General features: G+C 70.8%; 53 protein-coding genes and 1 tRNA gene (1 of these 54 cut by a window edge). 20 read left to right on the top strand and 34 right to left on the bottom strand.

Annotated features, from left to right (window positions below; translation table 11 throughout):
• Positions 1-141: 141 nt before the first annotated feature.
• The 11 genes from ACTWPW_RS21370 to ACTWPW_RS21420 form a co-directional block, all read right to left on the bottom strand.
• Positions 142-1,020, bottom strand: a complete 879-nt coding sequence (locus ACTWPW_RS21370) for a glycosyltransferase family 2 protein (RefSeq protein WP_375113279.1) — start codon at positions 1,018-1,020, stop codon at positions 142-144.
• Positions 1,017-1,919 carry a sulfotransferase family protein gene (locus tag ACTWPW_RS21375; RefSeq protein ID WP_375113278.1) on the bottom strand — a complete coding sequence of 301 codons (903 nt, stop codon included), beginning with the start codon at positions 1,917-1,919 and terminating at the stop codon, positions 1,017-1,019. Before ACTWPW_RS21375 ends, ACTWPW_RS21370 begins: the two co-directional genes overlap by 4 nt.
• A gap of 91 nt (positions 1,920-2,010) precedes the next feature.
• Entirely contained in the window at positions 2,011-3,273 is a 1,263-nt protein-coding gene (cysN, locus tag ACTWPW_RS21380) for a sulfate adenylyltransferase subunit CysN (protein WP_364128945.1), read from the bottom strand.
• Positions 3,274-4,188, bottom strand: a complete 915-nt coding sequence (cysD, locus tag ACTWPW_RS21385; protein WP_364128942.1) for a sulfate adenylyltransferase subunit CysD — start codon at positions 4,186-4,188, stop codon at positions 3,274-3,276.
• Between the two features lie 19 nt (positions 4,189-4,207).
• Complete coding sequence (locus tag ACTWPW_RS21390; protein ID WP_375113276.1) at positions 4,208-4,972, bottom strand: 3'(2'),5'-bisphosphate nucleotidase CysQ; 765 nt, start codon at positions 4,970-4,972, stop codon at positions 4,208-4,210.
• Complete coding sequence (locus tag ACTWPW_RS21395; protein WP_443169714.1) at positions 4,972-6,411, bottom strand: sugar transferase; 1,440 nt, start codon at positions 6,409-6,411, stop codon at positions 4,972-4,974. The genes ACTWPW_RS21390 and ACTWPW_RS21395 overlap by 1 nt, the downstream gene beginning before the upstream one ends.
• A 108-nt stretch (positions 6,412-6,519) precedes the next feature.
• Complete coding sequence (gene pth / locus ACTWPW_RS21400; RefSeq protein ID WP_364128934.1) at positions 6,520-7,104, bottom strand: aminoacyl-tRNA hydrolase; 585 nt, start codon at positions 7,102-7,104, stop codon at positions 6,520-6,522.
• A 69-nt stretch (positions 7,105-7,173) separates the two neighbouring features.
• Entirely contained in the window at positions 7,174-7,794 is a 621-nt protein-coding gene (locus ACTWPW_RS21405; RefSeq protein WP_443169715.1) for a 50S ribosomal protein L25/general stress protein Ctc, read from the bottom strand.
• Between the two features lie 96 nt (positions 7,795-7,890).
• Entirely contained in the window at positions 7,891-8,868 is a 978-nt protein-coding gene (locus ACTWPW_RS21410) for a ribose-phosphate diphosphokinase (protein WP_364128928.1), read from the bottom strand.
• Entirely contained in the window at positions 8,865-10,313 is a 1,449-nt protein-coding gene (gene glmU / locus ACTWPW_RS21415) for a bifunctional UDP-N-acetylglucosamine diphosphorylase/glucosamine-1-phosphate N-acetyltransferase GlmU (protein ID WP_443169716.1), read from the bottom strand. The genes ACTWPW_RS21410 and glmU overlap by 4 nt, the downstream gene beginning before the upstream one ends.
• Before the next feature lie 173 nt (positions 10,314-10,486).
• Positions 10,487-10,558: transfer RNA gene (locus ACTWPW_RS21420), tRNA-Gln, on the bottom strand.
• Positions 10,559-10,826: 268 nt separating this feature from the next.
• On the opposite strand from ACTWPW_RS21420, the gene ACTWPW_RS21425 reads away from it, so the two are divergent.
• From ACTWPW_RS21425 to ACTWPW_RS21440, 4 genes are all read left to right on the top strand, one after another.
• A complete protein-coding gene (locus ACTWPW_RS21425) occupies positions 10,827-11,765 on the top strand; it encodes an acyl-CoA desaturase (protein ID WP_443169717.1) in 939 nt (312 codons plus the stop codon).
• Between the two features lie 43 nt (positions 11,766-11,808).
• Positions 11,809-12,714: a TetR family transcriptional regulator gene (locus ACTWPW_RS21430; protein WP_443169785.1), complete on the top strand. Its 906-nt coding sequence runs from the start codon at positions 11,809-11,811 to the stop codon at positions 12,712-12,714.
• Positions 12,715-12,832: 118 nt separating this feature from the next.
• Positions 12,833-14,893, top strand: coding sequence for an RNA degradosome polyphosphate kinase (locus ACTWPW_RS21435; protein ID WP_375113272.1), 2,061 nt, complete (start codon positions 12,833-12,835; stop codon positions 14,891-14,893).
• A complete protein-coding gene (locus tag ACTWPW_RS21440) occupies positions 14,886-15,728 on the top strand; it encodes an NUDIX hydrolase (RefSeq protein WP_375113271.1) in 843 nt (280 codons plus the stop codon). Before ACTWPW_RS21435 ends, ACTWPW_RS21440 begins: the two co-directional genes overlap by 8 nt.
• Here ACTWPW_RS21440 and ACTWPW_RS21445 read toward each other — a convergent pair.
• The 4 genes from ACTWPW_RS21445 to ACTWPW_RS21460 are packed head-to-tail and all read right to left on the bottom strand — an operon-like array spanning position 15,703 to position 19,538.
• Positions 15,703-16,893: a cytochrome P450 gene (locus tag ACTWPW_RS21445; RefSeq protein ID WP_375113270.1), complete on the bottom strand. Its 1,191-nt coding sequence runs from the start codon at positions 16,891-16,893 to the stop codon at positions 15,703-15,705. The two genes, ACTWPW_RS21440 and ACTWPW_RS21445, sit on opposite strands and share 26 nt — an antisense overlap.
• A complete protein-coding gene (locus tag ACTWPW_RS21450) occupies positions 16,890-18,368 on the bottom strand; it encodes a CYTH and CHAD domain-containing protein (protein WP_443169718.1) in 1,479 nt (492 codons plus the stop codon). The genes ACTWPW_RS21445 and ACTWPW_RS21450 overlap by 4 nt, the downstream gene beginning before the upstream one ends.
• 52 nt (positions 18,369-18,420) lie before the next feature.
• Complete coding sequence (locus tag ACTWPW_RS21455; protein ID WP_443169719.1) at positions 18,421-18,771, bottom strand: glyoxalase; 351 nt, start codon at positions 18,769-18,771, stop codon at positions 18,421-18,423.
• Complete coding sequence (locus tag ACTWPW_RS21460) at positions 18,768-19,538, bottom strand: trans-aconitate 2-methyltransferase (RefSeq protein WP_375113268.1); 771 nt, start codon at positions 19,536-19,538, stop codon at positions 18,768-18,770. Before ACTWPW_RS21460 ends, ACTWPW_RS21455 begins: the two co-directional genes overlap by 4 nt.
• Positions 19,539-19,594: 56 nt before the next feature.
• Here ACTWPW_RS21460 and ACTWPW_RS21465 point away from each other — a divergent pair, with 56 nt between their 5' ends.
• Entirely contained in the window at positions 19,595-20,101 is a 507-nt protein-coding gene (locus ACTWPW_RS21465; RefSeq protein ID WP_375113267.1) for a MarR family winged helix-turn-helix transcriptional regulator, read from the top strand.
• Between the two features lie 290 nt (positions 20,102-20,391).
• Here the strand turns inward: ACTWPW_RS21465 and ACTWPW_RS21470 are convergent, their stop codons facing one another.
• The 4 genes from ACTWPW_RS21470 to rsmA all read right to left on the bottom strand — a co-directional run bounded on the left by ACTWPW_RS21470 (position 20,392) and on the right by rsmA (position 25,995).
• Positions 20,392-22,257, bottom strand: coding sequence for an ABC-F family ATP-binding cassette domain-containing protein (locus ACTWPW_RS21470; RefSeq protein ID WP_443169720.1), 1,866 nt, complete (start codon positions 22,255-22,257; stop codon positions 20,392-20,394).
• Positions 22,258-22,663: 406 nt separating this feature from the next.
• Positions 22,664-23,566 (bottom strand): 4-(cytidine 5'-diphospho)-2-C-methyl-D-erythritol kinase, encoded by a 903-nt coding sequence (locus ACTWPW_RS21475; protein WP_443169721.1) that lies wholly within the window; start codon positions 23,564-23,566, stop codon positions 22,664-22,666.
• A gap of 524 nt (positions 23,567-24,090) precedes the next feature.
• Entirely contained in the window at positions 24,091-24,702 is a 612-nt protein-coding gene (locus tag ACTWPW_RS21480) for an NlpC/P60 family protein (RefSeq protein WP_443169722.1), read from the bottom strand.
• Positions 24,703-25,155: 453 nt separating this feature from the next.
• Positions 25,156-25,995, bottom strand: a complete 840-nt coding sequence (rsmA, locus tag ACTWPW_RS21485) for a 16S rRNA (adenine(1518)-N(6)/adenine(1519)-N(6))-dimethyltransferase RsmA (RefSeq protein WP_375113501.1) — start codon at positions 25,993-25,995, stop codon at positions 25,156-25,158.
• 91 nt (positions 25,996-26,086) lie between these two features.
• Between rsmA and ACTWPW_RS21490 the strand changes: the two genes are divergently transcribed.
• Together ACTWPW_RS21490 and ACTWPW_RS21495 are read left to right on the top strand one after the other, a co-directional pair.
• Entirely contained in the window at positions 26,087-28,429 is a 2,343-nt protein-coding gene (locus ACTWPW_RS21490) for a protein kinase domain-containing protein (RefSeq protein WP_443169723.1), read from the top strand.
• A complete protein-coding gene (locus ACTWPW_RS21495; protein ID WP_443169786.1) occupies positions 28,429-29,622 on the top strand; it encodes a hypothetical protein in 1,194 nt (397 codons plus the stop codon). The genes ACTWPW_RS21490 and ACTWPW_RS21495 overlap by 1 nt, the downstream gene beginning before the upstream one ends.
• Positions 29,623-29,717: 95 nt before the next feature.
• Here ACTWPW_RS21495 and ACTWPW_RS21500 read toward each other — a convergent pair whose 3' ends face one another.
• The 4 genes from ACTWPW_RS21500 to ACTWPW_RS21515 all read right to left on the bottom strand — a co-directional run bounded on the left by ACTWPW_RS21500 (position 29,718) and on the right by ACTWPW_RS21515 (position 34,732).
• The gene (locus tag ACTWPW_RS21500) at positions 29,718-30,530 is read right to left on the bottom strand and encodes a ubiquitin-like domain-containing protein (RefSeq protein WP_375113262.1); all 813 of its coding nucleotides are present in this window, start codon (positions 30,528-30,530) and stop codon (positions 29,718-29,720) included.
• A gap of 182 nt (positions 30,531-30,712) precedes the next feature.
• Positions 30,713-31,567, bottom strand: coding sequence for a TatD family hydrolase (locus ACTWPW_RS21505; protein WP_375113261.1), 855 nt, complete (start codon positions 31,565-31,567; stop codon positions 30,713-30,715).
• 89 nt (positions 31,568-31,656) lie between these two features.
• Positions 31,657-33,438: a methionine--tRNA ligase gene (gene metG / locus ACTWPW_RS21510; protein WP_364128886.1), complete on the bottom strand. Its 1,782-nt coding sequence runs from the start codon at positions 33,436-33,438 to the stop codon at positions 31,657-31,659.
• Between the two features lie 73 nt (positions 33,439-33,511).
• Positions 33,512-34,732, bottom strand: coding sequence for a glycosyltransferase (locus ACTWPW_RS21515; RefSeq protein ID WP_364128884.1), 1,221 nt, complete (start codon positions 34,730-34,732; stop codon positions 33,512-33,514).
• Positions 34,733-34,858: 126 nt separating this feature from the next.
• Here ACTWPW_RS21515 and ACTWPW_RS21520 point away from each other — a divergent pair, with 126 nt between their 5' ends.
• Positions 34,859-36,379, top strand: a complete 1,521-nt coding sequence (locus ACTWPW_RS21520) for a hypothetical protein (RefSeq protein WP_443169724.1) — start codon at positions 34,859-34,861, stop codon at positions 36,377-36,379.
• Here ACTWPW_RS21520 and ACTWPW_RS21525 read toward each other — a convergent pair.
• Complete coding sequence (locus tag ACTWPW_RS21525) at positions 36,315-37,901, bottom strand: dolichyl-phosphate-mannose--protein mannosyltransferase (protein WP_443169725.1); 1,587 nt, start codon at positions 37,899-37,901, stop codon at positions 36,315-36,317. The two genes, ACTWPW_RS21520 and ACTWPW_RS21525, sit on opposite strands and share 65 nt — an antisense overlap.
• Positions 37,902-37,910: 9 nt before the next feature.
• Positions 37,911-38,780: a 16S rRNA (cytidine(1402)-2'-O)-methyltransferase gene (gene rsmI / locus ACTWPW_RS21530; protein WP_443169726.1), complete on the bottom strand. Its 870-nt coding sequence runs from the start codon at positions 38,778-38,780 to the stop codon at positions 37,911-37,913.
• A gap of 57 nt (positions 38,781-38,837) precedes the next feature.
• Between rsmI and ACTWPW_RS21535 the strand changes: the two genes are divergently transcribed.
• Both ACTWPW_RS21535 and ACTWPW_RS21540 read left to right on the top strand, forming a co-directional pair.
• Positions 38,838-40,472, top strand: a complete 1,635-nt coding sequence (locus ACTWPW_RS21535) for a dolichyl-phosphate-mannose--protein mannosyltransferase (protein WP_375113256.1) — start codon at positions 38,838-38,840, stop codon at positions 40,470-40,472.
• A gap of 112 nt (positions 40,473-40,584) precedes the next feature.
• Positions 40,585-41,784, top strand: coding sequence for a hypothetical protein (locus tag ACTWPW_RS21540; RefSeq protein WP_364128870.1), 1,200 nt, complete (start codon positions 40,585-40,587; stop codon positions 41,782-41,784).
• Positions 41,785-41,790: 6 nt separating this feature from the next.
• On the opposite strand, the gene ACTWPW_RS21545 is transcribed toward ACTWPW_RS21540, so the two are convergent.
• Positions 41,791-42,189 (bottom strand): MerR family transcriptional regulator, encoded by a 399-nt coding sequence (locus ACTWPW_RS21545; protein ID WP_375113255.1) that lies wholly within the window; start codon positions 42,187-42,189, stop codon positions 41,791-41,793.
• Between the two features lie 49 nt (positions 42,190-42,238).
• On the opposite strand from ACTWPW_RS21545, the gene ACTWPW_RS21550 reads away from it, so the two are divergent.
• The gene (locus ACTWPW_RS21550) at positions 42,239-43,033 is read left to right on the top strand and encodes an MBL fold metallo-hydrolase (protein WP_375113254.1); all 795 of its coding nucleotides are present in this window, start codon (positions 42,239-42,241) and stop codon (positions 43,031-43,033) included.
• 40 nt (positions 43,034-43,073) lie between these two features.
• Positions 43,074-44,006: a DUF5996 family protein gene (locus ACTWPW_RS21555; RefSeq protein ID WP_364128863.1), complete on the top strand. Its 933-nt coding sequence runs from the start codon at positions 43,074-43,076 to the stop codon at positions 44,004-44,006.
• Between the two features lie 206 nt (positions 44,007-44,212).
• On the opposite strand, the gene ACTWPW_RS21560 is transcribed toward ACTWPW_RS21555, so the two are convergent.
• Together ACTWPW_RS21560 and ACTWPW_RS21565 are read right to left on the bottom strand one after the other, a co-directional pair.
• Complete coding sequence (locus ACTWPW_RS21560; RefSeq protein WP_375113253.1) at positions 44,213-44,869, bottom strand: TetR/AcrR family transcriptional regulator; 657 nt, start codon at positions 44,867-44,869, stop codon at positions 44,213-44,215.
• 25 nt (positions 44,870-44,894) lie between these two features.
• Positions 44,895-45,347, bottom strand: coding sequence for a MerR family transcriptional regulator (locus ACTWPW_RS21565; RefSeq protein WP_375113252.1), 453 nt, complete (start codon positions 45,345-45,347; stop codon positions 44,895-44,897).
• 45 nt (positions 45,348-45,392) lie between these two features.
• Here ACTWPW_RS21565 and ACTWPW_RS21570 point away from each other — a divergent pair, with 45 nt between their 5' ends.
• Together ACTWPW_RS21570 and ACTWPW_RS21575 are read left to right on the top strand one after the other, a co-directional pair.
• Positions 45,393-45,998 carry a class I SAM-dependent methyltransferase gene (locus tag ACTWPW_RS21570; protein WP_375113251.1) on the top strand — a complete coding sequence of 202 codons (606 nt, stop codon included), beginning with the start codon at positions 45,393-45,395 and terminating at the stop codon, positions 45,996-45,998.
• Between the two features lie 10 nt (positions 45,999-46,008).
• Positions 46,009-46,248, top strand: a complete 240-nt coding sequence (locus tag ACTWPW_RS21575; protein ID WP_375113250.1) for a hypothetical protein — start codon at positions 46,009-46,011, stop codon at positions 46,246-46,248.
• Here ACTWPW_RS21575 and ACTWPW_RS21580 read toward each other — a convergent pair.
• Together ACTWPW_RS21580 and ACTWPW_RS21585 are read right to left on the bottom strand one after the other, a co-directional pair.
• Positions 46,192-47,478 (bottom strand): RNA polymerase sigma factor, encoded by a 1,287-nt coding sequence (locus tag ACTWPW_RS21580; RefSeq protein ID WP_443169787.1) that lies wholly within the window; start codon positions 47,476-47,478, stop codon positions 46,192-46,194. The genes ACTWPW_RS21575 and ACTWPW_RS21580 overlap by 57 nt on opposite strands.
• A gap of 12 nt (positions 47,479-47,490) precedes the next feature.
• Positions 47,491-47,898, bottom strand: a complete 408-nt coding sequence (locus ACTWPW_RS21585; RefSeq protein WP_375113498.1) for a YciI family protein — start codon at positions 47,896-47,898, stop codon at positions 47,491-47,493.
• 103 nt (positions 47,899-48,001) lie between these two features.
• On the opposite strand from ACTWPW_RS21585, the gene ACTWPW_RS21590 reads away from it, so the two are divergent.
• Positions 48,002-48,784, top strand: a complete 783-nt coding sequence (locus ACTWPW_RS21590) for an alpha/beta fold hydrolase (RefSeq protein ID WP_443169727.1) — start codon at positions 48,002-48,004, stop codon at positions 48,782-48,784.
• Here ACTWPW_RS21590 and ACTWPW_RS21595 read toward each other — a convergent pair.
• Complete coding sequence (locus ACTWPW_RS21595; RefSeq protein WP_375113248.1) at positions 48,732-49,703, bottom strand: helix-turn-helix transcriptional regulator; 972 nt, start codon at positions 49,701-49,703, stop codon at positions 48,732-48,734. The genes ACTWPW_RS21590 and ACTWPW_RS21595 overlap by 53 nt on opposite strands.
• A gap of 82 nt (positions 49,704-49,785) precedes the next feature.
• Here ACTWPW_RS21595 and ACTWPW_RS21600 point away from each other — a divergent pair, with 82 nt between their 5' ends.
• Positions 49,786-50,259, top strand: coding sequence for a VOC family protein (locus tag ACTWPW_RS21600; protein WP_364128844.1), 474 nt, complete (start codon positions 49,786-49,788; stop codon positions 50,257-50,259).
• Between the two features lie 4 nt (positions 50,260-50,263).
• On the opposite strand, the gene ACTWPW_RS21605 is transcribed toward ACTWPW_RS21600, so the two are convergent.
• Together ACTWPW_RS21605 and ACTWPW_RS21610 are read right to left on the bottom strand one after the other, a co-directional pair.
• Complete coding sequence (locus ACTWPW_RS21605) at positions 50,264-50,914, bottom strand: haloacid dehalogenase type II (protein WP_443169728.1); 651 nt, start codon at positions 50,912-50,914, stop codon at positions 50,264-50,266.
• A gap of 54 nt (positions 50,915-50,968) precedes the next feature.
• The gene (locus ACTWPW_RS21610; RefSeq protein ID WP_443169729.1) at positions 50,969-51,553 is read right to left on the bottom strand and encodes a TetR/AcrR family transcriptional regulator; all 585 of its coding nucleotides are present in this window, start codon (positions 51,551-51,553) and stop codon (positions 50,969-50,971) included.
• Positions 51,554-51,940: 387 nt separating this feature from the next.
• Between ACTWPW_RS21610 and ACTWPW_RS21615 the strand changes: the two genes are divergently transcribed.
• From ACTWPW_RS21615 to ACTWPW_RS21630, 4 genes are read left to right on the top strand one after another with little or no spacing between them, the layout of a single operon-like run.
• On the top strand, positions 51,941-53,275 hold the full coding sequence (locus ACTWPW_RS21615) for an MFS transporter (protein WP_443169730.1): 1,335 nt from the start codon (positions 51,941-51,943) through the stop codon (positions 53,273-53,275).
• Between the two features lie 5 nt (positions 53,276-53,280).
• Positions 53,281-54,069, top strand: coding sequence for a maleylpyruvate isomerase family mycothiol-dependent enzyme (locus ACTWPW_RS21620; protein ID WP_443169731.1), 789 nt, complete (start codon positions 53,281-53,283; stop codon positions 54,067-54,069).
• Positions 54,070-54,084: 15 nt separating this feature from the next.
• On the top strand, positions 54,085-54,921 hold the full coding sequence (locus tag ACTWPW_RS21625; protein ID WP_443169732.1) for an AraC family transcriptional regulator: 837 nt from the start codon (positions 54,085-54,087) through the stop codon (positions 54,919-54,921).
• 5 nt (positions 54,922-54,926) lie between these two features.
• Positions 54,927-55,553: a LysE family transporter gene (locus ACTWPW_RS21630; protein WP_443169733.1), complete on the top strand. Its 627-nt coding sequence runs from the start codon at positions 54,927-54,929 to the stop codon at positions 55,551-55,553.
• Positions 55,554-55,701: 148 nt separating this feature from the next.
• Here ACTWPW_RS21630 and ACTWPW_RS21635 read toward each other — a convergent pair whose 3' ends face one another.
• A protein-coding gene (locus ACTWPW_RS21635; protein ID WP_443169734.1) for a hypothetical protein crosses the window boundary here: on the bottom strand, positions 55,702-55,975 show its final stretch. Its footprint extends 1,847 nt past the window's final position; 274 of the gene's 2,121 nt are visible here — the last part of the coding sequence; the start codon falls outside the window, past its right edge — the gene reads right to left on this strand; its stop codon occupies positions 55,702-55,704.

Consider the following 55,975-nt stretch of genomic DNA (forward strand, 5'->3'; position numbering starts at 1 on the left):
GTGCGGGGACGCTGGGCCGCCGGGGCGGTGGGGTGGTGGCGGGAGGTGGGGCGGCGCCGGGGGGTGAGGCGATCCTCACGGCCGAAGCGGGCCCCGAAGCCGAAGCAGCCCCCAAAGGGGAGCCGACGTGGGGGTGGGGGGTCAAATGCCGTGTCCTCGGTTGTGGAGGGCGGAGAGGACGGTGGACGCGGAGATCAGGCCGGCCGCCACCGCGAGCGCGATCGCGGCGCGCGGCTCGCCGGCTCGGGAGGCGAAGCTGCGGGCGGCCCAGCGGACGGCCGAGCCGCGCTGCCCGAGCGCCGCGTGCCCGAAGGCCAGCTGGCCGTAGACCCGCGCCGCGCCGCACGGGTCCACGGCCAGTTCGGGGTGCCGGGCGAGCATCCATTCGAGCCCGGCAATGCGGTCCGCCCATCGGGCGGCGTAGTGGGAGCCGGCCCAGCGCACCCGGACGAGCGGCTGGTCGACGTGGACGAGCGGTCGCCGCTTGGCGGCGCGCAGGGCCAGGTCCCAGTCCTCGTTCTGGCCGCCGGGCGCGCTCTCGTCGGGCCAGAGCACGCCGCGCCGGAACAGGAACGTCGACGAGTGCACCATCACCATCCGCGACCGGATCAGGTCGGCCACGGTGATGGCGGAGGCGCCGGCGAGGCGGGGCACGCGGCGGCGGCCGTGCTCGACCTCGATGCCGCAACTGGCGAACTCGCCCCCGTCCCGCAGGGCCCGCACCTGGGCGGTGAGCTTGCCGGGCAGCCACACGTCGTCGTCGTCGCAGAAGGCGATCAGGTCGGTGTCGCAGGCGGCGATGCCGGTGTTCCGCGCGCCGGGCAGCCCGGGGGTGAGCCTGTTGCCCAGGACCCGTACGGATCCGCCCACCCGGGGCAACGGCACCCCGTCCGCCACCACGACCACCGAGAGCTCCCCCGCGTAGTCCTGGCAGAGCACCGCCTCCACGGCCTCGCGCAGCGGCCCGGGACGGTCCCCGCGCGTCGGGATGACCACCCCGACGGACGGCCACCGGCTCACGCGGCCGCCCCCGCGTAGCCGTACCGGGCCCTGAGCGGCCACGTGAGGGCGTTGACCATGCGCCGGTCGCCGTCGGGCAGGCCCGACAGCCACGAGTCGTCCCGCCGCAGCTCCACCCGCCCCACGTGGAAGCGCATCGGGTTGCCCGAGGCGGTGTGGGAGGGCCCCAGCCAGGCGGTGCGCCCCTCGATGAACGGCAGCTCGGGCTCCGGCAGCCCGAGCCGGAGCGCCAGCGCCTTGAGGGTGGCCCCGGGGTCGGCGAGCAGGTCCTCGTACCGGATCCTGGTCACGCGGGCCCCGCGCCCGGGGAGGAGCTCCAGCGCGGCGTTCTGGGCCGCCCAGTGGACGGCGGTGCGGGCCGGGCTCCAGCGGGTCATGGGGTGGCCGTCCTCCGGCCGGTGCACGGTCCTGCTCCAGGAATGGGCGACCGCGCGCGGGTCCCTGACCACGTGCACGATGCGTACGTCCAGCCCGCCGGCCACCAGGCAGCAGGCCAGCGACGCGTGCTTGCTGGAGTCGATCACGACCGGCGCGCCCACCGCGTCGTACAGCTGCCGGTACGCCCGCGCGTACTCGGCCAGGTCGGGATGGGCGATGCGCGCGATCCTGCGGGTGCGGTCGACCCTGGCCCGCAGGGCCAGGATCCGTTCGGCCAGCCGCCGGGTCCATCCACCGAACGCGCGCTCCCCCACGAAGCGCCAGAACGGACAGGACGGAAAGGCCATACCGCACCCGCAGAGCTCTTCCGCGAGGATCCCCCGCTCCCAGAGATGCACCACCTCTCCCAGCGCCACCACGCCGGGAAGCTCGCCGAGGAGCCTCTCGAGCAGCGTGGTGCCGCTGCGGCCGAGGCCGCCGAGGTAAACCACCTGGGCGGTCGCGGGAGTGGGATCGGTCACGGGAAGGGCCTTCGCGTCGCGTGAACACGGAACGCGATGACCCTAGCGCGCAGAGTAATCAGCGGGTAACGAGAACCCTAAAAGATCTACCTCAGCTGGCGTCGATGATCATGCCGGCGCCGACCGTGCCGTTCGTGGCCTCGTCCACCAGGATGAAGCCGCCGGTCAGCCGGTTGCGGGCATAGTCGTCGACGAACATGGGCTGCGTGACCCGCAGCGACACCCGCCCGATCTCGTTGAGGCCGAGCGACGTCGCATCCTCGTCTCGGTGCAGCGTGTTGACGTCGAGCCGGTAGTGCAGATCGCGCACCATCGCGCGGGCGGTGCGGGTCGTGTGCTTGATCGTCAGCTTGGACCTGGGCGTCAGCTTGAGGCCGTCGGCCATCCAGCAGACCATCGCCTCCAGCTCCTGCGCCACCTGCGGCTGGTTGTTGGGCCGGGCGATCATGTCGCCGCGCGAGATGTCGAGGTCGTCCTCGAAGCGCAGCGTCACCGACATGGGCGGGAACGCCTCCTCCACCGGCCCGTCGAAGGTGTCGATCGAGGCGATCCGCGTGGTCAGGCCCGACGGCAGGTGCATCACCTCGTCACCGGCCTTGAGCACGCCGCCCGCCACCTGGCCGGCGTAGCCGCGGTAGTCGTGGAAGGCGTGGTCGGTGGCTCGCTGCGGGCGGATGACGTACTGGACGGGGAAGCGCACGTCGGTCAGGTTACGGTCGGAGGCGATGTGCACGTTCTCCAGGTGGTGCAGGAGGGAGGTGCCGAGGTACCACGGCATGTTCTCCGACCGCGAGACCACGTTGTCGCCGTTGAGCGCGGAGATCGGGATGAAGGTGAGGTCGGAGACGTTCAGCTTGGACGCGAACGCCGTGAACTCCTCCCTGATCTCCTCGAAGCGCTCCCGGGAGTAGTCGACCAGGTCCATCTTGTTGACGGCCAGCACCAGGTGCGGGACGCGCAGCAGCGAGGTCAGGAAGGCGTGCCGCCGCGACTGCTCCAGCACGCCCTTGCGGGCGTCGATGAGGATGATCGCCAGGTCGGCCGTGGAGGCGCCGGTGACCATGTTCCTCGTGTACTGGATGTGGCCGGGCGTGTCGGCGATGATGAACTTGCGGCGCGGCGTCGCGAAATAGCGGTACGCCACGTCGATCGTGATCCCCTGCTCCCGCTCCGCCCGCAGGCCGTCGGTCAGCAGCGACAGATCCGTGTATTCCGTGCCCCGGTCGCGCGAGGTCCGCTCGACGGCCTCGAGCTGGTCCTCGAAGATCGCCTTGGAGTCGAAGAGCAACCGTCCGATGAGGGTGGACTTGCCGTCGTCGACGCTTCCCGCAGTGGCAAAGCGAAGAATGTCCATTTAGAAGTAACCCTCTCGCTTACGGTCTTCCATCGCGGCCTCGGACGAGCGGTCGTCGGCCCTGGTGGCCCCGCGCTCGGTGATCCGGGTGGCCGCGATCTCCTCGATGATCTCCTCGACCGTGACGGCCGTGGACTTGACGGCGCCCGTGCAGGTCATGTCGCCCACGGTGCGGTAACGCACCACGGACTCGAACAGCGGCTCGTCGTCGCCGCGCTGGACGACGTCGGAGTCGGGCAGCAACATGCCGTCGCGCTCGAAGACCTTGCGGGTGTGGGCGAAGTAGATGGAGGGGATCTCGATGCCCTCGCGCCTGATGTAGTCCCAGACGTCGAGCTCGGTCCAGTTGGACAGCGGGAAGACGCGGATGTGCTCACCCTTGCGGATGCGCGCGTTGTAGAGGTTCCACAGCTCGGGGCGCTGGTTCTTCGGGTCCCACTGGCCGAAGTCGTCGCGGAAGGAGAACACCCGCTCCTTGGCGCGGGCCTTTTCCTCGTCGCGCCGGGCGCCGCCGAACACCGCGTCGAACTCGTGCTCCTCGATCGCGTCGAGCAGCGTCGTGGTCTGCAGCCGGTTGCGCGAGGCGCGCCGGCCGGTCTCCTCGACGACCCGGCCCTGGTCGATGGAGTCCTGCACGCTGGCCACGATCAGCCGCGCGCCCAGCTCGGCCGAGCGGCGGTCGCGGAACTCGATGACCTCGTCGAAGTTGTGGCCCGTGTCCACGTGCATGAGCGGGAACGGGATGGCGGCGGGCCAGAACGCCTTCTCCGCGATGCGGAGCATGACGATCGAGTCCTTGCCCCCGGAGAAGAGCAGACATGGACGCTCGAACTCGGCCGCCACCTCACGCATGATGTGGATGGCCTCTGCTTCGAGCACGTCGAGCTGCGACGTCGTGTAGTCGCGCTGGAGCATGGGAGCTTCCTCCGGCGGTTCAGCGGTGCAGGTCCCGGATCCCGGCGAGCAGGGATGCCGCCAGCTCCGGTAGGGAAACCAGGATATCCGGTAGTGACGGGTCGGCTTGGTTGTAGGTCAGCTCGGAGCCGTCGATACGGCTCGCGTGGGCCCCCGCGGCCAGCGCTACGGCGACCGGCGCGGCGGAATCCCATTCGTACTGGCCACCGGCGTGTACGTACGCCTCCACCTCGCCGGTGAGCACCGCCGAGATCTTGGCCCCGGCGGACCCGATCGGCACCAGGTCGGCGCCGACGAGGTAGGCCAGCTTCTGCACGAACTCGGGCGGCCTGGTGCGGCTCACCGCGATCCGGAACCGGCCCTTCTCATGGGAGAGCGGCTTCGGCGGCTCGGCGGTCGTCAGCGTGCGCCCCTGGGCCGGCAGCGCCACGGCGCCCGCGCTGAGCCTGCCGCGCTCCCACAACGCCACGTGCACGGCCCAGTCGGCCCTGCCCTCCTCGGAGAACTCCCGGGTGCCGTCGAGCGGATCCACGATCCACACCCGCTCCGCGCCCAACCGGCGCGGGTCGAGCCGCTCCTCGCGCGTGGCCTCCTCCGACAGCACGCTGTCGCTGGGCCGCAACCGGGCCAGCGACTCCATGAGGTAGACGTGGGCGGCCCGGTCGCCCTCGGCCCGCAGCGCGGCCGGGTCGCCGAACCCCGTGCGCTCGCGGATCCGCAGCAGCCTCTCGCCCGCCTCGGTCGCCAGATCGCCGGCGAGGGCGTGGTCGTCGCGAATCGTCATCAATATGCTCCTTGCCCGCGGGCGACGGCCGACCAAGTCTTCCACAGGATCTGGAGGTCCAGAGTGAGGGACCAGTTCTCCACGTAACGCAGGTCTAGACGTACGGATTCCTCCCAAGATAGGTCAGATCTACCACTGACCTGCCACAGCCCGGTCAGCCCAGGGCGTACGAGGAGTCGTCGGCGCACGTCGTCACCGTAGCGTGCCACCTCCTCCGGCAGCGGCGGCCGGGGCCCCACGAGCGACATGTGGCCCAGCACGACGTTGATGAGCTGCGGCAGCTCGTCCAGCGAGTGCCGGCGCATCAGCGTGCCGAGAGGAGTGACGCGTGGATCGTTCCGGATCTTGAACAACAGCCCGTCGCGGTCGCTGACCAGAGTGATCTTCTGCTGCTCCGAGCCGCGCCGCATCGTACGGAACTTCAGCATCGTGAACAGCCGCCCGTCCCGGCCCACCCTGGTCTGCCTGAACAGCGCCGGACCGGGGCTGGTCGCGCGTACGGCCATCCCCAGCCCCGCCAGGACCGGCGACAGCAGCACCAGCAGCGTGGCGGCCACCAGCCGGTCGAAGACGTTCTTGACGAGCTGCCTGGCGCCGCCCAGCTCGGGGTGCTCGACGTGCAGCAGCGGCATCCCGGCGACCGGTCTGATCATGGTGCGCGGCCCGGCCACGTCCATCAGCGCGGGCGCGACGACCAGTTCCGTGTGGGTGCGCTCCAGCCGCCAGGCCAGCCGCCGCAGCGCGTGCCCGTCCATCTCGGGGCAGGCCAGCACGGCCACGGTGTCGGCGTCGTACTGGTCCACCACGATCGGCACGTCGCTGAGGTCGCCCGCGACCGGCACGTCGTCCACCCGCTGCCCGGCGTGCCCACCGGGCAGGCAGGCGGCCACGATGTCCATGCCGTGGTGGCGCTCCCTGCGGAAGAGGCGGACGAGCTCGGCGATCGAGGCCGGATGGCCGACCGCGACCACCTTGCGCATGCAGGCGCCCGCGGCCCTGCGGCGCTGCAGGGAGCGGCGCAGGGCGTACCTGAAGACCAGCGTGAAGAGCGTGACCAGCGGCAGGGCCAGCACGACGTAGCCGCGGGCCACGTCGGTCTTGGTCACGTAGGAGCCGATGGCGGTGCCGGCGGTCAGCGCCACGCCCGCCTGCACGACCCGGCGGAACTCCTCGGAGCCGACGCCCAGCATGCGCGGCTCGTAGGCCCGGGTGAGCGCCACCGCGCAGCACCACACCACCGGCAGCACCACGCTGACCAGCAGGTACGGCAGCACGTACGGTGTGAACCCGCCGAACCTGACGGAGAACGCGGTCCCGGCCCCGATCCCCGCCCCGCACAGATCGCCCAGCACCGCCAGCAGCCGGTAGGAGCGGACCCAGGAAAGCGTGCGCGGACCGGCCCCCCAGCCAACCCCATGACCGGTCCTCACGACGGCCATGAGACCTTCACCGCGCACGCGTGCCTCCAGGCGACCATTCCTGAATGGACAGTCACAGATCGTAGCCGCGCGGGAGGCCGGGAACCGGCGAACGACCCTATGCGGTGATCAGCGAGGAGGGCCGGAAATGTGCAGATCAGCCCGGTGGAAGTCGTTCTGGGTGGCCTCCAGGCCGCGGGTCATCAGCGACTCCACGACGTCGGCGGCCCGGTCCACGAGGAAGGGCAGGTCCTTGCGCTCCATGGTGGCGAAGTCCCTGAGCACGAAGGAGGCGGCGTCCATGCGGCCGGGCGGGCGCCCGATGCCGAACCGGACCCGGAGATAGTCACGGGTGCCGAGGACCTTGGTGATGGACTTGAGCCCGTTGTGGCCGTTGTCGCCACCGCCCAGCTTGGCCCGCAGCGCGCCGTAGGGCACGTCGAGCTCGTCGTGGACGACGATCAGCCGCTCGGGGCCGATCTTGTAGAAGTCGGCGAGCGCCTTGACGGGCCCGCCGGAGAGGTTCATGTACGTCAGGGGCTTGGCCAGGATGGCGGCACGCGTCTCGCACACCTCGGCCCGGCTCTTGTGGGCCTTGAACCGCCCGCCGGCCCTGGCGGCCAGCTCGTCGAGCACCATGAAGCCCGCGTTGTGCCGGTTACCCGCGTATTCGGGGCCCGGGTTGCCCAGTCCGGCGATCAGCCAGCGATCCATGAGATCCCCCTGCAGCGGAACGGGACGGCTCGAGTCCGGCCGCCCCGTTCACGAGTGAACCCGTCGCGCCTACTCGGAGGCCTCTGCGGACTCGCCCTCGGCGGCCTCCGCGGTCTCGCCCTCGGCGACCGTCTCGGTCTCCGCCGGAGCCTCGACCGGCTTGTTGATGACGTGCAGGACGACGACCTCGGGGTCGGCGATCAGGGTGGTGCCCTGGGGCAGCTTCAGGTCGGCGGCCGTGACCACGGTGCCGATCTCGAGGCCCTCGACGTCGACCTCGACACCGGTCGGGATGTGGGTGGCCTCGGCCTCCACCGCGATGGAGACGAGCTGCTGGTCGAGCAGGCCCTCGGAGTTGACGTCGCCGACCGTGGTGACCGGGATCTCGACCGTGACCTTCTCGCCGCGCTTGACCAGGAGCAGGTCGACGTGCTCGACGAAGCCCTTGATCGGGTCGCGCTGCACGCCCTTGGGCAGGGCGAGCTCGTCGACGCCGTCACCCTTGAGGTGGATCAGCACGTTGGCGGTGCGCAGGGCGAGCAGGACCTCGTGGCCCGGCAGGGTCAGGTGCTTGGGCTCGATGCCGTGCCCGTAGAGAACGGCGGGCACCTTGTCGGCGCGGCGGATCTTGCGAGCGGCGCCCTTGCCGAACACGGTGCGCGGCTCGGCGGCGATACGTACTTCAGACACGACATCTCCTAGGGATGCGGTAGACGGACTGTCTGCGCTCCCCCTCACCCGCCCTAGCGGAAGGCGTTACGAGCGCAACCCTCATAGCTTAATGGCTCAGGTGTCCCCTTCGAACAAGCTGGTGACCGAGCCGTCCTGGAAGATCTCGGTGATCGCGCGGGCGATGAGCGGCGCGATGGACAGCACGGTCAGCTTGTCGAAGCGGTTGGCCTGCGCCAACGGCAGCGTGTTGGTGACGACGACCTCGGAGATCCGGGAGTTCTTCAGCCGATCCACGGCGGGGTCGGAGAAGACCGCGTGGGTGGCGGCGACGATGACGTTGGTGGCGCCCTGCTCGTAGAGGGCGTCGGACGCCTTGCAGATCGTGCCCGCGGTGTCGATCATGTCGTCGATGAGCACGCAGGTGCGCCCGCGTACGGTGCCGACGACCTCGCTGACCTTCACCGAGTTGGCCACGTCGAGGTCGCGGCGCTTGTGGATGAACGCCAGCGGCGTGCCCAGCGTGTCGGCCCAGCGCTCCGACAGCCGCACGCGGCCGGTGTCGGGCGAGACGACCGTGGTGTTCTCCAGGTCGAGCTTGTTCTTGAGGTAGCTCTCCAGGACCGGCATGGCGAACAGGTGGTCCACCGGGCCGTCGAAGAAGCCCTGGATCTGCGAGGTGTGCAGGTCGATCGACATGAGCCGGTCGGCGCCCGCGGTCTTGAACAGGTCGGCCATCAGCCGCGCCGTGATGGGCTCGCGGCCGCGGCCCTTCTTGTCCTGGCGGGCGTAGCCGAAGAACGGCATGACCACGGTGATGCGCTTGGCGGAGGCCCGCTTGAGCGCGTCGACCATGATGAGCTGTTCCATGATCCACTTGTTGATGGGCCCGGTGTGGCTCTGGATGACGAAGGCGTCGCAGCCGCGTACGGACTCCAGGTAGCGGGCGTAGATCTCGCCGTTGGCGAAGTCGATGAGTTTGGTGGGGGTGAGGGAGACGCCGACGTGCTCGGCCACCTCCTCGGCCAGCTCCGGATGGGCCCGCCCGGAGAAGAGCATGAGGTTCTTCTCGCCGGGCTGCTTGATGCTGGTCACTGCTGACTCTCCTGCTCTTGCTCGGTCAGCGCCCGCTCCGCGGCCGCTGCCGACTTCGTGCCCGCGCGCCTGCGCAAGACCCATTTCTCGATGTTGCGCTGTCGCGCACGTGCCACACCAATGGCGCCGGGGGGTACGTCGTCGGTGATGGTCGAGCCCGCCGCCGTGTAGGCGCCGTCGTTGACCGTCACGGGAGCGACGAGCATGGTGTCGCAGCCGACGAACGCGCCGTCACGCACGGTGGTGTGGTGCTTGTTGACCCCGTCGTAGTTGACGAAGACCGTGGAGGCGCCGATGTTGACGTCGTCGCCGATCGTGGCGTCCCCCGCGTAGGACAGGTGCGGCACCTTGGAGCGCTGGCCGACCTTGGTGTTCTTCATCTCGACGAACGTGCCGGCCTTGGACCTGCGGCCGAGGACGGTGCCGGGGCGCAGGTAGGCGTAGGGGCCCACGTTGGCCTCCGGGCCGATCTCGGCGCTGTCGCAGACGGCGTTGCGGACCACCGCACCCTCGCCGACGAGGGTGTCGGTCAGCGTGGTGGCGGGCCCGACCTCGGCGCCGGCCTCGATGGCGGTGCTGCCGTGGAGCTGGGTGCCGGGGTGGATGACCGCGTCGGGCTCGATGCGTACGCCGACGTCGATCCAGGTGCTGGCCGGGTCGATGATCGTGACGCCGGCGCGCATGTGGGCCTCCAGCAGGCGCTGGTTGAGCACCTTGCGGGCGGCGGCCAGCTGCACGCGGTCGTTGACGCCCTCGACCTCGACGAAGTCGCCGGCCACGCAGGCTCCGACCCGGTGGCCGTCGCGGCGCAGGATGGCCAGGACGTCGGTGAGGTATTCCTCGCCCTGGGCGTTGTCGGTGGACACGCGCTTGACCGCGTCGGCGAGCAGGAGGCCGTCGAAGGCGTAGATGCCGGAGTTCATCTCCCTGATGGCGCGCTGCGCGGGGCTGGCGTCCTTCTCCTCGACGATCTCCAGCACCGCGCCGGCGTCGTCGCGGATGATCCGCCCGTAGCCGGTCGGGTCGGGCACCTCGGCCGTCAGCACGGTGACCGCGTTGCCGTCGGCGGCATGCCGTTCGAGCAGCTCGGTCAGGGTCTGGGTGCGCAGGAGCGGCACGTCGCCGTAGGTGACCAGGACCGTGCCGGAGATCGTGCCGACCTCTTCGAGCACGGTCCGCACGGCGTGGCCGGTGCCCCGCTGCTCCCGCTGGACGACGGCGCGGGCGTCGGGGCTGGTGGCGGCCAGATGGCCGCCGACCCGCTCCAGCGCGTGGCCGATGACGACGATGAGCTGCTCGGGACCGAGGTCGCGGGCGGCGGAGAGCATGTGGTCGACCAGCGCGCGGCCGCACACCTCATGCAGGACTTTCGGGGTCTGGCTCTTCATCCGGGTGCCCTCGCCGGCGGCGAGGACGATGACGGCTGCCGGGCGCGGCACACTCACGGACTGAGGCTCCCTGTGACTGGACGGATCAGGGTTCGGTGCATCGACTGCACAGCTGCGAATGGGCCGCGTTCAGCGGCCCGTCGCAGCCTGCCCACTGGGCAGCTACCCTCCCGACACCGTGAGGATACCTGTCCTTCCCCCGAACATTCTCGGGGGGAGGCACCTCAGAGCTCCCGGAAGAGGACTCGAACCCCTACAAAGTGGACCAAAACCACTTGTCCTGCCGATTAGACGATCCGGGACGGATCGGACACGTGATGTCCGACACCCCCCTACGATACCGACCCCGCACCCTGGCGCGCGCCGGTAATTCTCCCTCACCCGCGCCTCGCCACGTCACTCGCGTAACAGACCCTCCGAAACGGCGCAAGACACGAAACCCACGCACCTCAGGCGTCGGAGCGTCACCTTCTCCACATTCACGCCTTAGGTCTTCCTTACTTACGCTGGCGTAGGTTACGGTTGCGTAGACCGGACATTCATCCTCATACATGTCGTTGGAGGTCGCCCATGACCGTTCTTGCCGAGCGCTCATCATCTGCCCCGAAGCCCGACTTCGAACCCGAGCCGAAGTCCAAGTCCGAACTCGTCATCTTCGGCCTGGTCGTAGGGCTGCCCCTCGTCGCGATCGCGGCCGCCGTGCCGCTGGCCTGGGGGTGGGGACTCGGCTGGACGGACATCGCCATCGCCTTCGTCTTCTACGTCGTCTCCGGACTCGGCGTCACCGTCGGCCTGCACCGCTACTTCACGCACGGCTCGTTCAAGGCCAAGCGCCCGCTGAAGATCGCGATGGGCATCGCGGGCAGCCTGTCGCTGGAGATGTCCGTGCTGGACTGGGTGGCCACCCACCGCAAGCACCACAAATTCTCCGACAAGGAGGGCGACCCGCACTCGCCGTGGCGCTTCGGCCCTGGCTTCAAGAACATGGCCAAGGGCCTGCTCTACGCCCACATGGGCTGGCTGTTCGAGAGCGAGCGGACCAACCGGGAGAAGTACGCCCCCGACCTGTGCAAGGACCAGGACGTGCTCAAGCTGCACAAGTGGTTCGGCGCGCTCGCGCTCACCTCGATCCTGCTCCCCGGCGTGCTGGGCCTGCTGTTCACCTGGTCCTGGCAGGGCGGGCTGACCGCGCTGTTCTGGGGCTCGCTCGTACGCATCGGGCTGCTGCACCACGTGACCTGGTCGATCAACTCGATCTGCCACGTCTTCGGCGAGGAGGACTTCCAGGTCCGCGACAAGTCGCGCAACGTGTGGTGGCTGGCCATCCCCTCCTTCGGCGAGTCCTGGCACAACCTGCACCACTCCGACCCGACCTGCGCCAGGCACGGCGCGCTGAAGGGCCAGATCGACCTGAGCGCCGGCCTCATCCGGATCTTCGAGAAGCTGGGCTGGGTGTACGACGTCCGCTGGCCGACGCCTGAGCGTCTGGCGGCGAAGCGCATTGCCTGATGTCAATCAGGCGGTGAACGGCCATGGATCCGTGGCCGTCATTATGGAGACCGTGACCGAACCCCGATCCCGCAGACGTATGTCCGGTGCAGAGCGGAGAGAGCAGCTGATCCACATCAGCCGCACCCTCTTCGCCGAGAAGGGGTTCGACGGGACCTCTATCGAGGAGATCGCCGCTACCGCACAGGTGTCGAAACCCGTGGTGTACGAACATTTCGGCGGCAAGGAAGGCGTCTACGCGGTCGTCGTGGACCGCGAGATGCAGAAGCTGCTCGGCATGATCACCGAAGCCCTCGCCGCCTCCCACTCCCTGGTCAAGCTGGAGCGGGCCGCGCTGGCCCTGCTGCGCTACATCGAGGAGAGCAGCGAGGGCTTCCGCATCCTGGTGCGCGACTCGCACGCCGCCTCGGGCACCGGCACGTTCGCGAGCCTGATCAGCGAGATCGCGAGCCAGGTCGAGGACGTGCTGGCCGACGAGTTCGCCTCCCGGGGCTACGACCCCAAGCTGGCGCCGATGTACGCCCAGATGCTGGTCGGCATGGTCGCGCTGACCGGCCAGTGGTGGCTCGACGTGCGCAAGCCGGGTCGCGAGGAGGTCGCCGCCCATCTGGTCAACCTGGCGTGGAACGGCCTGACCGGGCTCAACCCCAACCCGACGATCACCGCCACGAGCCGCGCGCACACGCCCGCGGTCAAGCCGCGCACCACCAACGAGAAGGAGCTGCGCGAGTTCGAGAAGGCCCGCGAGAAGGAGCTCAAGGAGGCGGAGAAGGTCCGCCAGCGGGAGCTCAAGGAGGCCGAGAAGGCCCGGGTGCGCGAGCTGAAGGAGCGCGAGCGGCTGCTCAAGGAGGCGGAGAAGGCCCGCGAGCGGGAGGAGAAGATCCGCCAGCGGGAGGCCCGGCTGGCCGAGCGGGCCGCCCGTCTCGAACAGGTAGATCATCCTGAGTGAGCCTTGAACGAGTAGGGCGTCAGGAGTGACGATTGGGTTGAGCAGGGCTGACCATCCGGGGTAAGCCGTTGCGGCTACGTTAACGTTCTGTTCAACCAAACGGGGCAATATACGCCATATGTCCGCGGAACCGTTCCAGCCTGCCAACGACCTGCCCCTACCACAGGAGCGGTTTCTCAACCGCGAAGAAAGCTGGCTCCAGTTCAACGAGCGCGTGCTCGAACTGGCCGAGGATCCCTCGCTGCCGCTGCTCGAACGGGTCCGCTTCCTCGCCATCTTCGCCAACAACCTGGACGAGTTCTTCAGAGTCCGTGTCGCCGGGCTCAAACGCCGTATGGCGACCGGCCTGCTGCTGCGGACCAAGAGCGGGCTCAAGCCGCGCGAGGAGCTGGCCAGGATCGCCACGATCGCGGACGAGCTGGCCAGGCGGCACGCGGCGGCCTTCCACCAGCAGATCTGCCCGCAGCTCGCCGGCGAAGGCATCGAGATCGTCCGGTGGGACGACCTGGGCCGCGAGGAGCGTACTGAGCTGCGCAAGCTGTTCAGGGAGCGGATCAGGCCGGTGCTGACGCCGCTGGCCGTGGACCCCGCCCACCCGTTTCCGTATATTTCCGGGCTCAGCCTGAATCTTGCCGTCCTGGTGAGGAATCCGGCGACCGATCACACCGTGTTCGCCCGGGTCAAGGTTCCTTCGCAGCTGCCCCGCTTCGTGCCCGCGTCCAAGGACCGGTTCGTCCCGCTCGAGGATGTCATCGCCGCCCACCTCGGGCAGCTCTTCAAGGGCATGGAGATCCTCCAGCACCACGTCTTCCGCGTCACCAGGAACGAGGATCTCGACGTCGACGAGGACGTCACCGAGAACCTCATGCAGGCCCTGGAGAAGGAGCTGCTCAAGCGGCGGTTCGGCCCGCCCGTGCGGCTAGAGGTCGAGAACACCATCACGCCCGAGGTGCTGGCGCCGCTGGTGGAGGAGCTGGAGCTGGCCCCGCACGAGATCTACCGCCTGCCCGGGCCGCTCGACCTGTCGGGTCTGCACGCCATCGCCGACCTGGACCGGGGCGAGCTGAGCTACCGGCCGTTCGTGCCGGCCGAGGTGATCAACGCCGAGGACGACATCTTCTCGACCCTGCGCGAGCGCGACGTGCTGCTGCACCACCCGTACGACTCGTTCGCCACCAGCGTGCAGCGCTTCATCGAGGTGGCCGCCGAGGATCCCAGGGTCCTGGCGATCAAGCAGACCCTCTACCGGACCAGCGGCGACTCCCCCATCGTGAACGCCCTGATCGACGCGGCCGAAGCGGGCAAGCAGGTCGTGGTGGTCGTGGAGATCAAGGCCCGCTTCGACGAGCACGCCAACATCTCCTGGGCCCGCAAGCTGGAGCGCGCCGGCTGCCACGTCGTCTACGGCGTGGTCGGGCTGAAGACCCACTGCAAGCTCGCCCTGGTCGTCCGCCAGGAGCCGTCCGGCGAGCTGCGCCGCTACTGCCACATCGGCACCGGCAACTACAACCCCAAGACCGCCCGCCAGTACGAGGACTTCGGCCTGCTCACGGCCGACCCGCTGGTCGGCGAGGACGTGACGGACCTGTTCATCCACCTGACCGGCTACTCCCACCACTCCGCCTACCGGCGGCTGCTGGTGGCGCCGCACTCCATGCGCAGCGGGCTGGTGGCCAGGATCGAGCGGGAGATCGCCCACCAGCAGGCCGGGCGGCCCGCGCGGATCAGGATCAAGACCAACTCGCTGGTGGACGAGCCGATCATCGACGCCCTCTACCGCGCCTCCAGGGCCGGCGTCCCGGTCGACCTGTGGGTACGCGGCATCTGCATCCTCCGTCCAGGCATCCCTGACCTGTCGGAGAACATCCGCGTACGTTCGGTCCTCGGGCGGTTCCTCGAACACTCCCGCGTGTACGAGTTCGGCCTCGGACGTCGGCCCGAGGTCTGGATCGGCAGCGCGGACCTGATGCGCCGCAACCTCGACCGCCGCGTGGAGGCGCTGGTCAAGGTGACGTCGCAGCAGCACAAGGCCTATCTCATCGAACTGATGGACCACGCCATGGCAGAGACCACGAACGCGTGGTGGCTCAACTCCGACGGCACCTGGGCCCGCCATCAGGGCGAGGACCTGCAGAGCCGTCTCATCGGCACCCGCCGCTGGAGGACCGTTGATGACTGACCTGCTCCGGGCAGCCGGAGCCGTGGTCTGGAGGGGCGAGCAGAGCAGCCCCGAGGTGGCCGTCATCCACCGCCCTGGCTATGACGACTGGACCTTCCCCAAGGGCAAGCTGAAGTCCGGGGAGCACGTGATCGCGGCGGCCCTGCGCGAGGTGCGCGAGGAGACCGGCCTGACCGTGCTGCTCGGCCGCGCGCTGCCGCCCGTCCACTACATGAGCACCGGCCGGCTCAAGCGGGTGGACTACTGGGTGGCGCAGGAGGCCGCCGACGGCGGGTTCGAGCCCGGTGACGAGGTCGACAAGCTGCGCTGGCTGCCGTTGGCGGAGGCCAGGCGGCTGCTGACGTACGAGTGGGACGTGGGGCTGCTGCGCGCCCTGGCCACCGCGCCGCTGGAGACCGTGCCCCTCGTCCTCGTACGGCACGGCTCGGCCGGCTCCAGAAGCGAGTGGACCGGCGAGGACGTCGCGCGCCCGCTGGACACCGACGGAGCCTCCCAGGCCTCGAACCTGGCCACCGCCCTGCCCGCCTACCGGCCCGAGCTGCTGCTGAGCTCGCCCAGCGCCCGCTGCGTGCAGACGCTGGAGCCGTACGCGGGCGAGGTCGGGGCCGACATCAGGATCGAGCCGCTGCTCAGCGAGGAGAGCCAGGATCCGCAGAAGACCCCCGCGCTGGTCGGGGACCTTTCCGCGCCCGCCGTCGCGTGCAGCCACGGCAAGGTGCTGCCCGGCCTGATCGAAGCGCTGAGCGGCAAGAGCGTGCACCTGCGCAAGGGCGCGTTCGCCGTGCTGCACAGGGCCGGCGGGCGCGTGGTCAGCGTCGAGCGCTATCCCACGTGACGGGCAACCGCGCGTACCCGTCGGCGATCCTCCCCTCGCTGCGCGGCAGCTCCGCCTCCGGGACGGCCGGCCGCAGGGTCGGGAAGCGCTGGAACAGCCTGCTGAACACCGCTTCCAGCTCGACCCTGGCCAGGCCGGCGCCGATGCAGAAGCGCGGGCCGTACCCGAAGCTCAGGTGCGGGTCGGTTTGCGGACGGCGCAGGTCGAACACATCCGGATCCGGATAGATCCGCTCGTCCCGGTTGGCCGCGCCCGGCATGATCACGACCGCCTCGCCCCTGCGGATCGTACGGCCGCCGATCTCGATGTCCTCGTGCGCGTACCTGGGCAGGCCGTGCAGGCTGGGCACGGCCATCCGGAGGATCTCCGCCACCGCGCCGGGGGCCAGCCCCGGATCGGCCTTGAGCAGGTCGAGCTGGTCGGGGTTGGCGAGCAGGAGCAGCACGCCGAAGTCGATGCGGTTGACCGTCGTCTCGTGCCCGGCGAACAGCAGCGCCGCGGCCAGGTCGGCGATCGTCCCGTCGTCGTCCAGCTCCTTCGCCAGGTCCGACAGGACGTCCTCGGCCGGCTCGCGCCGCTTGCGCTCGATCAGGCCGGCCATGTACGCGCTCAGCTCCTCCCTGGCGGCCTGGCTCTTCTCGGTGTCCAGCATGTCCCCCATGCGCTGGGAGACGCCGCCGAAGTACTCCCTGTCCTCGTACGGGACGCCCAGGAGCTGGCAGATGACCAGCACGGGGAGCGGGAAGGACAGCTCGGCGTGCAGGTCCGCCGGCGGCGAGAGCTTGGCGAGGTGGTCGAGCCGCTCGTCCACCAGCGAGCCGACGTGGTCGCCGAGCCGCTTCATGCGGCGCGCGGAGAAGGACGGCATGAACAGCTTGCGCATGCGGTCGTGCTCGGCCTTCTCCGTGGCCGCGTCGCCCTGGGGCCCGCCGAGCAGGGCGGACCCCGACAGACGCGCGGCCTTGTCCGGTTCCGGGTGCGAGCGTCCGAGCCGGCCGTCGTTGAACAGCGAGCGGGCGTCCTCGTACCCGCTCACCAGCCAGAACTCGTCGCCCATCCGGGTGCGTACCTTCGCGATGCCCTTCTCGGCCCGCAGTTCCCGGTACGCCTCGGGCACCTCGAGCAGACTGCTGCGTTCGAAGGGAATGGTAGGAAGGTGACTCATAGAACCTTCGTAACCGCTTTGAGCGTCTCCTTCCAGACCCTGGGGAACTCCGCGTGGGCGCGCTCGGCGGCATTGCGCTCGATCCCGATCAGCAGCCCGTAGGTGAACGTGTCCTCGCCCGCCTGCCGCGCGCTCTCCGCCTCCTTGGCCAGGGTCTCCTGCGCGACCACCCCGTCCTGGTAGGTCCCGAGAACCTCCTGGATGTCCTCGGACAGCTTCGCGAGCTTGCCCATGCCGCCACCCAGGCTCGGCTGGAGCGCTTCGGCGGTGTAACGAGCGCGTTTGGCCGCCTTGCGCACGTCGTGCATGGCGATCTCGCGGCGTTCCAGGTCGTCGATGGCCTGGGCGTGGTCGTACGCCTTGGTCACCCGCTCCCAGTTGGCCACCGCGATGGCGTGCAGCTTCTCCTCCGCCGGCTTGGCCGCGGCCTTGCCCAGGGCCGGGGCGGAGACGAGCTCGTCCAGCGCGTCGAGGAGGACGTAGTAGCGCTCCCCGCTGAGCACATCCTTGATCCGCCCGTACGCCTCCTCCTCGCGTCTCTGCAGGTCCGAGCCGAGCCGGGTCTGGATGGGACCCGTCACCAGCTCCGGCGCCAGGCCGGCCAGCATCTTGGCGTACCTGGCCCGGATCACCTCCAGGTCGCGGGCCTCGCCGAGCACGTTGCCGAGCCAGCGCAGCTCCTCCTGGAGCTCGCCGGTGTCGACCACGACGGTCTTGAACGCCTTGAGCGCGCTGCGCATCCGCCGGGAGGCCACGCGCATCTGGTGCACGGCGTCCTCCTCGGCCCGGCGGACCCGCGGATCCTGCGAGAGGAGGGCCCTGACCTGGCCGGACAGGTAGGCGATGACGACCTCGCCCGCCGAGCCCGGTTTCGTGGGGGCCGTGGGGAGTGGGGCGGGCTCGAGCAGTTTCGCTAGCTTGCTGGCCGCCTCGGACGGGCTGGCCCCGGCCTTCCTGAGCCGCTTGCCGACCTTGGCCAGCAGCGCCTGGCTGCCGCCTTCGAGGAGCTCGGCCTCGACCTCGCGCCACCGTACGACCTTGGGCTCCTCGCCGTACACGGTGCCCTTGACGCGGTCGTCGGCGATCTCGACCAGGCCGGTCTCGCCGTCGAGCAGGACCGTGACGGTTCTGCGGGTGTCCAGCTCGGCGACCGGCTGCAGCTCGGCGCCGCGGGTGTAGGCACGGACGAGTTCGGCCAGCTCATCGGGCACGACCTTGGTGCTGCGGGTGAGCGGGTGGGTGATCTCCTGGCGTACGCCCTTGGCCTTGGGCAACTTCAGATGCCAGCCCGGATCGGCGCCACCCCGTCTTCGCCTGAGCGTGACGCCTCGGGAGGCCAGCCGCAGATCGGGCGTGTCGTAGTAAAGAGCCACGAGCTGGTAGCTCTTCGGGCCTACCACGTCCGCCAGCCCACTGAGGTCCGGGACCGCGTACTCCGGGGAAACGTCGAACTTGTCCTCGATCTCGATGCCCACTGCACCTCGCAAGAGTCCGATTTCGGACCATGATGCCACCGTTGGGTGAACATCACACGGGTTGCAGGAGTTCGATTCTGTTGCCGACCGGGTCAGAGACGTAGATCCGCCGGTATCCGGGGAACAGGTGGTCAGGGACGGCGCCGGGCAGCTTGGCGGCGTACGCGGCGAGATCGTCCACCAGGAAGGCGGGGTGGGCCTTGCGGGCGGGCCTGAAGTCGTCCTCGATGCCGAGATGGACCTCCACGCCGTCACCCCTGAACCAGGCGCCGCCCCGGTCGGCCAGCTCCGGCGGCTTGGGCACCTCGCGCAGGCCGAGGACACCCTCGTAGAACTCCCTTAACAGCGGCTCGCTGCCCCTCGGCGCGGCGAGTTGCACGTGGTGCAACCGGGTGATTCTCATCGCTGCGCCACCACGAAGATCCTTCTGAACGGGAAGGGCGTGCCGTAGCTCCTGGCCGGATAGGCTTCGGCGAGCGGCCCGGCCAGGTCCTGCTTGAACCGCCGCTGCTCGTCCGGGTCGAGGCGGTCCAGGATCGGGCGCAGGGCGGTGCCGGAGACCCAGTCGAGGACCGGGTTCTCCCCGTGCAGGATGTGCACGTACGTCGTCTCCCACGCGTCCGCCTGGGAGCCGCCGTCGTTGAGCATGTCGACGTATTCGAGGGGCTCGCCGACCGGGTTTCCCCTGGTGAACCCGCCGAGCTTGTCCGACCAGGCGCGGGAGGAGCACAGCTCGCGGATCGCGACGTGGCTGGGGGCGTCGAAGTTGCCCGGCACCTGGAAGGCCAGCCAGCCGCCCGGCGCCAGGTTCTCCATCCAGTGCTCCAGCACGTCGCGGTGCTCGGGCACCCACTGCAGGACGGCGTTGGAGATGATCACGTCCATGGGCCGGTCGGGGCGCCACATGGCGACGTCGGCGACCGCGAACCTGATCGGCGTCTCCAGCTTGCGGGCCTTGGTGATCATCGCAGGCGAGGAGTCGAAGCCCTCGATCGTCGCGTTGGGCCAGCGATTGCCCAGCTCCACGGTGAGTTCACCGCTGCCGCAGCCCGCGTCCACGACATAATCGGGCGCGACCGCCCCCACCCTGGAGATCAGCTCGATGAACGGCCGTGACCGCTCGTCCGCGTAGACGGCGTACGTCACAGGGTCCCAGATATCTCTTGACATGAAGATAATTGATATCGAGAGAGATATCTCGATGTCAAGACAGTACACTCTGTGTCATGACGGAGGATGCTAGAGACGAGGTCGATCGGCTCGTCGCGGCCTGGCGAACGGAGCGCCCCGACCTCGACGTCGAGCCGCTCCAGGTGCTCTCCAGGGTGTCACGACTGGCCAAGCATCTCGACCGGGCGCGGCGGGCGGCGTTCGCCGAACACGATCTGGAGCCGTGGGAGTTCGACGTGCTCACGGCGCTGCGGCGGGCCGGGAAGCCGTACGAGCTCAGCCCCGGAACCTTGCTGCGGGCCACGCTGGTGACCTCTGGGACGATGACGAACCGCATCGACCGCCTCGCCCAGGCGGGGCTGGTACGGCGACGGCCCGATCCCGAGGACCGGCGGGGGGTGCTGGTGTCGCTGACGGACACGGGGCTGGCGCGGGTGGATGCGGCGTTCGCGGACTTGTTGCGGCGGGAGCAGGAGTTGTTGTCGGGGTTGGGCGAGTCCGATCAGCGCACCCTCGCGTCCCTCCTCCGCACCCTCCTCGCCCCCTTCGACTCCCCCCGCTGACACCCACCGGGGACGCTTTCCCGGCGCCCTTCCCGGGACGCTTTCCCTGTGCCCCTTCCCGGGACGCTTTCCCACTGACCCCGCGCCCGGGACACTCCACCCAAGTCACCTACATCCGCCACCACCCCGCCCAGGCGGACCCGCCCCACACCCACCCAACCGAGGCGAGCCCCGCCGCACACCCACCCCAACTCAGGCGGACCCGCCTCGGGCCTGTTCAGGCCCGCTCCAGCGAACAGCCATGCGAAGTCAGCCATCCCCCGGAGCCCGGGACGCCAGCGGGCGTCCGGTCAGTCGCCCAGGCGGTCGGCCATTTCCAGCCACTCGGCCTCGATCGTGTCCTTCTGGGCCGTGATCTCGCGAAGCTGGGCATCCAGCGAGCCGAGCTTGGCGTAGTCGCTGGCCGCCTCCGCCATGGCGGCGTGGAGGCGGGATTCCTGGTCACCCAGCTTGTCGAGCTGGCGTTCGAGGCGACTGAGTTCCTTACGGAGCTCCCGTTCCTCCTTGGCCGACAGCCCGCCGTCCTTCACCTGGCCAGACGTGTCGGGAGCCGCCGCTCCTGCGACCGTGCCGACGGTCGCCGGGCCACTGGACACCGCACCACCGGCGTCAGGACGGCCCGTCGTCGCGGCGGTGGCCAGGCGGGCGGTCACCGCCGTGCCCGCCGCGCGCCGTTCGAGGTATTCGTCCACCCCGCCCGGCAGCAGAGACAGCTTGCCGTCGCCGAGCAGCGCCACGGAACGGTCGGTCACCCGCTCCAGGAAGTAGCGGTCGTGGCTGACCAGGATCAGCGTGCCGGGCCAGCCGTCCAGCAGGTCTTCGAGCTCGTTGAGCGTCTCGATGTCGAGGTCGTTGGTGGGCTCGTCGAGCAGCAGGACGTTGGGGTCGTCCATCAGGAGCCGGAGCAGCTGCAGCCGCCGCCGCTCGCCGCCCGACAGGTCGCCGACCATCTTCCACTGCGCCTCACCCCGGAAGCCGAGGCGTTCGAGGAGCTGGGAAGCGGTCCACTCCCTCTTGCCGAGCTGGAGGTATTTGCGTACTTCCTCGACCGTCTCCAGCACGCGCCGCGTCGGGTCGAGCTCGGCCAGCTCCTGGGACAGGTGCGCCAGACGTACCGTCTTGCCGCGGACCACCCGCCCGGAGTCGGGCTTGATCGTGTCGGCGAGCAACCGCAGCACGGACGACTTGCCGGACCCGTTGACGCCGATCAGCCCGATCCGGTCACCCGGGCCGAACTGCCACGTGAGGTGGTCGAGCACCAGCGGCCCGGTGTCCGGGCCGCCGGCGTGCAGGGTGACGTCTTCGAGGTCGTAGACGGTCTTGCCGAGCCGGGCCGCGGCGAACCGCATGAGCTCGACGGTCTCGCGCGCCGGGGGCTCGTTCGCGATCAGGGCCTGGGCGGCCTCGATGCGGAACTTCGGCTTGGACGTACGGGCGGGCGGGCCGCGGCGCAGCCAGGCGATCTCCTTGCGCATGAGGTTCTGGCGGCGTTCCTCGGTGACCTGGGCGATCCGCGCGCGCTCGGCCTTGGCCAGCACATAGGCGGCATAACCACCCTCGTAGCGCTCGACCCGGCCGTCCACGACCTCCCAGGTGCGGGTGGACACGGCGTCGAGGAACCACCTGTCGTGCGTCACGACCACCAGCGCGCTCTTCTGCACCGCCAGGTGCCCGGCCAGCCACGCGATGGCCTCGATGTCGAGGTGGTTCGTGGGCTCGTCCAGCATGATCAGGTCGTGGTCGTCGATGAGCAGCCGGGACAGCGCCGTACGCCTGCGCTCGCCGCCGGACAGATCACCGGCCCTGGAGTCGAGGTCGAGGTCGCCGATCAGGTTGGACAGGATCTCGCGGACCCGCTGATCGCCGGCCCACTCGTGCTCGGCCAACCCGCCGAGGACCGTCTGTCGAATGGTGGCTGTGGGGTCGAGGTCGTCCTGCTGCGACAGGAACCCGACCCGCAGGCCACGGTTGTGGGTGACACGACCGCTGTCAGGTCGTACGGCTCCTGCGATGACCGAGAGCAGGGTCGTCTTGCCGCCGCCGTTGCGCCCGACGACGCCAATGCGTTCGCCGGCCTCCACACCGAGGGAGACGTCGCTGAGGAGTGGCTTGGGCCCATACGCATGGGAAACCGACTCAAGATTGACCAGATTCATGGCCTTCCCAGGGTATCGGCTCCCCACCGACCTCCCACCCGCCCAGGACGGGTTGGCAGGCGCAGTCCCGCCTTGGCCGAGGCGGCAGGCGCGGGCCCGCCTTGGCCGGGATGGCAGGCGCGGGCCCGCCTTGGCCGAGGCATCGCCGCAAGCCCTCGTGGGCGGGGGGCTTGGTCTGGTATCGCGGCACGCCCTCGTCCACAGCACCACCACAAACGGATCATCTGCGGCATCAGCGCACCGGATCGGCTGCGACATCACCGCAAGCGGATCGGCTGCGACAGCAGCGCAACTGGACCGCCTGCGACACCCACCGGGAGCGGGCAGGCGGCGCATGTATCCGGTGGATCTCGCGCAGGCCCGGAGGCCGCCCCGGGCCTGCGCGCGTTGGGGTGGGCGGCCGGGGTCAGACCAGGGTGGCGCCGTGGACGGGGCCGTGGGCGGCTACCGCGGTGTGGGCGGCGCCGGTGCTGGTCAGGCTGTGGGCCAGGTCGCGGGCGTGGGTGGCGTCGATGGCCAGGAAGGCGCAGGTCGGGCCCGAGCCGGAGACGATCGCGCCCAGCGCGCCGTGCTGGCGGCCCGAGTCGAGGGTGGGTGCCAGCTCGGGGCGAAGGTTGAGGGCAGCGGCCTGGAGGTCGTTGCTCAGGTGGGTGCCGAGGGCGTAGGCGTCGCCGGTGCCGAGGGCCTCCATCAGCGAGTCGTTCAGCTGGGGCCAGGGGACGTCGGCTCCGGACGCCTCCCTGAGGCGGTCGCACTCGGCGTACACACTCGCCGTCGAGAGGCCGCCGTTGGCCAGCGCGAACACCCAGTGGAACGTGCCCCCGGTGGGCAACTCGCTCAGCTGCTCACCGCGCCCGGTGCCGACCGCCGTGCCGCCGATCAGCGAGAACGGGACATCGCTGCCGAGGTCTCCGGCGATCTCCATGAGATCTTCCATGGGCAGCCCCAAACCCCACAGCTCGTTGCAGGCGACCAGCGCACCGGCGGCGTCGGCACTGCCGCCCGCCATGCCACCGGCCACGGGGATGTCCTTCTGGATGATGAGATCGGCGCCATAAGTGCGACCCGCGTGTTTGGCGAGCGCGCGAGCGGCCCGGATCGCCAGGTTGCCGTCGTCGGTGGGCACCTGGTCGGACCACTTACCGTTCACCTGCACGGTGATCGACTCGGACTCCTTCGCCACCACCTCATCGAAGATCGATACTGCGTGGAAGACGTTGACCAGGTCGTGGTAGCCATCTTCCCTGAGCGGGCCGACAGAAAGCTGCACGTTGACCTTCGCGGGCACACGTACGGTCACCGAACTCATCGATCTTCTGCCACTCTCATCACTTGCCGGGGTCAAGGACACTCGATGTTATCGGGGCTCGCTGCCCTGACATGCGGTTCTTGAAATATGACCCGGGGTCCTGCCGACTCCTCAACACAGAGAGTCAAGATAGTAGGCATTTGCCCGATCCTCGCAAGTCACGAAGAGTGATTCGGTCAGACGGTGGTTCCGGCACCGTGAACTACCTGGTGAATACGCCAGTTGCGGGTGCCTATGGGGGGAGGGGTTGCGGGGTTCTCGGGGTCGCTGGTCCCCTGTCCTCTGAGCGCGGGGGGCGGATGTGACCGGTCGTGAAATGGCAGGCGTCTCAAGAGACGGTCAAGTTCCGAGACGGTCATGGGCTGACGGTCGTGAGCTGATGGTCAGGGGCCTGACGGTCAGGCCGTCCTTGTGGCGCTTGTGTGCGGCTGTGACGCTTGGGCGAGTCGGACGCTTGGGGGCTGCGACGCTTGGGCGGGTCTGATGACATTTGGCGGCTCGGAGACGGTCGAGGGGTGCGTCAGTCAGCCTGGGCGTACGGCGCCTCGGAAGGTGGTGCGGTAGTAGGGCGTGTTGAGGAAGTTGGTTCTTCTGACAACGTCGCCTGTCCTTGGGGCGTGGATCATCAGGCTTCCTCCTAGGAACAGGGCCACGTGGGTGGGGTCGCCCGTGCCGCCGCCGAAGAAGAGCAGGTCGCCTGTACGGCGGGCGCCGAAAGGGATCTTGCGGCCCTGGCGGAACTGGGTGCCTGTGTAGTGGGCCAGCCGTATGCCCGCTCTGGACCAGGCGTAGAGGGTGAGGCCGCTGCAGTCGAAACCTCTGGTGGAGGCTCCCCTGCCTATCCCGAGGGTCGGGCCCTTCGCTGAGCCTCCACCCCAGGAGAAGGAGACGCCGAGCTGGGTCAGGGCGGCTGCGGCGGCGATCTGGCCCCTAGTGAGGAGTTTCTGCTTCTTCTTGGTCAGCAGGAGCTTGGCGGGGGTTGCGGCTCGGGTGAGGGTGGCGGCGATCTGGGTTTGAGTGGCGGATCGGGTCGGAGTGGCTGCTCGGGCGGCGGTCGTGGTCAGGGTGGTGGTGAGGACGGCTGTCAGCAGAGCTCCGCTGAGGGTGAGCCAGAGGGAGACGATGGGGTCGGTCATGGGTGGCCTCCGGGTTGATCGGGGTGGGAGGCCAGGATCGGCTGGTGGGAGGGGGCGGGGATGGGCCGAGCGCGGTTCTGTGGACAGCGGGGATGGTCAGCTGCGGGGCTGTGGACAGCGGGCGTAAGCGGCTGCGGTTTCGGCGGACAGCGGGCGTAAGCAACTGCGGGGCTATGGACGGCGGGGTGAGGCGGGTGCGGTTCTGTGGGCGGCGGGGGCGGCCGGCTGCGTTCTGCGGGCAGCCTGGGCGGTCGGCTGCGGGGCTGTGGACAGCGGGGGTGGGCGCTGCGGGGCTGTGGACAGGGGGCCTCAGGGCAGGAGGGGTGGGCGCTGCGGGGCTGTGGACAGCGGGCCTCAGGGCAGGAGGGGTGGGCGCTGCGGGGCTGTGGACAGGGGCCTCAGGGCAGGAGGGTTGGGTCTCCGGCCCCGGGGCCGTTCAGATGGGTGTGCCGTTCAGGGTCTGAGCTCGGCTATGCGGGCGAAGGCGTGGATGTCCAGCTGTTCGCCCCTCGCCGATGGGTCCACGCCGGCGGCGCGCAGGGTGCGTTCCGCGTCGGCGGGGCTGCCCGCCCAGGAGGCTAGGGCCGCTCGCAGTGTCTTGCGGCGCTGTGCGAAGGCGGCGTCCACCACCTCGAAGACCTCCTCGCGCGAAGCCGTCGTGGCCGGTGGGTCGCGGCGGATCAGGGAGACGAGGCCGGAATCGACGTTGGGGGCGGGCCAGAAGACCGTGCGGCCGACCTGGCCCGCTCGGCGTACGTCCGCGTACCAGGCCGCCTTGACCGACGGCACCCCGTACACCTTCGAGCCCGGGCCGGCGGCGAGCCGGTCTGCCACCTCCGCCTGCACCATGACCAGGCCCTTGCGCAGCGACGGGAGGGCCTCCAGGACGTGCAGCACCACGGGGACGGCCACGTTGTACGGGAGGTTGGCCACCAAGGCCGTGGGGACGTGGCCCGCCAGGTCGTCGAGGGTGATCTTCATGGCGTCGGCGTGAACGACCGTGAGCTTGTCCGCCGCGTCGCGCTCGGCCACGGTGATGGGGAGTTGGCCGGCCAGCACCGGGTCGATCTCGACGGCGACCACGTGCGCGGCCGACGGCAGGAGCGCGAGGGTCAGCGAGCCGAGGCCCGGCCCCACCTCTATGACCACGTCATCAGGGGACAGATCGGCCACGCGGACGATGCGCCGGACGGTCCCTGCGTCGATCACGAAGTTCTGGCCAAATTTTTTTGTCGGGCGAAGATCTAGCTTGTTCGCCAAAATACGTATTTCTGCAGGGCCCAACAGCCTCATCATCCAATCAGTCTCTCGCATCGAAGAACGTGTGATGGCGGATGGGGAGACCAAAGGAGAGGATGGCGTGGAACAGGAAGGAACGTCCCTCATGGAGCCAACGGGCGCCGCGCCGCTCCGGCCGACCGACCTGCGGGAGATCGGGCCGTACCGGCTGCTGGGGCGACTCGGCGAGGGCGGGATGGGAACCGTGTTCCTCGCAAGGGCACCCACGGGGCGTTTCGTCGCGCTCAAGGTGGTCAAGGCGGAGTTCGCCAACCAGGAGGGTTTCGCGGCCCGGTTCCATGCGGAGGTGGAGAACGCCCGCCGGGTGGCGTCGTTCTGTACGGCCCAGGTGCTGGACAACGGCAACACCGGGGACGGGCGCCCGTACATGGTGACCGAGTACATCGCGGGCACTCCCCTGTCGGACCAGATCTCGAAGTACGGGGCCCTGGACCCGGGGCCGTTGCATGGCGTCGCGCTGGGGGTCGCGGCGGCACTGGCGGCGATCCACGTGTCGGGGCTGGTGCACCGGGACCTGAAGCCGGCGAACGTGATCCTCTCGCTGTCTGGGCCGCGCGTGATCGACTTCGGCATCGCGCGGGCGCTCGACCGGGAGACGGGGTTCACACTCTCCGGCGAGCTGCTGGGGAGCCCGGGATGGTGGGCGCCCGAGCAGGTACGGGGGGAGGTCGTCAGCCCGGCGGCCGACATCTTCGCCTGGGGCTGCCTGATTGCCTACGCCGGGAACGGGCGGCATCCGTTCGGGCGTGGCGACCCCATCACGCTGGCCACACGCGTGCTGAACACCCCGCCCGACCTGGGCGCGCTGCCGGCGCCGCTCAACGAGCTCGTACGGCGGGCCACCTCGATGGACGCCGCCCTGCGGCCCACCGCGCAGGATCTGCTGATCGCCCTGGTGGGGGGCACTGCGCCCGCACCGGCGGCGGTGGCCGATCCGCCGACCCTGGTGGCGACCGAGATGCTCAGCGACTGGCAGCCGCCGCAGAACGTGGTGGACGAGCCGGACATCACGGCCACGTTCACGACGCCGCCGCCGAGTGATACGACGGGGCGGGCGCCCAGCGTGCCGCCTGCGGCATTCGGCGCGGAAGGTGCGGGGGGTGCGGGGGGTGCGGGGGGTGCGAGGGGCTCCAACCCGGCGAAGTCCGGTCCGGCAAGGTCCGGTCCGGCGGCTGGGGGCGCGCCGGCCGCTGGTGGGCGAGCGCCGGCTTCCGGTGGGCGGGCGCCCACCAACCCGGCGACCGGTCCCGCGTCAGCGCCCGGTGCGTCCAGTTCGCCGGATTCTATCGGCGCGGCCGGCGCGCCCGGCGTGCCGGGTTCCGGCGAGGCGGCGAATGTGCCGTCGCAGGGTGCCGCGTCGGTGGAGGAACTGGCTCGGCGGGAGGAGGCGGCGGCCAAGGAGGAGCTGGCACGCTGGAAGGTTCCCGACCAGGCGCCGCCGAGGGAGCCGTTGCGGGAGCGGGCTCGGGGGCTGTTCCGCTCCGGAGGGGCGTCCCGGCGGGAGTCGGAGCGCGCCAAGGAGGGGCAGCAGCAGCCGACGCAGGGCAGCGAACGCGGCCGGTCGGCGCAGGGGCCTGAGCAGGCTCAGGCGTGGCAGCAGGGCCAGCCGGTCCAGGAACGCGAGCAGGCGCGGCAACCAGGCCAACCGGCCCAGGAGCGCGGGCAGGCGCGGCAGCAAGGCCAGCAGGGCCAGCCGGTCCAGGAGCGCGGGCAGGCGCGGCGGCAAGGGCAGCCGGGCCAGGGGCGCGAGCAGGCGCGGCAGGCGGCCCAGGAGCTCGTACCGCCGTGGCAGCAGGGGCAGGCGGCACAAGTACGGCAAGGGAGCGGCTTAGGCACCGAGACCCAGCCGGGCGGCCGGACCGCCCCCGCGGTCGCCGGTGACGAGCCCGACACCCTCGGCGGAGCGCGCACGCCGGGCACCCGGTGGCTGATCGCCGCCGCGGCCGCCGTGCTGGCCATCGTCGTGACGGTGGCCGTGCTGATCGTCACCTCCGCGCGCAACACCGTCACGACCGCCACCCCGGGCACCCCGTCCCAGGTCGCGACCAGCTCCGGTCCCAACGACGTGGGCCGCAGGTTCGCACTGGGCGGCAACTTCGACGACCCCGTCGCGATCGTCGCGACGGCGCCCGAGTGCGGGCTGAAGGAGTACGAGGGCACGGTCTCCGCCGAGGGCCAGCTCTGCGTGATCCGCTGGACGATGCTCAACCCGGGCGGCGAGCGCCGGGTCCTGATCCAGCCCGTGGTCACCATGATCGACGACCGCGGCGGCGAGCACGACGCGGCTCCCGTGACGCTGCCGCCGGCGATCCTGCCGGGCGCGCGGGTGGACAGCGCGTTCGTGTTCGACCTGGCCACGTACCGCAAGCCCGTGAAGATGACGGCCACCATGCTCGAGAACGGCAAGCAGATCGAGGTGGGCCTGTGATGATCAGATCCGCGCTCCTCGCGCTGGCGCTCGCGACGGGGGTGCCGGGCCTCGGCGCCACCACCACGGCCGTGGCCTGCGCCGGGGTCGCCGATTTCGACGGGGACGGCGTGGACGACGTGGCCGTGGGCGATCCGTTCGCCGACGAGCAGAAGGGGGCGGTGCACGTCCTGTCCGGGGGGAAGGTCGTGCCGGTCAGCGTTCCGGGGCTGGCCGCGGGCGACGGCTTCGGCTGGTCCGTACGGCTGGCGCAGGTCAACGGCGACGCCTGCGCCGACCTGGTGATCGGCGCCCCCTACGCGGACGTCGACGGCGCCGAGGACGCCGGGGCCGCGTACGTGGTCTACGGCGGCGGCGCCACGCCCCCGCAGCGCCTGGCCCCGCCCCAGCCCCAGCAGTTCGCGCACTTCGGCTGGTCGCTGGCCGCCCGCGGCGACCTGGTCGCGATCGGCGCGCCGTACGAGGACGAGGCCCAGCTCCTCGACGTGGGCGCCGTCTACGTGCGCAAGGGCGCGGGCGAGCTGCGCCGGATCAGCCAGGAGACCGTGGACGTGCGGGGGAACAGCGAGGTGGGCGACCAGTTCGGCTGGTCGATGGCGTTCGGGCCGAAGAACGGGCTGGTCGTCGGCGTCCCGTACGAGAACGACGACGGCGCGGGCCGCCAGATCGAGGCCGGCAAGATCGACTCGGGCTCGGTCGTCTTCATCGACGACGTGCTGGCCCCGAAGATCACCTCGTTGAAGCTGGACTCCCCGACCAACGCCTCCGGCGACCGGTACGGGTACGCGGTCGCGTACTCCGAGGGCTCCGGCTACGCCGTCAGCTCGCCGGGCCCCGGCAGCGTCCAGCTCCTGGACCCCGCCAGGAAGCCCACGAGGACGGTGACGCAGGCCGGCAAGCAGGCGTTCGGGTTCTCGATGGCGGCCTCGGCCGACGGCCGGCTGGCGATCGGCGCCCCGTACGGCGGGGGTGTCCGGGTGGTGTCGTGGAAGGACGCCTCCGAGGACCGGAGGCTGGCCACCAAGGACGGGCTGTTCGGCTGGGCGGTGGCCTTCAGCGGCAACAAGCTGTACGTGGGACAGCCGGACGCGGCTCCGTCCGGGAAGGTCGCGGTGGCCGGGCGGAACGCCGAGACGCTGGAGCCGCTCCAGCCGCCCAAGGGAGCCGACTTCGGGGTGTCCATATCCGGTTAGGGAAGGTCAGGGGCCGAACAGGCGGTCGCCGTATCCGGTCAGGGGTCAGGGGTCAGGGGCCGGACAGGCGGTCGCCGTATCCGGTCAGAGAAGGGTCAGGGGCCGAACAGGCGGTCGCCGCAGTTCGGCCACTGGCCCTGCCACTTGCCGCCCACCTGCTGGTAGAGGACCTGCGCCCGGTAGGTCTGCTCCTCCACCGGCCAGGTGGTCGGCAGTCCCATCCCGCCCACGGCCTGCCACATGACCAGGCTGAACTGGTACATGCCGTAGTAGGGCCCGTTCGGGTTGTACGCCTGCGGGTCGCCCTGGGACTCGCACTCGGCCAGGGCCGGCCAGTTGAGCTGGGCGATGGCGGGCTGGATCGGTACGGTCCGGGGTGGGGTGACGGTGATGACCGTTCCGTCCTTGGGGAAGCTGCCCAGGGGCGGGCTCACCTGGTACCCGCGCCGCAGCCCGATGCGCTTCTGCCTGAGCACCTCGCGCACCGTTCTCGCCGTCGTACGCGAGGTCAGCCGCGTGGTGCCCGCCACCACGTACACCTTCCGCCTGGTGTAGACCGTCAGCTCCATCCCCTCCAGCGGCACCGCGTCGCCGCGCGGGGCCGACAGCTTGCCGGCGGCGGGGGTGATGTCGAGCTCGGCCAGGGCGTCGCCCACGTTCGTGGCGGTGACCAGGTGCGTGCTGGTGCGGCCGTCGAGGGTCAGGGTGAGGGGGCGGGCGCGGCGCACCTCGATCGTGGTGCCGTCGGCGACCGCCTCCTGGGAGGACGGGCGTACGACGTCGCCGTACTCCACCGGCACCCCGGCGTCGGCGAGCACCTCCGCCACGGTCCCGCCGAAGGCGCGGACCGGCGTACGCTCGCCGTCCACCACCACTATGACCTCTTTGACCAGGAATGACACGGTCACGAGTGCACCAACGGCCACCGCGCCGGCCAGGCACACGACCGGCGTCCACGCAGAACGCCACGGGATCGGCGGACGGGGCGCACGCCTCTTTCCTCGCACGAACCACCTCCGGTGAGGGGTCAGGACCGCCCGAACGCTAGCGGCGGCCGCTTCCCCGCATCCACCGGTTCACCAAAAGATGGTCACCACTCGCCGAAGACCGTGACTCCGTTGACGCTGATCGCCTCGCAGAGCTCGTCCGGATGGACCTTTTTGACCTCGGCCAGGCAGCGCAGGGTGAGCGGGATGAGGTAAGGGGCGTTGGGCTTGCCGCGGTGCGGGACCGGCGGCAGGTAGGGGGCGTCGGTCTCGACCAGCATGAGCTCGGCGGGCGCGACCTCGGCCGCCTCGCGGAGGTAGGCGGCGTTCTTGTACGTCACAGGCCCGGAGAATGACATGAAATATCCAGCTTCAACACACTTTTTCGCCATTTCGGCGTCGCCCGAGAAGCTGTGGAAGACGACCTTGTCCGGCGCGCCCTCCGAGGCCAGCACCTTCAGCACGTCGTCGTGCGCGTCGCGGTCGTGGATGACCAGCGCCTTGCCGGTCCGCTTGGCGATCTCGATGTGCGCGCGAAAGCTCGCGTGCTGGTCGTCCTTGCTCGCCCAGTCGCGGTAGTAGTCGAGGCCCGTCTCCCCCACGGCCCGCACCTCCGGCCGCCCCGCCAGGCTCTCGATCTCGGCCAGCACCTCGGGGGTGGATTCGTGGGCCTCGTTCGGGTGGATGGCCACTCCGGCGTACACGCCCTCCTCCCCGGCGGCCACCTCCGCGTTCCAGCGGGAGGACTTCAGGTCGTAGCCGATCGTCACCAGCCTCGTCACGCCGACGGCCCGCGCGTCGTCGAGGATGCTCCGTACGCTGGCCGACGCCGCCTGCGCGGCCTGCGCCACCGGGTCGCCGGACGACGCCTGCCGGTTGCCCACCATGATGTCGAGGTGGCAGTGGCTGTCGAACACGGGTGCGGAGAGCGGCTCTGGGGCGGCAGGTAGCTTGGTCACGCCATCTAAATTAGCCCCCGGCGCGGACAGGGCGACGGCGGAGCCGGGCCGGGAAGTCCCCTCCGCCATCGCCCTCGAGAACTATGAGGTCACTCGCCCAGCCGGGCCAGCTCCTCGTCCACGACCTTCGGATCGAGCTTCTTGAACAGCGGCACGGGCGGCGCCAGCGGCGTGCCCGGCTTGATCGGCCGGTGCTCCCAGCGGGCCGCCCCGTCGTATTCGCCGGTGATCACCGGGTAGGGGGTGCCGCCGTCCTCGTCGACCTCGTGGATCTCCGGCATGCCCGACCAGACGCCCTCGCCGCCCAGCATGGCGAAGACCTTGTTGGAGGAGCCGGGCAGGAACGGCGTGAGCATGGTCTTGGCATCGTCGACCACCTGCAGCGCGACGTGCAGGATCGACTTCTGCCGCTCCGGGTCCTCCTTGAGCTTCCACGGCTCCTGGTCGGCCAGGTATTTGTTGGCCTCGCGGACCACGTCGAACGCCTCGGTGATGGCGTTCTTGAAGCGCGAGCGCTCCAGCTCCGCGCCCACCGGGCCGAACGTGTTGCGCGAGCGCTCCAGCAGCGCGCGGTCGGCGTCGGTCAGGTCGCCGGCCTCGGGCACGACCCCGAAGTTCTTCGCCGCCATCGAGATCGACCGGTTGACCAGGTTGCCCCAGGCCGCGACCAGCTCGCCGTTGTTGCGGTTGACGAACTCCTGCCAGGTGAAGTCGGTGTCCTGGTTTTCCGGGCCGGCCACCGCGATGTAGTAGCGCAGCGCGTCGGCGTCGTAGCGGGCGAGGAAGTCGCGCACGTAGATGACGACCTGGCGGGAGGAGGAGAACTTCTTGCCCTCCATCGTCAGGAACTCGCTGGAGACCACCTCGGACGGCACGTCGAGCGCCCCCAGCGAGCCCGGGGAGCCGTCGCGCGCGCCGATGCCGCTGTAGCCGAACAACATCGCCGGCCAGATCTCGGCGTGGAAGACGATGTTGTCCTTGCCCATGAAGTAGTAGCCGCGGGCGTCGGGATTCTGCCACCACTGGCGCCACGCGTCGGGGTCGCCCGAGCGCCTGGCCCACTCGATGGAGGCCGACAGATAGCCGATGACCGCGTCGAACCACACGTAGAGCCGCTTGTTGGGCTGGTCGCGCCAGCCGTCGAGCGGGATCGGCACGCCCCAGTCGAGGTCGCGGCTGATCGCCCGCGGCTGCAGGTCGCCGAGCAGGTTGAGCGCGAACTTCAGCACGTTGGGCCGCCACTCGCCCTGCTTGGCCTGCAGGTAGGAGCCGAGCACCTCGGCGAAGGCGGGCAGGTCGAGCATGAAGTGCTCGGTCTCGGCGAACACCGGCGTCTCGCCGTTGATGCGGCTCTTGGGGTTGATCAGCTGGATCGGGTCGAGCTGGTTGCCGCAGTTGTCGCACTGGTCGCCGCGCGCGCCGTCGTAACCGCAGATGGGGCAGGTGCCCTCGATGTAGCGGTCGGGCAGGGTGCGGCCGGTGGACGGGGAGATCGCCCCCATCGTGGTCTTGGGGAAGATGTAGCCGTTGTCATAGAGACCCTTGAAGATCTCCTGCGTCACGGCGTAGTGGTTTTTCGTGGTGGTCCTGGTGAACAGGTCATAGGACAGGCCGAGCCCGGTCAGGTCTTCGGCGATGACGCGGTTGTAGCGGTCGGCCAGCTCCCTGGCGCTCACGCCCTCCTTGTCGGCCTGCACCTGGATGGGTGTGCCGTGCTCGTCGGTGCCGGACACCATCAGCACCTTGTTGCCCGCCATGCGCTGGTAACGACTGAAGACGTCGGACGGCACGCCGAATCCTGAGACGTGCCCGATGTGGCGGGGGCCGTTAGCGTACGGCCACGCTACGGCGGTCAAGATGTGCTGGGACATGGTCCTAAGCCTACGGGGTCTGTGATGATCATTTGTTACGCGCCGCCGGCCCCGGCGGCGCGTAAGGACCAGCTCATCGCTTCGCTTGTTCCAGCGAGACCGCCTCGGCCGCCTCCTCCGCCGCCTTGGCGGCGACGTCGATGGAGCTCTCGCGGGTGCGCCGGATGCCCAGGATGCTGATGAACAGCGCGGCGAAGATGGTCTGGAAGCTCATGATGAGGGCCGTGGCGGACGGCACCACGATGCGCAGCGACTCGCGCGGGTCGAGCTCGCCGAAGCTGCGCACCTGCCAGTGCACCAGCGACATCACCAGGCCGACCAGACCGGCCAGCGCCAGCAGCCCGCCGACCACGAGGCCCTTCTCCAGGCTCACGATGTCGATCAGCTTGCGGATGCGCGGCGACTCCGGCAGGAAGCCCTCCTCGGCCGCGTAGACCTTGGTGAACACCGCGAACAACGCCGCCTGGAACCCGATCACCACCAGGGCGGCCGTGCCGACCAGGGTGTCGACGTCGAACGCCAGCTCGCCGATCTCCACCGGGCCGAAGGTGAGCGCCGTGCCGGCGACCAGCCCGACGACCATCATCAGCACGCCGGGGTAGAAGAACAGCCACTTGGGGCTGTAGAGCAGCAGGAAGCGCAGGTGGCGCCACCCGTCGCGCCAGGAGCGCAGGTGCGGCGGGCGGGAGCGGCCGTCGGGCGAGAGCGTCGTCGGCACCTCGCGCACGTCGAGGCCGGCCAGCGTGGAGCGGACCACCATCTCGGAGGCGAACTCCATGCCGCCCGTCTGGAGCTGCAGCCGCAGGATCGAGTCGCGCCGGAAACCCCGCAGCCCGCAGTGGAAGTCCTTGATCGCCGACGGGAAGAACAGCCGGCCGATGAACGACAGCACCGGGTTGCCGAGATAGCGGTGGAGCGGCGGCATGGCACCGGGGGCGATGCCGCCCCTGAAGCGGTTGCCCATCACCAGGTCGGCACCCTCGCGCAGCTGCTCGACGAACGGCAGCAGCGCGGTGAAGTCATAGGAATCGTCAGCGTCGCCCATGATGACGTATTTGCCGCGCGCCGCCCTGATGCCGCCCATGAGGGCGTTGCCGTAGCCCTTCTCGTCGACGTGGACCACGCGGGCTCCGGCGTCGCGGGCCAGCTGTTGTGAGCCGTCCGTACTGCCGTTGTCGGCGATCAGGACCTCGCCCTCGATGCCGTGCTCCTCCATGCACGCCAGTGCCTTGCGCACACAGACTTCCACGGTCTCCGCCTCGTTGAGGCAGGGCATGACCACCGTCAGTTCCACGTGTCTACCCTTCAGTTAAGGCTCTTCCAGTGAACCATCATGCCCTGAACACGACCATGCTCGGGCACGGAAGCGAAAACGACTGGCATTCTTTACAGCATGGTGAGCGTCGCGGAGATTACCCCTGTGGACCCCTCCGCCCCTGGTCGGCTGGCACGTGCGCTGGCGATGTTGCGCAGGCATCGGGTGTTCGCCGCGGCCTTCGGCGTGGGCGCCGTGCTGCGGCTCATCACCATGCTCGGCTACGGGCCGGCCATGTGGTTCAACGACTCCTACGAGTATGTCTCGGTGGCGCTGCACCCCCGGCCGCACCCGATCCGGCCCGACGGCTACAGCGCCTGGCTCATGCTGCTCAAGCCGTTCCACAGCTTCACCTTGGTGACCTTCACCCAGCACCTGATGGGCCTGGCCACGGCCTGCCTGATCTACGCGCTGCTGCGGATCAAGTTCCGGCTGCCCAAGTGGGGGGCCACGCTGGCGGCGGCGCCGGTGCTGTTCGACGCCTACCAGATCCAGCTCGAGCAGCTGGTCATGTCCGACACGCTGTTCATGCTGCTCGTGGTGGGTGTGATCACCATGGTGCTGTGGAAGCGGCGGCTCACGTGGAAGGCGGGGGCGGTCGTCGGCCTGCTGCTGGCGCTGACCTGGCTGACCCGCTCGATCGGCCTGCCGATCCTGGCGCTGGTGGTGCTCTACCTGTTGGTCAAGCGGGCCGGGTGGCGGCCGATCACGGCGCTCATCACCGCCTGCGCGATCCCGGTGATGGCGTACATGGGGTGGTTCGCCTCCGCGTACGGCAAGTTCGCGATGACCAACAGCGACGGCCTCATCCTGTACATGCGCACGGCCATCTTCGCCGACTGCAACAAGATGGAGATCGACAAGTACAAAGAGGTCCAGCTCCTGCTGCTGTGCATCAACGACCCGGTGAGCCAGCGCAAGGACTACGCGCAGTGGTACCTGTGGGGCCAGGGCAACGGCGACGGCACCGGCACCGGCGAGGTGCTCCACCGGTGGGGCATCAACAAGAAGTGGAGCGAGATCACCAACGACGCCGCCAGCGCGTTCGCCACGCGGGCGATCCTGTCGCAGCCCGGCGACTACCTGAAGGTGGTCGCGCGTGACTTCTTCCGCTCGTTCCACTGGTCGCGCCCGCGCTTCCCGGACGAGTCGACGTACAACATGTACCAGTTCAAGCCGTACGTCGAGATCGACGAGAACGGCCAGCCCAAGCGGCTGCCGAAGTGGTCGTCCTACGGGGGCGGCCGGACCGACACCGACGCGTTCAGCTACGAGCAGGGCCCGGCCGAGACGCGGATCGTGCACCCGTGGGCCGACATCATGAGCGGCTACCAGAAGGTGTTCTACCTGCGCGGCATCATGCTCGGCGGGATCCTGCTGATCGGCCTGTACGGCGTCGTCGTGCGCTGGCGCAAGTTCGGCGGCCCGGTGGTGCTGCCCTGGCTGGGCGCGGTGGGGCTGCTGCTGGCCCCGGCGGCGACGGCGGAGTTCGACTACCGCTACGTGCTTCCGGCCGTCCCGCTGGCCTGCGTCGCGGCGGCGATCACGCTGCGCCGCGGGGTCACTTGGGCGCGACGGTCACCCAAGAGCGCAGCAACATCCGGGCCCACCACTGTGCGTACGTGATCGTCTCGGACGCCAGCACCGGGTAGAGCCACCAGAAGTTGATCAGCGCGACGAGCGCGAACGCGCCCACGACCGCCGCCCCGATCGCCCGCCGGGTGGGCGGCGCGTCCTGCCTGCCCAGGATCAGCCCGGCCATGAGCACGACCGCCAGAACCATGAACGGCACCACGGGGATCATGTAGAACAGGTACATCGTGCGGTTGTCGGCGATGGCGTAGTAGAACCAGGGCAGCCAGCCGGCCCCGTAGGCCAGCAGCACGGCCCCGGCCCGCCAGTCGCGGGAGGCCACGTACCACGCGACGAGGCCGACCAGCGCGATCGCGGCGGCGTACCAGATAGCGGGGGTGCCGACTCCGAGCACGGCCTGCGAGCAGCTGCTGCTCCCGCACGCCGACGGCGGCAGGTCGGAGGGGTAGTGGAAGGAGACCGGGCGTAACAGCAGCGGCCACTGCCAGGGCTCCGACATGTACGGGTGATAGCTCTCCAGGCCGCTGTGATAGCCGAGCACCTGCGACTGGTACTGGATCCACGACCGGGTCGAGTCGAAGAGGAAGTAGAAGGGCCCCGAGGAGGTGGCCTGCTCCCAGTTGCGCCCCCAGCCGCCCGAGGTGACGAACCACCCCGTCCACGTCGCCATGAACGTCACCACGGGGGCGAGCGCCATCGCCCCCAGCCCGCCGGGCAGGTCGTACGACAGCGCCCCCCGGTACGGCTCCCGCAGCCCCAGCGCCCGCCTGGCGCCCATGTCCCACATGATCGACAGCACCGCGAACGCGACGAGGAAGAAGATCCCCGACCACTTGACCGCGCACGCGGCCCCCAGGCAGACCCCGGCCGCCAGCCGCCACGGCCGGAACCCGAGCCGCGGGCCCAGCTCGCCGGCCGGCCGGCTGTCGTACCGGTCGGCCAGCCTCCGCCGGGCCCAGTCGCGATCGGCCACCACGCAGGCGAACCCGGCCAGCACCCAGAACATCAGGAAGATGTCCAGCAGCGCCGTCCGCGACAGCACCAGGTGCAGCCCGTCGAGCGCCAGCAGCAGCCCGGCCAGGCAGCCGAGCAACGTCGAGCGGGTCATGCGGCGGGCCACCCGGGCCATGACCAGGATGGACAGCGTGCCCACGAGGGCCGCGGCGAAGCGCCAGCCGAAGGGGTTCATCCCGAACAGCCACTCGCCCACGCCGATCATCCACTTGCCCAGCGGCGGGTGGGCCACGAAGGAGGCGCAGTCGGCAGGTTGCGCGCACTGCTTGAAGATGTCCAGGCTGCCGGCGAGGAGGCGCCGGTCGGCGATGGGGTCCTTGGCGTCGCCGAGCATCGTCCGCTCGACGCCATGGGTGATCAGCGAGTAGGCGTCCTTGACGTAGTAGGTCTCGTCGAAGACGACGGCCTTGGGCTCGCCGAGCCTGATGAACCGCAGGAGACCGCCGAAGATCGCGACCGCGAGCGGGGCGATCCAGCCCAGGAGGGCGGTGCCCTGGAACGGCGGCACCAGTCGCTGCGCCGAGACCCCCCAGTTCCTCACGAGCGCACCCTATGGCGTGGGGGATCGCCTGTGAACCAGGTCGTAGAGCTCCCGTTTGGGGATGCCCGCGCCCTTGGCCACCGTGGCGACCGCCTGGTTGCGCCGCTCCCCCTCGGCGACCCTGCGGTCCACCTCCGCGACCAGCGCGTCGAGGTCCTGCTCGGCCTCGCCGGGTACGTAGCCGGCGACGACGACCGTGATCTCGCCCTTGACGCCCGCGGCCGCCCACTCGGCCAGCTCGCCGAGGCCGCCGCGGCGCACCTCCTCGTAGGTCTTGGTCAGCTCACGGCACACCGCGGCCCGCCGGTCGGGACCGAACGCCTGCGCCATCGCCTCCAGGGAGCCGGCCAGCCGGTGCGGCGCCTCGAAGAAGACCATCGTGCGCTCCTCGGCCGCCAGGCCGGCCAGGCGGCGGGCCCGCTCGCCCGGCTTGCGCGGCGGGAAGCCCTCGAAGCAGAACCGGTCGCTGGCCAGGCCCGACACGGCCAGGGCGGTGGTGACGGCGCTCGGCCCAGGCAGCGCGGTGACCGTGACGCCCGCCTCGATCGCCAGGTGCGTCAGGCGGTAGCCGGGGTCGGAGACGCCCGGCATGCCCGCGTCCGTGATCACCACGACCGTGCGGCCCTCCTTGAGGGTCTCCACGAGCTCCTGGGCGCGGCTCGCCTCGTTCTGGTCGTAGTAGGACACCACCCGGCCGGTGATCTCGACGTCCAGGTCGGCCGCGAGCCTGCGCAGCCGTCTGGTGTCCTCGGCGGCCACGACGTCGGCGCCCGCCAGCACCTCTCGGAGCCGGGGCGAGACGTCGCCCGCCTGGCCTATGGGGGCTCCTGCCAGCACCAACCTGCCGTTCCCTGTCACCCGACCATTGTGGCAGGGCATCCCAAATAGACCGTGTTTCTTGGGTAACCACCGCTCTGGGGCCCGTACGATGTCCGAATGGCGGTGACCGATTCCCCGTACCAGGCCTACGAAAGTTCGGAGGTCGGCGAGAGCCAACCCAAGGCGCGGTCCGTACGCGATCGGGTCATTCCTCCCATGCGCGGCAGCGTGCTGTGGGGGTGGGGCGGGCCGCTGCTGGTCACCCTGTTCGGGGGGATCCTGCGGTTCATCGGGCTCGGCCATCCCAAGGCCGTGGTGTTCGACGAGACGTACTACATGAAGGACGGCTTCTCGCTCATCACCCACGGCGTCGAGCGGGTCACGATCAAGGACGCCGACAAGGCGATCATGGCCGGCAACACCGACATCTGGCAGTCGTGCGCGCCGCAGGACCTGGAGAAGTGCGCCTCCTACGTCGTGCACCCGCCGCTGGGCAAGTGGATGATCGGCGTGGGCGAGTGGCTGTTCGGGCTCAACCCGTTCGGCTGGCGGGTCGCGGCGGCGGTGATCGGCACGCTGTCGATCCTCATCCTGGCCCGGGTGGCCCGCCGGATGACCCGCTCGACGCTGCTGGGCTGCTTCGCGGGCCTGCTGCTGGCGCTCGACGGCCTGCACTACGTGCTCTCGCGCACGGCGCTGCTGGACATCTTCCTGATGTTCTGGGTGCTGGCCGCGTTCGCCTGCCTGGTGGTCGACCGGGACCGGGCGCGCGAGAAGCTGGTCTCCTGGTACGAGGGCTCGCCGATCTCGCCGCAGGGGCCGTCCTTGGGCATCAGGTGGTGGCGGATCGGGGCCGGGGTTTGCCTGGCCTTCGCGATGTCGGTCAAGTGGTCGGGGCTGGCATTCGCGGTCGCGTTCGCGATCATGTCGCTGATGTGGGACTTCGGCGCCCGCCGCGCCGTGGGGCTGCGGCAGCCCTACGTGGGGGCGTTCAACAAGGACGTGCCGCAGGGGGTCCTGGCGTTCGGCATCGTGCCTTTCGTGGCCTACATGGCGACCTGGACCGGCTGGTTCGTCAACGCCACCGGCTACGGACGCAACTGGGACCAGGCGACCTCCCCGGGCAACCCGTTCTTCTTCGTCTTCGACTCGATGCGGTCGTGGGTCCACTACCAGTGGCAGGTCTTCACCTTCCACAGCGGGCTGGAGACCTCGCACCCGTACATGTCCGAGCCCTGGCAGTGGCCGCTGCTGCTGCGTCCCGTGGCCTTCTACTACGAGGGCAAGCAGAACGCCTGCGGGGTCAAGGACTGCTCGGAGGCCGTGCTCGGCGTGGGCACGCCGGTGATCTGGTTCGGCGCGGTGGCCGCGCTGGTGGCCCTGATCGCCTGGTACGTCTCCTCCCGCGACTGGCGGGCCGGGGCCGTGCTGCTGGCCTACGCCATGGGCTGGCTGCCGTGGTTCTACTTCGCCATCGCCGACAACCGCACGATGTTCCTGTTCTACGCCATCCCGATGGTGCCGTTCATGGTGCTGGCCATCACCTTGTGCGCCGGGTTGCTGATCGGGCCGTCCACGCCGACGGCCACGGGGGCGATGCCGGTGCGCCGTACCATCGGGGCCGCCGCCGTCGGCGCGTTCGCCCTGCTCGCACTGATCAACTTCTGGTGGCTGCACCCCATCCTGTCCGCCGAGCTGATCCCGTACGTCGACTGGAAGGCCCGCATGCTCTTCGAGAAGCGGTGGATATGAACCGCTGCAGAAGGCTCAACAGGGGTTCCTTAGGGTAGTCGCTGTGCAAGACCCAATACGCACCGGATTCGGTCATCGTCAGGCCCGGGGTCGATACGGCAAACTTCGAGGCATGAGTGCACCGGATGTCACCGCCCTTCTCGCCGAGTTGGAGCGATCTCAGCCGGATCTGGCCGAGGAGGCCAGGACCGCCGTCGAATGGTTGACGGGTGGGGAGCCGCTGGAGACGGTGACCCAGCTCGACGTCTGCGAGTTTCTCTGGTACACGTTGCCGCTCAAGGTCGGACCGCAGAAGCCCGGCGGGGACCACGAGCGCCTGGCTCGTTCACTGGGGCAGTTGCTCCAGCTGGGTGGAATGGAACGATACGCCGCCTTGTGCGTGTCGCCGACGACCCTGCAGATCCTGCGCACCTACGCCCGCGAGGGCGAGGACGCCGGCACGGCCGCCTACCAGCAGGCCCTGGAGGCCACGGGCGTGCTCCCGCCCGACGTGCCCGAACTGCAGTGGAGCATGATCATGGGGCCGGAGGAGCTGGGTGCGCACATCGCCTGCTCCGCCGCGCTTGAGCTGGCGATCGTGGCCGGCGAGAGCGTGGACCGTACGGCGCTGACCCGGCGCTGGCTCACCGAGCCGCGTGCCGAGCTGGGCGGCGACAGCTGGCTCAACCGGGTGCACGGCGAGCGGCTCAACCGCTGGGTGCTGGGCCGCGGCCCGGCCAGGCGGGAGCTGGCCCAGCCCTTCGAGGTGCGCCTGCACGCGCCGGTGACCCCGCAGCCGATGCCCGCCCTGCACCGGCTGCTGTCCCTGGCCGCCTCCGGGGAGAGCCTGCCGCTGCGGCTGGCGCCCTCGCCAGAGGCGCTGAGGCTGCGTGACCTGGCCGAGCGGGAGCTGGGCGCCATCCGCCGCGACGGGGCCAAGCTGGCCATCACCGACTACGGCCTGCGGCTGCTCAAGTCGTCCACAGCCATGTGGACGGCGGTCACCAGGCTGCTGCTGGCCAGGGGCGAGCACGAGTTCGAGGTGTCGGCCAGGGAGGCCGCGCTGATGCTGCTCGCCGACGGCACGCTGATGTCGCCCGGCGAGCTGCGCGAGCGGGTGGCCGAGGTGGTGGGCGGCGAGGGCTGGCATCCGGCGACCGGCGTGGAGGACGTCACCGGGCCGGTGACCGACCTGGTGGCCCAGCTGACGGCGCTGGGGCTCGCGTTCAGCGACGAGCTGGCGGTGCGGATGGACCGGCCGGGCCAGCTCGCCGCGCTGGCGGCGCTGCGGGCCCACGCGCTGCGACCCAGGAAATACGTCAGCTCCAGCTGACGGCCCTCACCCCTGCGGCACCCGCCGCAGGGCCTGCTTGAACTCCGGGCACTCCACCAGCGGATCGTGCTCGCAGACCGCCGCATGGCGCAGGCTGTCGCGCAGCCGGGTGAGCTGCGCGACACGCTCGGCCACCTCGCGCTCCTTGGCGGCCATGCGCTCGCGCAGCCGCGCGTCCGAGGGCCTGGCCCGCAGGAAGTCGGCGATCTCGGAGAGCCTGAACCCGGCGTCGCGGGCGCAGGCGATCAGCGCCAGGCGCGCCAGCGTCTCCGGCCGGTACGCGCGCCGCAGGCCGTTGCGCCCCTCGGCCTCGATGAGCCCCTTGCGCTCGTAGAACCGCAGCGCCGACGCGGCCAGCCCGCTCTGCCTCGCCACCTCACCGATGTCGATCAACGCTTCGTCCACGACCTGGCTCCTTGACTTGAACCGCACTTCAAGTCGCAGTCTAGTCGGCATGCGAATTCATCATCTCAACCTCGCCTCGATGCGCGAGATCGACTCGATCGACGGCCTGCCCGCGGCGCGTGCGGTGTGCCACGCGCTGCTCGTCGAGACCCCGGCCTCCGGACTGGTGCTGGTGGAGGCCGGGCTCGGCCTGGACGACGTGGCCAAGCCGGGCGAGAGCCTCGACCGCGAGTGGGCCGAGCTCGTCGAGCCGGTGCTGGTGCCCGGCGAGACGGCCGTACGCCAGGTGGCGGCGCTCGGGTACGACCCCGCCGACGTACGCCACATCGTCCTCACCCACCTCGATGTGGACCACAGCGGCGGCCTGCCGGACTTCCCGGGGGCCCGGGTGCACGTCATGGCGGCGGAGCTGGAGGACGCGCTGGCGCAGGCGCCCAACCGCCGTTACCGGCCCTCGCACTGGGCGCACGCCCCCAACTGGGTGACCTACCCCGGCACCGGCACCACCTGGCTGGGCGCCGACGGGGTGCGGCCGCTGGCGGGCCTGCCGGAAGGGGACTTCCTGCTCGTGCCGCTCGACGGGCACACCCGGGGGCACGCCGGGGTGGCGGTCAGGGACGGCGGGCGCTGGCTGCTGCACGCCGGGGACGCGTACTTCTACCACGGCGAGCTGGACCGCGCGCCGCGCTCCCACCCGCTGCTGGACATCGTGCAGCTCGACGCCCAGGTCGACGGCGAGCGGCGGCTGTCGAGCCAGGGGCTCCTGCGCTCGCTCCGGCATGATCACGGAGTGGCCGTGTTCTCCGCTCACGACCCCTGGGAGCTGACCGAATACTCCGGGTAGTTACGATTGCGGTGAATGCTCTAAGTCGGAGGGGGCCGTCATGGAGCTGTTCCCGGCAATGCCGCTTGCTGAGTGGACGGAGGCCAAGGAGACCTTTCACAGGTTCGCCCAGATCGTGGGGAAGATCCGGCTTGCTTCGAGCAACCGGCGAAACCACTGGTGGCAGGTGCCGTTCCATCCGACCGGGCGGGGGCTCACCACGCGGCCGATGGGCGGGCTGGGCGAGCAGCCGCTGTTCTGCGTCGACTTCGACCTCGTACGGCACCGGCTGGTGGTGGACGTGTTCGACGGGCGCAGCGCGGAGTTCAGCCTGATCGGCAGGTCGGTGGCCTCGTTCCACGACCGGTTGTTCGAGACCCTGGCGGGGCTCGGGATCCGGCCGGAGATCTGGGCGGTGCCGTTCGACATGGGCGACGACACCCCGTTCGCCGAGGACACGCTGCACGCGCGCTACGACCCGATGCTGATCAACCGCTACTGGCGGATCCTGTCGCAGGTGGTGCAGCTGCTGGACCGCTTCGCCGCCGACTTCGCCGGCAAGACGAGCCCGGTGCACCACTTCTGGCACACCTTCGACATCGCGGTCACCCGGTTCACCGGGCGCGTGGTCAAGATCTCGCCTGACGCCGACCCGGTCACGCGGGAGGCCTACAGCTGGGAGGTCATCAGCTCGGGGTTCTGGTTCGGGGACAAGGAGCGGCCGTGGCCGGCCTTCTACTCCTACACCGCGCCGGAGCCCGAGGGGCTGGAACGGGAGCCGCTACGCCCCGCCCAGGCGGAGTGGATCACGGCCCGGGGCAGCCATCTGGCGGTCCTGCGGTATGACGACGTGCGGGCCATGGAGGATCCCGTGGGGGCCGTGCTGGAGTTCCTGGACAGCGCCTACCAGGCGGGGGCCAGGCTCACCGGGCTCGACTCCGAGGCGCTGGCCTCTCCGGGGGGCGTCACGGATCCGTACTGGGAGAAGTCCTGAACATGCGCGAACGCCCGCCCTCCGGAGAGGGCGGGCGTTCTACGAGTGCGTACCGGTGTGCGTGTCGCCTCTCGGCGAAAGGCACAACGCGGCTCCAGCCGAACGGTAGTCCGCGAAGGCAATAGGTGAGGCCCGGGGACACTGGGCACACCGGCCACGATGTATGTAACCACACCCCCCGCCGATGCATTCCCCCGCCGCGCCGATTATTTTCCGGAGTTCGCGTAGGCCCCGTGCAGGAACAGGTCCACCAGCTCGGCCGAGCCCAGCGGGGCCGGGCCCCGGCCGGCCGCCATCGTCAGGAACCCGAACGCCTGGGCGAGCTGCTCCGGCGGCAGCCTGAGCGCGTCGCGCTCGGGCTCGAACAGGCCGGCCAACACCTCATTGGTGGCCGCCATCGAGGCGTCCCGCGAGGACATCGCACGATCGCGGCGGCCCTCTCCCTCGGGCCCGCCCTCCTCGGCCGGCTCGCCCTCGTCGGCGGGCGGCGCCCCGCGGCGCAGGGCGCCCGAGGCCGCCATCGCGCCGGCCACAGCGCCCATCCGCGACAGGTAGCCGCGCAGCGCCTCCGACGCCTCCACCAGCCGCTCGGCCAGCGGCAGGTCCAGCGAGATCGAGGCCACGTGGGCGAGCGTGTCGTCCGGCCGCACCGCCTCGGCCATGCAGGCGGCCAGCAGCTTGTCCTTGTCACCGAAGGCGCGGAAGATGGTGCCCTCGCCGATGCCCGCCGCGCGGGCGATCTGGGCGGTGGTGACGGACGTGCCGTATTCGACCACCAGGGGGAGGGCCGCGCGGACGATCATCTCGCGCCGCTGCTCCGGGCTCATCGCCGGCGCTCTGCGGCGTGCGGTCGGGTTCGTCATACCATCCACAGTACGGAGTGAGGGCTCACTCCGTCAATCCCAGCGACGTCCACCGCGGCTCGTGCTCGGCGGCGAGCTGCGCGAACGTGTACCCCTCCAGCAGCTGATCCAGCATCCCGACGAGGTGGTCGCAGTCCCGGGCCGGATGCTCGGCCGGGCACTCCAGCGCGTGTCCCAGCACCCACTGCGCCGCCCTGGCCCGCGCGATCACCTCGTCCAGCTCCTCGATCCGCTCGCCCACCGCCGCCCGCCACTCCTCCCCCGGCGCGTCCAGCACCGCCCCGGCCGTTTCCAGGGGCACGCCGAGCTGCTGCAACATGCGCAGGAAGACCAGCCGCCGCAGCTCCTGCCTGCCGTACACGCGCCGCCCCCGGCTGCGGCCGGCCGGGACGACCAGGCCGCGCTCCTCGTAGTAGCGCAGCGCGGAGGCGTTCATGCCGAGCAGACGCGCGGCCTCGCCGATCGGGATCGGTTCCATGCCTCCATTTGACTTCAAGTCGCCTTGAACCGCTTCCCTGGAGGAATGGGAACCACATCGTGGGTCACGGGCGGACCCGTCAACTCGCCCTTCGCCGCGCCGTCCGGGCTGCTCGGACGCCTGGCCGGGCGCTTCATGCTGTGGACGAACCGGCAGGGCGAGCTCCTGCGCGTCCTGCGCGTGCGCCCCGGCGAGCACGTGCTGGAGATCGGGTACGGCCCCGGCGGCCTCGTCCGGCTCCTCACCCGTACGGGCGCCGGTCGCGTCTGCGGCGTGGACCCCTCACCCGAGATGCGCGCCCAGGCCGCCCGCCACGCGGGAGGCGCCGACCTGCGGCTGGGCAGCGCGGCCGACACCGGCTTCCCCGACGACAGCTTCGACTGCGTGGTGGCGGTGAACAACGTGGCCCTCTGGCCCGACCTGGAGGCCGGCCTGCGGGAGCTGCGCCGGGTCACCCGCCCCGGCGGGCGCCTGGTGCTCGCCTGGCACGGCGGCGCCGCTCCCGGCCCGATCGCCCGCCGCCTGCGCCTGCCCGAGGACAAGCTGGGCCGGATCCACAAGGGGCTGGCGGAGCTGTTCGGCGCGGTCGGACGGCACGAGCTGAAGTCCCTGACCGTCTTCGAGGCGGCCCCGGGGGGTGCGAACCCGTAGGCTGACCGCCATGCTCGTGTGGATCAACGGCCCGTTCGGCGGCGGCAAGACGCACACCGCCCACGAGCTGCACCGCCGCCTCCCGTCCAGCGTGGTGTGCGACCCCGAGCACGTCGGCTTCGGGCTGCAGCAGGTCGCCGACCGGATCGCGGAGGCGGCGGGCCTGCGCCTGGCGCCCGACACCGACGGCGCGCTACGGCGCCGGCTGCGTCGGATCGGGGTCACGCTGCGGCACATCAGGTTCGGCTGACAGGCGGGCCGCCCTGGCGTGCAGGTAGCGCTGCTGGGGCAGGCTCATGGCGCGGCCGGCCGCCTCCTCGTACGCCTGGCGGGCCCCCGCGAGGTCGCCGGCCATCTCCAGAAGGTGCGCCCGGACCGCGTGCAGCCGGTGGTCACCAGAGACCCGGTCGTCGTCCCGGAGGCGTTCGAGCCGGTCGAGCCCGGCCCAGGGACCGTGGGCCATGGCCACGGCCACGGCGTGGTTGAGCGCCACCATGGGGTTGCCGGAGATGCGCATCAGCAGCTCGTACAGCGCCGTGATCTGCGGCCAGTCGGTCTCCTCCGCCGTGGGCGCCTCGTCGTGCAGGGCGGCGATGGCGGCCTGGAGCTGGTAGGGCCCGGGCGTCCCCCGGGAGAGCGCGCCGGTGACGAGCTCGACGCCCTCGGCGATGTAGGCCGCGTTCCACCGGCCGCGATCCTGCTCGGCCATCGGGATCAGCGCGCCGTCCGGCCCGGTGCGCGCCGGGCTGCGCGCGTCGGTGAGCAGCATGAGGGCCAGCAGCCCGGCCACCTCGGCATCGCCGGGCAGCAGCCGGTGCACCATGCGGGCCAGCCTGATCGCCTCCGCCGCCGGCTCGGCGCGGTGCAGGTCCGGCCCGGACGTGCTGGCGTACCCCTCGTTGAAGATCAGGTAGAGCACGTGCAGCACCACGCCCAGCCGCTCGGCGCGCTCGGCCGCGCGGGGCAGGCGGAACGGCAGGCCGCTGTCCTTGACCCGCTGCTTGGCCCGCGTGATCCGGCGCGTCATGGTGGCCTCGGACACCATGAACGCGCGGGCGATCTCCGCGGTCGTCAGGCCGCCGACCGCGCGCAGCGTGAGCGCGATCTGCGAGTCCGGCGTCAGCGACGGGTGGCAGCACATGAACAGCAGGATGAGCGTGTCGTCCGAGGCGCCGGCCGGCTGGTCGGCGGCCGGGGCCAGCCAGTCGTCCGGCAGCGCCCGCGCCGCGACGGTGTCCTCACGGCGGCGGCGCGCCTGCTCGGCGCGCAGCAGGTCGGTCAGCCGCCGCGCGGCCACCGTGATGAGCCAGGCCCGCGGATCGTCCGGTACGCCCTGTTCCGGCCACTGCGTGGCCGCCGCGAGGAGGGCCTCCTGCACCGCGTCCTCGGCGGTGTCGAAGTGCCCGTAGCGCCGGACCAGCGCGCCGAGAACCTGCGGCGCCAGCTCGCGCAGCAGGCCCTCTCCGGCGATCCCGTCGATCCCGTCCCTCCCTCAGAACCCCATGTCGTCCGCGGACTCCATGATGGGCCGGATGTCGGCGTACGCGTTGGCGTGGACGTCGCCGGGGAACGGGCACTGGCCCAGGCGGGCGGCGATCTCGGTGGCCCGGTCGAAGCTCTCGCACTCCACGATCCAGTAGCCCGCCAGCACCTCCTGGGTCTCGGCGTAGGGCCCGTCGGTGACGAACGGGACGCCGTCGCGGGCACCCACCCTGCGCGTGTGGACGGGCGCGGCCAGGCCGCGGGTCTCGACCAGCTCGCCGGACTCCTCCAGCTCCTTGTTGACCGCCGTCATGAACTCGTTCATCGCCGCCATGTCCTTCTCGGTCCAGGTGACCCGCCCGGTGTCCTTGCCGGACATCTCGTCGTAGTCCTGCTGGGAGGCGTAGGACAGGATCATGTACTTCACGGGGGTCGTCCTCTCTCTGGGTTGCCTTTCGGGAGGGACGTCGGAGCCGGGGCGGCGAACCGGACACCTTCCAACGTAGGGCACCATCGAAGTCGTGCCTTACGCAACCACCTCCGACGGCGTGAAGCTGTCCTACCAGGTCCGCGGCGACGGGCCGCCCCTCGTGCTGCTGCAGGGGCAGGCCAACGACCACCGCTGGTGGGACTCCGTACGCGCGGACTTCGACGGGACGTACCAGACCATCACCCTCGACTACCGCGGCACGGGCGACAGCGACAAACCCGACGAGCCGTACACCACGCGCGGTTTCGCCACCGACGTGCTGGCCGTGCTCGACGAGGTGGGGGCAGGGCGGGCGCACGTGTACGGGACGTCGATGGGCGGCCGGGTGGCCCAGTGGCTGGCGGCCGACTACCCCGAGCGCGTCGGGGCGCTGGTGCTCGGCTGCAGCTCGCCGGGCGGCGCCCACGGGATCGAACGGAGCAACGACGTACGCAGGTCGCTGGCCCAGCCGGACCGGGCCGCCGCCGAGCGGGCGCTGCTGGAGCTCATGTACACCCCCGCCTGGCTGGTCGCACACCCCGGCCCCCACCGCACGACCGGCGACCCGGACATGCCCGCCTTCGCCCGGCGCCGCCACCTGGCCGCCAGCGCGGGCCACGACAGCTGGGACGCGCTGCCCGGCATCACCGCGCCCACGCTGGTCGTGCACGGGACCGACGACGTGTTCAACCCGGCCGCCAACGCGCCGCTGCTGGCCGGGCGCATCCCCGGGGCCGGGCTGCGGATGATCGAGGGGGCGCGGCACGCGTACTTCGAGGAGTTCAGGCAGGTGGCGGGTCCGATGGTGCTGGAGTTCCTGTCGCGGCCCTCGTGAGGCGGGCGGCCAGCTCCCGCAGGTGCTCGGTCAGCTCGGGCGGCTCGTGCACCTCGAACTCGCAGCCGATCGTCGTCAGCCGGAAGGCCAGCCAGTCGAGGGTGTCGGCGTGCATGCGCAGGCGGCAGGCCCGCTCGCCGATCGGGGTGACCTCGCCCAGCGCCCTGATCGGCTCCGTGACGGGGGCGTGCAGCGTGACGACGGCCTCGTACGTGGACGCCAGCGAGTAGAGCCGGCCCGCCACGTAGGCGGCCGCGTCCCCGGCAGGCAGCTCGCGCGGCACGATCCTGGCACCCGTCGCACGCAGCTCGTCGATGCGGTCGATCCGGAAGATCCGCCAGTCGTCGCGGTCGAGGTCGTGGCCCAGCAGATACCAGCGCCGCCCGGCCACCACCAGCCGATGCGGATCGACCAGCCGCCTGCTCGTGCCCCCGTCGTTGGCCCGGTACGCGAACCGCACCCGCTCCTTGCCCGCCGCGGCCACCGCCAGCGCGGTGAGCCGCCCCGGATCGACCTGGGGCCCTTCGAGGGCGGGCATGGGCACGGTGGCGCCGCCCAGCGACCTGACCCGGTGGCGCAGCCGGGCGGGCAACACCTGCTCCAGCTTGGCCAGAGCGCGTACGGACGCCTCCTCGATGCCCTGCACCGGGTGCCTGGCCGCGGTGGACAGGCCCACCGTGATGGCCACCGCCTCCTCGTCGTCCAGCAGCAGCGGCGGCATGGCCGTGCCCGCGACCAGCCGGTAGCCGCCGGCCGCCCCCATCGTGGCCTCGACCGGGTAGCCGAGGTCGCGCAGGCGCTCCACGTCACGGCGGACGGTGCGGCGGCTGACGCCCAGGCGCTCGGCGAGCTCTCCGCCCGGCCACTCCCGCGGGGTCTGGAGCAGCGACAGCAAGTTCAGGAGGCGGGAGTCGGCCATGGATCCCATCCTATGTAGGACAGGTTCTGGCCTACTTCGGGCCTAGTGTCGGTGAGAACGCACTGACCTTCCTGGAGGGAACATGACCGTCAAGCCGATCCCCGAGGGGTACACGACCGTCACGCCGTGGATCATCTCCCCCGACACGGACGGGATCATCCGTTACCTCGAGACCGCCTTCGACGCCGTCGAGCTGGGCCGCGTGACGGACGCCGACGGCCGGATCGGGCACGCGGAGGTGCGCATCGGGGACGCCATCGTGATGCTCTTCGACTCCGCGCCGGGCTGGCCGCCCACGCCGGCCTTCCTGCGCCTGTACGTCCCCGACGCCGACGCCACCCACCGCCGGGCCGTGGCGGCGGGCGGGACGTCGATCACCGACGTCACGCACCTGTACTGGGGTGACCGCGTGGGCCGGGTGCGCGACCCGTTCGGCAACCTGTGGTGGATCCAGACGCGGGTGGAGGAGGTCTCCGAGGAGGAGCTGGGGCGCCGGATGAACGATCCGGAGTTCACGAAGGCGATGGAGTACGTCCAGAGCGCCCGGTTCTTCTAGCCTCCTACGTCCACCTCTCCGCCAGTGCCCGCAGGTCGGGGGCGGAGACGTGCGGGGTGCTCATCACGCTCGGGTACGCCGTCCCGCGCCGGTCCAGGTACGCCCCGATCAGCCCCGCCCGCTGGGCGCCGTCGATGTCCCACGGGTGCACCGCCACCAGAGCCGCCTGCCCGGGGTCCACCCCCGCCTGGGCCACGGCGTACTCGTAGGCCGCTCCGGCCGGCTTCCAGACCCGGGGGCCGCTCACGTCCAGCGTGGCCTCCACCAGGTCGAGCAGGCCCTCGCGGCGCAGGATGCCCTGGGTCATGGCGGCGGCGCCGTTCGTCATGGTGAACAGCCGGATCCCGGCCTCGCGCAACGCCCGCATGCCCGCCGGCACGTCGGGGTGCACCCGCAACTCCGCGAACCCGCTCAGCACGTGACCGATCGCCTTGTCCTCCAGGCCCAGGGCCTTGAGGACGTCGGTGGCGATCTGGGCGAACTCGGCGTAGCCGCCGGCGGCCGTGAGCGCGAAGCCGTCACGCAGCACGCTCGCGAACCAGGCCGTCATCTGCTCGCCCGACAGGCCCACCTCCTCGAACCTCACCCTCAGCGGCTCCATGTCGGTGAGGGTCTCGTTCACGTCGAAGATCACTACTTGCGGTCTGACGTCCATCTGTCTTCTCCTCGCGTTCTGTCGGGTGTCAGGTTTCCGTCCGGCGGGCTTCGGTCAGGCGGCGGCCGGGCGGAGGAAGTCGAGGGCGGCGGTCACGCCCTTGCGGAGCGCGGCGGCGTCGGCGCCGGCGCGCGAGCGCAGGTTCACCCCGTAGGCGAGCAGGGTGAGCAGCTCGGCGGCCGCGTCGAGGTCCGTGTCGGGGCGGAGCTGCGGACCGGCCGCCTCCAGGGCGGTGCGCATGGCCGTGCGCAGCCGGTCCTGGTGGCGGTCCAGCACGCGGCGCACCTCCGGGTCGGCGCCTTCGGCATGGGCGTTGGAGACCATGCAGCCCCAGCGCGCGTGCTCGCCCGCGCACCGGGCCTCGATCAGCCGGTCGAAGAAGGCGGCGATGGCGGGCAGGCCGCGCCCGTCGGTCGCCAGGGCCTGGAACACCGGCTCCGAACGGCGCTCGACGTAGCGGGTCAGCGCCTTGACGTAGAGGTCCTGCTTGCCGCCGTACGTCGCGTACAGGCTGGAGCGGCTCAGGCCGGTCGCCGCCACGACCTCCGCGACTCCCGTGGAGGCGGCCCCGCGCTGCCAGAACAGGCGCTCCACCTGCTCCAGCACGACGTCGGGATCGAAATGCTTCACGTCCGGCATCGGCACCCCCTAACTTGGAACGGTCGGTCCAAGATAGCAAATCCATTGGACGTGGCGCGTACGCGGTTGCTACGTTGCCGCGTATGTCCAGCCCCGAGGCGTCAAGACGCTAGCCACCGGTCGTCCGGTGGCTGTTCCGCGCTGCTGCCCCCGCAGGTCGGGGCGCTGACGCCTGGACCCATTCCTCCCGCACTGGCCGTGCGTTCGCACGCATCGCCGGCCTCTGCCCGGGAATTCCCGCCACGCCATTCGGATGCACCGTTGCGTCGTGCTCTGGTCGCCCTTCTGACACCGGTCGTCGGGCGCCTCTCACGCGGCAGGACGATCCTCACTCCGTCCTGCGCGCATCCATGTGCCGATCCATGACGTGGTCGCGGAGTCTCTTTCATGCCTTTCGCTGTCTACCTGCTCGGACTGGCGGTCTTCGCCCAGGGGACGTCCGAGTTCATGCTGTCCGGGCTGGTGCCCGGCATCGCCCGGGACCTGAACGTGTCCATCCCCGCCGCAGGGCTGCTGACCTCGGCGTTCGCCGCCGGGATGGTGGTGGGGGCGCCGCTGATGGCGGTGCTGAGCCTGCGGCTGTCCAGGCGGTTCGCGCTGCTGGCCTTTCTGGTGGTCTTCCTGCTCGTCCACGTGCTCGGCGCGGTCACGACCAGCTACGAGGTGCTGCTCGGCACGCGGGTCGTGGCGGCGCTGGCCAACGCCGGGTTCCTGGCGGTGGCCATGGCGACGGCGGTCGGGCTGGCGCCGCCGGACGCCAAGGGGCGGGCCACGTCCGTCCTGCTGGGCGGGGTCACCGTCGCCTGCGTGGCGGGGGTGCCCGGGGGCGCGCTGCTCGGTGAGCTGTGGGGGTGGCGCTCGGCGTTCTGGGCGGTGGCCCTCGCGCTGGTGCCGGCCATCGTCGCGGTCCTGAAGTCCGTACCGGCCGGAGCTCCGGGCGGCGCCGACGCTGCTGGCGGGACCGACGCTTCCGGTGGGACCGACGCTTCCAACGGGACCGACGCTTCCAACGGGACCGACGCTTCCAACGGGACCGACGCTTCCGGGGGGACCGGCAGCCGGAACGGCGGGCGCGTCGGTGGGCGGGGTGCGGGGCGGGCGCGGGTCGAGGCGCGGGCGTTGCGGCGGCCTCGGCTGCTGGTGCTCCTGCTGCTGGGAGCGCTGGTGAACGGCGCCACCTTCTGCACGTTCACCTACCTCGCGCCGCTGCTCACCGAGGTCACCGGGATCGGGTCCGCCTGGATGCCGGGGATGCTCGCGCTGTTCGGGCTGGGGTCGTTCGCCGGGGTGACGATCAGCGGGCGGATCGCGGACCGGCGGCCCCTACCGCTGCTGGTGATCGGCGGGGTGGCGCTGGTGGCCGGATGGGCCGCCTTCGCGGTGGCCGCCGGAGCGCCGGTGCCGGCGGTCGCGCTGGTGTTCGTCCAGGGGACGCTGTCGTTCGCGGTCGGCTCCACGCTGATCTCCCAGGTCCTGTACGCGGCCACCGGCGCCCCCACCCTGGCCGGCGGGTTCGCCACGGCGGCGTTCAACGTGGGGGCCGCGCTCGGTCCCTGGCTGGGCGGGGTCGCGATCGGGGCCGGGCTCGGGTTCCGGTCGCCGCTGTGGGTGAGCGCCGCGCTCGTGGGCCTCGCCCTGGCCGTCGCCGGCGGCGCTCACCTGATCGGATCGCGGCCCAAGGGAAACCCGGTCGAGGCCGATCTTCCCCATAGGGCACAGTGAACGCCATGGAAGCTGTCGCACATTTCCAGCGGGAAGTACGCGCATTCCAGGACGCCGCCCGCCAGGCGGCCGACGCAGGCGACGCGCCCATCGTGCCGTCCTGCCCCGGTTGGACCATGTCCGATCTCGTGGGCCACCTGAGCGGGGTCCATCGATTCGTCGGCGTCATCGTCCGGGACCGGCTCAAGGAGCCGCCCGACTTCGCCTACCTGGCCCGCACAGAATCGCCACCCGACACGGCGGGCTGGCCCGCGCCGGACCGGTCCCCCACCTTCGGGCCGATCCCGGGCAGCCTGCTGGACTGGTTCGCGGAGGGGGCGGACCGGCTCGCGGCGCTGTTCCGGGAGCGCGCGCCGGACGAGCCCGCGTGGACCTGGTGGGAGGAGCGGACGGTCGGGTTCTGGCTGCGGATACAGGTCATCGAGGCCGCCGTGCACCGGTGGGACGCCGAGGGCGCCCTCGGCACCCCTCGTCCCATCGCCGAGGAGATCGCGGCGGATGCGATCGCGCACACGTTCGAGGTGATGGCGCCCGCGCGGCGGGCCTGGACGCAGGCCCCGGCGGGGGCGGGCGAGGGGTTCCGCTTCGTCCGGACCGACGGGCCGGGTGAGTGGGTGGTCCGTTTCGAGGGCGAGCACGTACGGGTCGGCGACGGGGACTTCGACGTCGAGCTGGCCGGTACGGCGTCGGACCTGATGTTGTTCCTCTGGCATCGGATCCCGGCCGACGGGCTCGACGTGCGGGGCGACAGGGCCGTACTCGATCGCTACTTTGTCCTGGTTCCTCCCGTATGACCTAATCTTGCCGGTATGCAGGTCTGGGACATGGACGGCACCCAGCTGGCCGTCATCAGGCCGGTCTCCGGCGGTTTCGCCCGGCACAGCCACGACGAGTACGTCATCAGCGTCAACCTGTGCGGGCGCGAGCAGGTGCGGCTGGACCGGTCCTCGTTCGAGGTGGACCTGGACGAGGTGACCGTGTACAACCCCGGCCAGGTCCAGTCCTGCACCACCCGGACACCGGACGACGTGGCGTTCACGTGCGTGAGCTGGTACGTCCCGCCGGCCGTGCTGGAGTCACTGGTCGGCGGGCCGCCGCCGGAGTTCGAACGGCCGGTCGTACGCGCCGCCCACCTGCGCTCGGAGCTGCTGCGGGCGGCGCGGGACCTGGACGCCGAGGGCGACGACGCTGCCCTGGTGGCGGAACGGCTGACGCAGATGCTCCTCCACCTGCTCGACCGCGCCGCCGCTCCGCTCCCCACCGCCGCCCGTACCACCACGCCGGTCCCCTCCGCCATCCCCGCGCCCATCGCCGCCGTGCTGGACCGGCTACGGTCCGACCTGTCCAGCCCGCCCCGCCTGGCCGACCTCGCCGACGCCGCCGGGATGTCCCGCGAGCACCTCGTACGGTCCTTCACCAGGGCCACCGGCTGCCCGCCGTACGCCTGGCACCTGCAGGCCCGGCTCGCGGAGGGCCGGCGCAGGCTGCGCGCGGGCCGGCCCGTCGCCGTCGTGGCCCACGACCTCGGGTTCGCCGACCAGGCGCACTTCCACCGGCACTTCACCGCCGCGTACGCCATCACGCCCGGCCGCTACCGGGCCGTCAATATCCGACAAGACGGCTCGGGGCACCTGCCGCGAGAGTGAACGCCATGTCCGAGATCTTCATGCTGGCCTTCTGGGTGGGGTTGCTGTTCAACGCGGCGCCGGGTGCGGTGTTCAGCGAGTCGTTGCGGAGGGGCGTACGGGGAGGGTTCCGGCCGGCGTTCGCGGTGCAGGTCGGGTCGCTGGCCGGTGACGCCGTATGGGCGCTGCTCGGGCTGGCCGGCGTCGGAGCGCTGTTCACGGTACCGGCGCTGCGCGTCCCGCTGACGGTCACCGGGTGCCTCCTGCTCGGCTGGCTCGGCCTGACGGCGCTCCGTGACGCCGCCTTCCCCCGCCCCGCCCCGCCCCCGGGCGCCCGCCCCGGCCGTGGCGCCCTCGCGGTCGGGGCCGCCATGTCGCTCGGCAACCCCTGGAACGTCGTCTACTGGTCGGGCGCGGCCGGGGCCGTCAGCTCGGTGCTGGGCTCCGACGCGGGGGCCGCGAGCCTGGCCGTGTTCTTCGCCGGTTTCATGACCTCCTCCCTGGCCTGGTGCTTCGTCTCGGCCGGCCTCATCGCCGTGCTCCGCAAGGCGCTGCCGCCACTGGCCGTACGAGTCCTGGAGGCGGCCTGCGGGGTCGCACTGCTCGCCTTCGCCGCCCTCCTCGCCGCCCGGCTCATGCCCGGCAGCTCATAACCCCGCAGGCCCCTCCCCCGAACGCACCGGCCCGCCCCCTGACGAACCGGCCACGACAGGTCCTGACGGACCGGCCACCACACGTCCTGACGGACCGGCCACCACAGGCGCGTAGGCCCGCCGCCTCCCAAACGCTCCGGCGCAGCCCTCAATCGGCGGTCTGCCAGGACGCCTCGACGAGGGCCCGTTCCGTCGCGGACAGGTGGACGGCCGCGGCCAGCCACGCCCGCGCGTACCGATCCGGCCCGGCATCCGTCAACCGGCCGAACACGTCACGCTGCCACCGATCGGCCTCGGCGGCGAGTCCCGCGGCCAGCTCGGCCGCGGCGGGGAAGCCGCTCCGGCGCAGGGACGCCCCCTGCACCTTGAAGTCGCCACCGCGTCCCGACTCCGCCACCGCCCGGCGTCCACCGGCGACGGCC

The sequence above is a fragment of the Nonomuraea sp. KM90 genome (genome assembly GCF_052246675.1).
GTDB lineage: Bacteria > Actinomycetota > Actinomycetes > Streptosporangiales > Streptosporangiaceae > Nonomuraea.

Bases quoted from the DNA above. Each gene is read 5' to 3' on its own strand.
- cysN (WP_364128945.1), bottom strand. From the start codon at position 3,273: ATGGACATTCTTCGCTTTGCCACTGCGGGAAGCGTCGACGACGGCAAG.
- cysD (WP_364128942.1), bottom strand. From the start codon at position 4,188: ATGCTCCAGCGCGACTACACGACGTCGCAGCTCGACGTGCTCGAAGCA.
- ACTWPW_RS21390 (WP_375113276.1), bottom strand. From the start codon at position 4,972: ATGACGATTCGCGACGACCACGCCCTCGCCGGCGATCTGGCGACCGAG.
- ACTWPW_RS21395 (WP_443169714.1), bottom strand. From the start codon at position 6,411: ATGGCCGTCGTGAGGACCGGTCATGGGGTTGGCTGGGGGGCCGGTCCG.
- pth (WP_364128934.1), bottom strand. From the start codon at position 7,104: ATGGATCGCTGGCTGATCGCCGGACTGGGCAACCCGGGCCCCGAATAC.
- ACTWPW_RS21425 (WP_443169717.1), top strand. From the start codon at position 10,827: ATGACCGTTCTTGCCGAGCGCTCATCATCTGCCCCGAAGCCCGACTTC.
- ACTWPW_RS21430 (WP_443169785.1), top strand. From the start codon at position 11,809: ATGGAGACCGTGACCGAACCCCGATCCCGCAGACGTATGTCCGGTGCA.
- ACTWPW_RS21435 (WP_375113272.1), top strand. From the start codon at position 12,833: ATGTCCGCGGAACCGTTCCAGCCTGCCAACGACCTGCCCCTACCACAG.
- ACTWPW_RS21440 (WP_375113271.1), top strand. From the start codon at position 14,886: ATGACTGACCTGCTCCGGGCAGCCGGAGCCGTGGTCTGGAGGGGCGAG.
- ACTWPW_RS21445 (WP_375113270.1), bottom strand. From the start codon at position 16,893: ATGAGTCACCTTCCTACCATTCCCTTCGAACGCAGCAGTCTGCTCGAG.
- ACTWPW_RS21455 (WP_443169719.1), bottom strand. From the start codon at position 18,771: ATGAGAATCACCCGGTTGCACCACGTGCAACTCGCCGCGCCGAGGGGC.
- ACTWPW_RS21460 (WP_375113268.1), bottom strand. From the start codon at position 19,538: ATGTCAAGAGATATCTGGGACCCTGTGACGTACGCCGTCTACGCGGAC.
- ACTWPW_RS21465 (WP_375113267.1), top strand. From the start codon at position 19,595: ATGACGGAGGATGCTAGAGACGAGGTCGATCGGCTCGTCGCGGCCTGG.
- ACTWPW_RS21470 (WP_443169720.1), bottom strand. From the start codon at position 22,257: ATGAATCTGGTCAATCTTGAGTCGGTTTCCCATGCGTATGGGCCCAAG.
- ACTWPW_RS21475 (WP_443169721.1), bottom strand. From the start codon at position 23,566: ATGAGTTCGGTGACCGTACGTGTGCCCGCGAAGGTCAACGTGCAGCTT.
- ACTWPW_RS21480 (WP_443169722.1), bottom strand. From the start codon at position 24,702: ATGACCGACCCCATCGTCTCCCTCTGGCTCACCCTCAGCGGAGCTCTG.
- rsmA (WP_375113501.1), bottom strand. From the start codon at position 25,995: ATGAGGCTGTTGGGCCCTGCAGAAATACGTATTTTGGCGAACAAGCTA.
- ACTWPW_RS21490 (WP_443169723.1), top strand. From the start codon at position 26,087: ATGGAGCCAACGGGCGCCGCGCCGCTCCGGCCGACCGACCTGCGGGAG.
- ACTWPW_RS21495 (WP_443169786.1), top strand. From the start codon at position 28,429: ATGATCAGATCCGCGCTCCTCGCGCTGGCGCTCGCGACGGGGGTGCCG.
- metG (WP_364128886.1), bottom strand. From the start codon at position 33,438: ATGTCCCAGCACATCTTGACCGCCGTAGCGTGGCCGTACGCTAACGGC.
- rsmI (WP_443169726.1), bottom strand. From the start codon at position 38,780: ATGCCCTGCCACAATGGTCGGGTGACAGGGAACGGCAGGTTGGTGCTG.
- ACTWPW_RS21535 (WP_375113256.1), top strand. From the start codon at position 38,838: ATGGCGGTGACCGATTCCCCGTACCAGGCCTACGAAAGTTCGGAGGTC.
- ACTWPW_RS21540 (WP_364128870.1), top strand. From the start codon at position 40,585: ATGAGTGCACCGGATGTCACCGCCCTTCTCGCCGAGTTGGAGCGATCT.
- ACTWPW_RS21550 (WP_375113254.1), top strand. From the start codon at position 42,239: ATGCGAATTCATCATCTCAACCTCGCCTCGATGCGCGAGATCGACTCG.
- ACTWPW_RS21555 (WP_364128863.1), top strand. From the start codon at position 43,074: ATGGAGCTGTTCCCGGCAATGCCGCTTGCTGAGTGGACGGAGGCCAAG.
- ACTWPW_RS21560 (WP_375113253.1), bottom strand. From the start codon at position 44,869: ATGACGAACCCGACCGCACGCCGCAGAGCGCCGGCGATGAGCCCGGAG.
- ACTWPW_RS21565 (WP_375113252.1), bottom strand. From the start codon at position 45,347: ATGGAACCGATCCCGATCGGCGAGGCCGCGCGTCTGCTCGGCATGAAC.
- ACTWPW_RS21570 (WP_375113251.1), top strand. From the start codon at position 45,393: ATGGGAACCACATCGTGGGTCACGGGCGGACCCGTCAACTCGCCCTTC.
- ACTWPW_RS21575 (WP_375113250.1), top strand. From the start codon at position 46,009: ATGCTCGTGTGGATCAACGGCCCGTTCGGCGGCGGCAAGACGCACACC.
- ACTWPW_RS21585 (WP_375113498.1), bottom strand. From the start codon at position 47,898: ATGATCCTGTCCTACGCCTCCCAGCAGGACTACGACGAGATGTCCGGC.
- ACTWPW_RS21595 (WP_375113248.1), bottom strand. From the start codon at position 49,703: ATGGCCGACTCCCGCCTCCTGAACTTGCTGTCGCTGCTCCAGACCCCG.
- ACTWPW_RS21600 (WP_364128844.1), top strand. From the start codon at position 49,786: ATGACCGTCAAGCCGATCCCCGAGGGGTACACGACCGTCACGCCGTGG.
- ACTWPW_RS21605 (WP_443169728.1), bottom strand. From the start codon at position 50,914: ATGGACGTCAGACCGCAAGTAGTGATCTTCGACGTGAACGAGACCCTC.
- ACTWPW_RS21610 (WP_443169729.1), bottom strand. From the start codon at position 51,553: ATGCCGGACGTGAAGCATTTCGATCCCGACGTCGTGCTGGAGCAGGTG.
- ACTWPW_RS21615 (WP_443169730.1), top strand. From the start codon at position 51,941: ATGCCTTTCGCTGTCTACCTGCTCGGACTGGCGGTCTTCGCCCAGGGG.
- ACTWPW_RS21620 (WP_443169731.1), top strand. From the start codon at position 53,281: ATGGAAGCTGTCGCACATTTCCAGCGGGAAGTACGCGCATTCCAGGAC.
- ACTWPW_RS21625 (WP_443169732.1), top strand. From the start codon at position 54,085: ATGCAGGTCTGGGACATGGACGGCACCCAGCTGGCCGTCATCAGGCCG.
- ACTWPW_RS21630 (WP_443169733.1), top strand. From the start codon at position 54,927: ATGTCCGAGATCTTCATGCTGGCCTTCTGGGTGGGGTTGCTGTTCAAC.